Origin of the sequence: Aquibacillus kalidii (assembly GCF_014280935.1) — a bacterium.
GTDB lineage: Bacteria > Bacillota > Bacilli > Bacillales > Amphibacillaceae > Aquibacillus_D > Aquibacillus_D kalidii.
Window position 1 is genome coordinate 57,672 of the sequence record NZ_JACLZI010000030.1, and the last position, 51,453, is coordinate 109,124.

Here is a 51,453-nt window from a genome sequence, read left to right on the forward strand (position 1 = left end):
GTTCTAACAATGGTCGAATATCTTCCATTTTAAGTCCTGTAAAGTTCTTTGCCTTCATAGTAGCTAGATCAGATCCGCTACCTTTCACATACATTACTTCTACATCTTGACCTCGAAAATCTTTTTCCATTGTTTTTGTTGATGTATTACCGCCACCCCAATTTGCTACTGATCGATCTGATCCTATTAGGTTAGAACGATATACCAGTTCGGATAAACCGCTTTCAAAATCCCCTTTGTGATCCCACTTGTTTTGTACCAAATCCATTTCCTCCCCTTATGTTTTGATAAACAAAGAATAACACACTTTGTTTTATTTTTGAATATCTTTTTTTAACTTTATTTACTTTTATATATATTATTTTCACTTTGGATATATGCATTTTTCATTTTACATACCACTGACTTAAATTCTAGCTAAGGATAAAATAAAAGCCTATGTTCATAACCATAGTTGCTTTTGACACAATTTCTATAGACTCTGCAGTAAGAAATTAGTTGCCGCTGCGGAAATTCACTACGCTTTCCGTGGGCTCGCGCTGAGCCTCCTCGGTCGCAAAGAACGCTCCCTGTGGGGTCTCAACGTCTTCGCTTTCCCACAGGAGTCTACGTGAATTTCCTCCGCTCAGTGCATATGATTGTAATATCAATGTATTATAATGCGTAATTCAATCCATTTTTCTACGATAGTTAATCAGAGCAAAAAGTAACAATATAATAGTTGATATTTGCTTTAGAATTAAGAATCCTATGATAATTAGTTATTACTGTTCTTAGCGTTAGAAAATCTATCATAAGTGTAGGCAGAATACGGAGACTCCTCGAAAATATAACCCGATTTTCTTCGTGCGATGTATCGCTTCCGTAGCATTTCTTGTCCTGTGGAACAGCACGAGGCGAAGATCCCGGAAGAGCGTTCTTTGCGTCAAGGGAAGGCTTGAGGCCGTGCCCACGGAAAGCGGAGTATTCTGCCGGAACGAGTTCAAGCACACATTCAAAGGTTCTAATAAGTTACTAGTGATTTTATCTCCACTATGCAATTAAAAAACAACAAAGTTTACGTAAAGAACCATATAAAAAGAAGCAAGAGTTTCTTCCTCTCACTTCTCAGATAGTTACAAATAATTTTTATTTGGTTCTACATTAAACGCTTTTGCTAAGTCTGCTAACTGTTGATCTGTTATATCTTGACTAATTCCACCACGATGAGCACTTGCTAACATATATACTTGTGCAGCCTTTTCAGCTGTTTCAATTAATCCAAACGTTTCATCAATTGATTCACCGGCCCCAAATATACCATGGAACGGCCAAATTACCAATCTAGCATCTTCCATTTTTTCTGCAGTAGCTTTCCCAATTTCGTTTGTACCAGGTACCATCCATGGTAATAATCTAATCCCCTCTGGAAAGACGACAATACATTCTGTACACATCTTCCATAGCGTTTTACTAAAGCTTTTCTCATCTAATTCATGTGTAAATGTCATGGCAATTATATTTGTTGCGTGTGTATGCATAATAACACGATGTTTTTCGTCTTGACGTAGTCTCGCAATATGACTTATAAAATGAGATGGAAGTTCACTTGTTGGTTTACCGTCACCAGTAAGACCCCAAAGTAACTCCACTGCATCTCCATCATTAGTTACTTTAAGGATCCCTAAACACTCAGCAGGATTACTTTTTACGTTTTTGAAATACTTTCCAGAGCCTGTAACGATGAAGTATTTATTTGCTAACTCTACTACAGGGAAGTCTAAGCTAATCGTACGTAAAACACGTTCTGGATTTACATAACCAATTACTTCGTCTTCCTTTAGAATATAACTAATATTTCCTCCATTACGTTCATCCCAACCTAGTCTCCACATGTTATAAGTCGTTTCCATCATTTCTTGCACGAAAGGCGCATTGACAACTAACTGATCTTGTTCTAATTCTTGTATAATTTTCATCTATAAACATCCTTCCACACGGATTATTTTTATTATTATTTGTTTTCCTACCTTTATTTTACCAAAAAACAAAATCAAATAAACAAAAACAAACAATATAATATTTGTTTGTTTTTGTGTTTGTCTATATTGTGTCTAAAGGATTTCGTTAAACATGCTAATTACTTCTGCTTTTGTTGGTTGGAAAGGATTACCTGGTGCACAAGCATCTTTCATCGCAAATTCAGCCAATTTGTCAATGTCCACATTATCCACACCGATTTCAGATAACTTACTTGGAATGCCAACTTCTTTTGATAATTGCTGAATTGCTTCGATTACCTTATTTGCACATTGTTCATTCGTTTTATCAGCTACATTAATACCTGCTGCTTTTGCAATGGCACGGAACTTAGATGGATCTCGTCTAGCATTTTCCCTTTCCACTATCGGTAATAGCATTGCATTACAAACTCCATGCGGTAGGTCATAGACACCACCTAGTTGATGTGCCATTGCATGCACATAGCCAAGTCCAGCATTATTGAAAGCAACACCGCCTAAGAACATCACATAAACCATTTGCTCTCTCGCTTCCAAGTCTTTTCCATCCCGCACAGCACGTGGTAGATAATTAAAGATAATCTCTACAGCTGCTAGAGCAGTTGCATCAGTCACTGGAAATGCACCCGGAGTAACAATTGCTTCAATCGCATGTGTTAGAGCATCCATCCCAGTTGCAGCAGTCAAATCTGCTGGTTTATTAATCATTAGCGCTGGATCATTAACAGAAATAGTTACTAAGCTGTTCTTATCTACCATTACCATTTTTACTTTTCTTTCTTCATCTGTAATAACATAGTTAATTGTATATTCAGCAGATGTTCCTGCTGTTGTATTTACAGCTACGATTGGAACTGATTTATGTTTTGTTTTTCCTACACCTTCAAAATCTCTAACGTTCCCTCCATTTGTAACAACTAATCCAATACCCTTCGCTGCGTCCTGTGGAGAGCCTCCGCCAACGGATACAATAAAGTCACATGAATGTTCTTTAAATACAGATACACCTGTCTGCACATTGTTAATCGTAGGATTTGGTTTTACCTCGTCATAAACGATGTATTCAACGTTAGCCTTATCTAATTGGTCCAATACCCTTTGAACAATCCCACTTTTATTTAAAAACTTATCCGTTACAACTAATGCTCTTTGAAACCCTAGCTCCTCAATGAATGGCGCAACATCCTCTAAACAACCTCTCCCCATTAAGTTAGTGCTTGGTACATACAATACTCTACTCATACTATTCGCCTCCATTATAATTTGCTCATTAATTCACAAAAATATTGTTCATTAGTGAACATGTTGTTTATACTTTTATTTTATTCTCCATTCCATCATTAGTAAACAAAAACAAAGATTATTATTCTGTTTATTTTTGTTTTTGTGACTAAATGTTGACAAATATATTACTAGACAAAAAAACTAATGGAAATTTCCATTAGTTTTTTTGTCTGTAATTTAATCTCTTGTAGAGAGTATTTCTTTTTCGTATGATTTTACATCTTTAAGCCAAGATTCTTTTACTGGTACTCCCATCTTTTCACAATAATAGTCCCAGATAGCTCCAAATGGATACGTTTTAAATTCTTCCATTATCGCTAAACGTTCCGTAAAATTGCCCTCTTCTTGTAATTGTTTTAAATGTTCATTTGGAACTAGTAATGCATACAATAATGACTTGATCATGTTACGAGTTCCTATTGTCCAGGCTGCAACACGGTTAATACTCGCATCAAAAAAGTCTAATCCAATCATCACTTTGTCTAATGCATCATTACGTACAATCTCTAGACCAATTTCTTTTAATTCATCGTCTAAAATAACTACATGATCACTATCCCATCTTACTGGTCGAGAAACATGTAAAGCTAGCTTTTCACTGTAGAGTAACATCGCTGAGATTTTATTAGAAACCATCTCTGTTGGATGGTAGTGACCAGTATCTAGTAAGCAAAGTTTGTTGTTCTTTAAAGCATATCCCATATAAAACTCATGTGAGCCAACCACATATGCTTCAGAACCAATTCCAAATAGCTTACTTTCGACAGCATCTATATTATACTTTTCATCTATTTCCACCTGGAAGATTTCATCTAATGAATTCTTCAATCTTTGTCTTGGTGTTAATCGATCACTTGGAATATCTTTATATCCATCTGGTATCCAAATGTTTGTAAGTGCCGGCGATCCCAACTCTTTCCCAAAAAACGCAGCAATTTCACGACTAGCAATACAGTGTCTAATCCAGAAATCACGAATATCTTTATCAGGATGTGCCAAAGTTAAACCATCATCTGCCTTAGCGTGTGAAAATAAAGTCGGATTAAAGTCTAAACCTATCCCTTGTTCCTTCGCCCAGTTAACCCATTTTTCGAAGTGCTTTGGCTTTAATTCATCACGTTCCACTACTTCGCCATCTGTTTCTGCATAAATTGCATGTAAATTAACACGATGTTTCCCAGGGATTAGTGATAAAGCTATTTCGAGATCACTTCTTAATTCTTCTGGTGTTGTAGCTTTTCCTGGGTAATTACCGGTTACATCAATTCCACCAGAAAGTTCTTGCTGGTTCACCTCAAACCCACCTACGTCATCACCTTGCCAACAATGGATAGAGATAGGAACACTTTTTAATTTTTCTAGTGCCTCGTCTACATTAACTCCCCACTTTTCATACTCTTTTTTTGCCAATTGATAATTATCTTTAATAGACATGTAATATTCCTCCTATTATATGTGTTACGAAACAGTTAGTGCTGTGTATTTCTTCATTTCAAACGACTGTTTCACTATTTCTCTAGCCTGATCAATTCCCTCTAGCTCACCTAGCGAAATAAGTTGGCAAACTATATTCCCTATTGCCGTTGCCTCTACGGGTCCTGCAAGCACCTCTTTATTGGTCGTATCTGCTATTAACTGATTTAACATTTCATTTTGACAACCACCACCAATTACATTAATGGTCGGGAACTCTTTTTCATAGATTTCTTCAATTTCTCTAATGGCTCGTTGGTAACTATCTGCTAAACTATCAAATACACACTTTGCTACCTCGCCAGGAGTGGATGGGATTGCTTGGTCTGTCTCTTGGCAGTATTTTTGAATTTCCAAAATCATGTTTTCAGGCTTAAGGAAGCGGTCATCATCAACATTAACTTTGGATCGAAAAGTAGACGATTCACTTGCTAGCTCTACTAATTTCGAAAAGTCATACTGATTATCGTAAGTTCGCTTTACCTCTTGAATCATCCATAATCCCATAATGTTCTTCAAAAATCGAAAACGGTAGTCCAAGCCACCTTCGTTTGTAAAATTGTAATCTAAAGCTTTTGTCACACAAATGGGGAATCTGTTTTCGACACCGATCAGCGACCATGTACCAGAGCTAATATATATGGTATCGTTTACTTCTGGAACCGCAACAACTGCAGCGCCTGTGTCATGTGTTGCCGGAAGTAACACCTTCATATTAAAGCCAAATTCCTTCACTAATTCCTTTCTTAGTGGCCCCACTTCAGATGTTGGTGTCATAATTTCCTGGAACATTTCACTGTTTAACCCTAATTGCTCAATTAATTGCTTATCCCATTTTTTAGTAAAGGCGTTGATTAGTTGAGTTGATGTTGCATTTGTGTATTCGTTTTCTTTTTTTCCTGTAAGAAGAAAATTTAAGTAATCAGGAATCATTAAGAATGTTCTTGCTTTTTTCAATATTTCGGGATGATGAAGTTTTAAATAATACAGTTGATAAATCGTATTAAATTTTTGAAACTGAATGCCCGTTTCTAAATAAAGCCGCTCTTTACTAATGGTTTTAAATACCTCTTCCATCATGCCCTCTGTTCTAGAGTCACGATAGGCAACCGCATCCGTTAGCAATTGATCCTTTTCATCTAATAAAACAAAATCAACTGCCCATGTATCAATCCCGATACTTGTTGGATTTAACTGTTTTTCTTTACAAACATGTATCCCTTTTTTTATCTCCTGAAAAAGTCTATCTATATCCCAACAAAAGTGTCCATTTTTCTCTATAACGTTATTTGCAAATCGGTGAACTTCCTGAAGCTCTAGCTTCCCTTTGATAAGATACCCAGCGATTAATCTACCACTCGATGCGCCAATATCCACAGCTAAGCTACACTTAGTCATTATTCCATCCCCTTTTTGAAAGCGTTTTAACTTATTTTCATCATAAAGGATTAATACCCAATCATTAATAACTTCATTTACCTTTTTTATGTCCTTATTTGCATCCATTGGTTTAAACCACAAAAAAAACAGAGGATCATCCCCTGCTTTACTCTTCTTTATTAGTAATCTCATTACTTTTCTTCCTGTATTCTTTTGGTGTTAACCCATATTTATTTTTAAATATTCGATAAAAGTAACTCATATTGTCATAACCCACTTCTTCAATCACAGAAGAAATGGGTACGTCCATATTCTCTAATAACGTTTTTGCTACACTCAATCGCTTTTCCTGTAACAATTCCTTAAATGTTTTATTCGTTACTTTCTTTATGTTTTTACTTAATCCGTAATGTGATTGCTTAAGTGATTCGGCAAGTTCATATAAAGATGCCTCTTTATAATTCTCTTCAATATATTTTAAAGACTCCATAATAACTCGTTGCTGTTGCTGTCGTTCATTTTGTTTTGCTAGTTTATCAGAGTTTTTTATAAGTTCAATAAACAATAAGCCCATATAAAGCTTTACCGTTGATTCAGAAAGGATAGACGGTTCCATCATCTCCAATATAATTTTTCTGACTAGTTCTTGAATAGATTCAACCTCTGATACTGCATAATATAAAAACTGACCATTATTCGTGTAGTTAAATAAGCTACTAATTAAAAAATCATTAATGTTTGTATCCATACTATCCGCAGCTAAATAAGTGAAAATATATTCAAAAAAACGTGGTTGGATAATAAAGTTTAACACGATGTCCTCTTGACTACACGCTTTGATCTCATGCTCGATATGCTGGTTTAGTAGCAATAACTCCCCTTTTTTTAGAACAATCTGTTCATTACCCACTTTTTGCTCCAACACACCATTATAAACAAAGTTAATCTCGATATAGTCATGCTTATGTTTCGGAAAATCTACGAATCTAGTGTGCTTTCGCACCATAATCATTTTTTCTTTCCCTAAGAATTTTTCACTTTCTATGATAAAGTCAGCCTGATCAGTATAAAGGTCTTTCTTCACTTGATTCTTTTGTTTCAAAATCATCTTTTCCTCATCAGTTTCTTCATATAATTGACTAAGAATATTAAGTGAAGACAAAGCTATTTCCTCCCTTGAAAGATCAAGATACTAATATTTTCCCCTTATGATGACTCTTTCTTGTTAAGTATGATTATACTATAATTTTCATAATTAAAAAAAGGAACCCTTAACCATAACAGGAAGGGCTCCCTTGACTTTATAAACTTATAATTTGAAATTAGTAGTAAAAGTAACCTACTTATACTTATTCCGTAGCATAAAGAGGTTGTTTCTCTTTCTCTTTAATAAATTTCACAAAAATAAACCTTACTAACGGTCCCATAATTAACAGTTGAAGTGGAAATGCAACAATAAAGTTTTTCAGGTAAATCATGAAATAAGTACTCCATATTCCTTGATCTCCTAGTCCCTCTGAAAGCATTAGTGTTACAAGTCCAAAAATGGACATAAAAAACACCATTCCTAAGATCATAAAACCGGACATTGATAAAACAAATAATAACTTGTTTGACTTATCAAAGGGTAACTTACCTGTAATTTTTCGCGCAACTGGACCTACACAGAATATATCTAAAAGTAACGCTATACAAAACCCGATAAATACTTCTAATACAATATGGGGTACCGATAACTGGTCAATTTGTCCATTTATAACAAGATTATAAATGGACATAACTAATACCATTCCCACACACATAATTATTCCAAAAATTAAACTCTCTCTTTTTGTTGTTGGCATGTTTTTCCATCTCCTCTCATGTAGGTAGTTAGTATAGCAAATATAAATGTTTCGTATAAGTGAACATTCTGTGAACGTTTTGTGGATGTGGTTTGGTTATTTTCATAAACTTTATAAATAGACCCCACCAGTAAACTTTTTACTAACCTGGTACTACCTCCAAACATGTATACCAAAAAGGAACCCTAAACAATAGGGTTCCTTCATTTTTAGAATGGTACATTAATATGTTTTAACCTTAATCATCTCATAGACCTACGTAAGCTTAGTCTTATTGAAGACTGTCTACAGCCGCTCTTTCAATGGCAAGCCCTTTCTTATAACGCTCCATAAACTGTTCAAATCCTTCAACATCTTTAGGATCTGGTGAAACAGTTGTCACTTTTTGGCCTGCAAATACTTTTTCATTCAAGTATTCTTCCAGTGTTTGATTCTCTGATTTGTTAATCATGTAAGAAGCCAGTAAGGCGATCCCCCATGCTCCACCTTCTCCTGCAGTTTCCATAACAGAAACTGGTGTATTAAAAGCAGCAGCTAAGAAATTTTGACCAACGCCCTCCGTTTTAAATATTCCACCATGACCTAACACTTCATCTAGTTTCACCTTTTCTTCTTCAACAAGAATATCCATACCTAGTTTCATAGCTCCAAATGCAGTAAATAAATGTGTGCGCATGAAATTTGCTAGGTTGAAATTACTTCCTGAAGAACGAACAAACAACGGGCGCCCTTCCTCAAAATGCGTCATATGCTCACCAGATAGATACCCATAAGACATCAAGCCCCCACCGTCAGCATCTCCCTGAAGTGCTTGTTTAAACAGAGTTTCGTACAATTTATTAGGATCTACATCCATTCCCATCGCTTTAGAGAATTCACCGAATAATCCAACCCATGCATTCAAGTCCGATGAACAATTATTAGAGTGTGCCATTGCCACTAGATTCCCTGTAGGAGTAGTAACAAGATCAATTTCAGGATGAACCTTCGTCAAATCCTTCTCCAATACAACCATAGCAAATGCAGAAGTACCCGCAGAAACGTTACCAGTACGTTTTGCTACACTATTCGTTGCCACCATACCTGTCCCTGCATCACCTTCAGGAGGACAAAGAGGGATTCCAGCTTGTAGTTCTCCTGTCACATCTAACAGCTTTGCCCCTTCTTCCGTAAGTACACCAGCACTTTCTCCAGCCATTAAAACATTAGGTAATATATCTTCCAATTTCCATGGTAGATTCTTAGGCTCAATTAACTCATTGAATTGACTGATCATTGTTTCGTTATATTCTTTTGTGTTTAAGTCAATTGGAAATACTCCAGACGCTTCACCAACACCTAGAACCTTTTCTCCGGTTAGCTTCCAATGTACATAACCAGCTAGAGTTGTCTGGAAGCTTATATTAGCAATGTGTTCTTCTTTGTTCAAGATTGCTTGATACAGATGTGCGATACTCCATCTTTGAGGTATATTATAATTAAATAGCTTCGTTAATTCAGTCGAAGCTTGCTCTGTAATGTTATTACGCCACGTACGGAACGGTACTAACAATTCTCCCTCTTTATCGAAAGCCATATAGCCGTGCATCATTGCACTGAACCCGATCGCCCCTACGGTATTTAGTGTAATTCCATATTGTTGTTTTACATCAGTAGCCATCTTTTGATAACTATCTTGTAAACCCTTCCAAATCTCTTCAACACTGTAAGTCCAAACATTGTTTGTATAACTATTTTCCCAATCATGGCTCCCAGATGCAATTGGTGTGTTGTCCTCACCTATAAGAACTGCTTTGATTCGAGTTGAACCAAATTCTATACCAAGCACTGTTTTGCCATTTTGAATTGAACTTTTGACATCAAGACTCATAGTAACTCCCCCAATAATGGTTTATAGATCTATTGTAAAAGATCTTTACAAGGAATTCAATCTTAAATGTACGTACAACTAAATATTTTCACATTATCAACCAGGATCTTAAACGGACATTTAGATACTTATTATTACTAATTAGAATTAAAGAATATTGCTAAATGCATTCACTCAACCACTTATGTTAAACTTTTATACTCTTACCAGTTTTATCCTTTCTATGAATTCACTCGCTTTATACTCAATCTGTCTCAAATAATCATCATCTATATCTGACGTACTACTAACCAATGTACTCCCAACCCCAACTGCAACAGCACCTGCTTGAATATAGTCACCTGCATTTTCAATATCAACACCACCAGTGGGCATTAATGGAATTTGTGGTAATGGTCCATGTAAATCTTTAAAGTATTTAGGTCCGACTAAACTCGCAGGAAAAACTTTTATAATATCTGAACCATGTTCAAACGCCGTTAATATCTCAGTAGGTGTTAGTGCACCTGCTACACACATTACTCCATACCGTTTAGAAATTTTAATTGTTTCTATATTAATTGTAGGTGAAAATACAAATTTCGCTCCATTCATAATAGCAACTCTTGCAGTCTCTGAATCTAAGACCGTCCCTGCACCTATCACTGCTTTATTCCCCAATTTTTGGGAAGCTATGTTGATCGCTTCTAGTGCCCCTGGAGATTCCAAAGTAATTTCTATTGCCTTGATACCACCGTTAACTAGCGCTTCAGCAATTGGTAAAATATTGTCAACAGATGCTTTCCGTATCACTGCAACTACTCCAGTCCCCTTTATAATCTCAAGTGTACTCATTGTTATCCCCCAACCCTCCATAGTCTATAAAAACTACCGGCTAACATCTTCAGCATTTTCCCGATTCATAAAACTATATAATTCCTCTTCTGATGGTAGCCCCTCATAATCTCCTTGAATTTGTGTTACCATCGCACCGACAGCATTTCCCCGTCTAACCGCTTCCTCCATCGACATCTCATTTAATAGCCCAGATATAACGCCTACTGCAAAACCATCTCCTGCACCGACTGGATCAATCACCTCTTCAACAGGAAAACCCGCCACTTGTTTCGTTTGTTGACCATCAAAATAATGAGCACCCCTGGCACCAATTTTTATAACGACCTTTTTTGGTCCAAGCGCTAAAAATAAATTACCTAATTTTACTGGGTCAGATTCTCCGAACATAAAATTACCTTCGTTTACTCCCGGTAATACGATGTCGGAAAGCGTTGCTAATTCGGTTAGAACTTGACGGGCTTTTTGTTCTGACCACAGTTTTTTGCGCAAATTAGGGTCAAAAACTACCTGTACCCCACTAGCTTTAGCAATAGAAATTGCATACTTAACCGTTTCATAACAAGTTTCACTTAATGCAGGTGTAATGCCAGTAATATGTAAAAACTTTGCCTGGCTAATTAGTGTTTCATCTATATCATTTTGTGAGAGCTTGCTGGCAGCTGAATCCTTGCGGTAATAATTAACTCTGACATCACGATAACTTCTAACTTCTTTAAAATAGAGCCCAGTCGACGCATTCGAATCAACCTTTACATTGCTTACATCTACCCCTTCTCCACGAATAGAAGTAATCAACGCCTTGCCGAATTCGTCATCGCCGACTTTGCTAATTAAACTCACCTTATGCCCAAGCCTGGCTAATCCAATGGCAACATTCGATTCTGCTCCTCCAAAGTTTCTGGAAAATGTTCCTGCATATCGCATTAATGGAGACGATATAGGTGTAAACAAGACCATCGGTTCTCCAATTGTAACAACATCCATATTTTCACCACCCTTTGTCAGCATTGCTCTTACACACCTGAATAAGCCATAAATCCACCATCCACTGGGATACACACACCACTAACAAAGCCACTTGCCTCATCATCTACAAGCCATAATAATGTCCCTAACAAGTCATCCGGTTTCCCTAGTCGCTTCATAGGCGTTTGCGATATAATTTTCTCCATTCTAGGCTTAGGAGTACCATCCTCCTCCATGAGTAGGGAACGATTTTGCTCCGTTAAGAAGAAACCAGGGGCAATGGCATTAACTCGAATATCAGCATCAGCCATATGGACTGCAAGCCATTGTGTAAAATTGTTAATGGCAGCTTTTGCTGCACTGTAAGCAGGAACTTTTGTCATTGGACTAGGGGCACTCATAGAAGAAATGTTGATGACGGAACCGCTATTTCCAATCATCCTTCGTGTAAAGATTTGAGTTGGAATAAGCGTACCAATAAAGTTTAAATCCAATACAGATTTAAACCCTTCAGTAGTTAAATCAAAAAAGGAGTTCACTCCATCTTGATCAATGTCATCTAAACTAAAAGTTTCATTTGTCGTGCTACCCTTTGGATGATTTCCTCCTGCACCATTAACAAGCACGTCACAAGGTCCATATGTCTCATGAACAACCCTTTCTGCTTCTTGTACACTTGCTTCATTAAGGACATCACACTTTATCGCTAAAGCTTCTCCTCCATTAGCTTTTATGTTCTCAGCAACTGCAACTGCTTTTTTATATGTTCGATTTAAAATAGCTACCTTAACCCCGTGCCGAGCCAACTCAATAGCCATTGCGCCGCATAAAATACCGCCACCACCGGTAACTACTGCGACCTTTCCGTTCAAATTAGGATTTACTGTAAGCATTTTTCATTCTCCTTCCTGATTAAAAAGATACAAGGATGAACTCGCCATATATCATTGATAAATTGACAGTTACTTTTCTCTCTGTAACGTGTCCCAAATACCCCAAAGGTACATAATGCCAAGTGCTCTGTCATACAACCCATAACCAGGACGGCATGATTCATCCCATATATGTCTGCCGTGATCTGGACGCGCATAACCATCAAACTCACTTTCATGGTAAGCCCTTACAATTTCATATATATTTATCGATCCATCAGTAGTCCTGTGGGATGTTTCAATAAAATCCCCATTTTCAAAGCGACGGACATTTCTAATGTGCGCAAATGGAATCCGATCAGCAAATTCTCTAATCATCCCTGGAATGTCATTAGCAGCATTAGCACCTAAAGAACCACTGCAAAGGGTGATGCCGTTAAACGGGCTATCTACCAATTGCAAAAATCTATAAATATTATCTCTTGACGTAATAATTCTCGGTAAACCAAATATTGGCCATGGTGGATCATCCGGATGAATAGCCATCTTAATATTATTTTCTTCTGCAACCGGGATGATTTCCTCTAGAAAGTAGCGTAGGTTCTCCCATAAATCCTCAGTCGTTACCTCATTATATAAAGTAAATAACTGCTTTAACTCTTTTAATCGTTCAGGTTCCCACCCTGGCATTGTATAGCCATTATTATTCGCAACCTTTTCTACCAATTCGAGTGGATCCATGTTCTCTACTTTTGCTTTTTCATAGAATAAAGCTGTCGAACCATCTTCTAATAGTTGATATAAGTTTGTTCTCGTCCAGTCGAACACAGGCATAAAATTGTAACAAATAACTTTAACCCCTACCTGTGCAAGGTTCTTAATCGTACTTTTATAATTTTCGATATATTGATCTCTGGTCGGTAAGCCTAGTTTGATATCTTCATGGACATTTACACTTTCTACTACATCAATATTTAGTCCATAGTCATCTGCCTGTCCTTTTAGTAGTTTAATATCTTTTAACGACCAAACTTCACCAACAGGAATATCATGTAATGCCCAAACAATCCCCTCCACTCCAGGAATTTGTTTAATTTGCTTTAAACTTACACTATCGTTTCCATTTCCAAACCACCTAAACACCATCTTCATGGGTGTACCTCCAATCATTTTGAAATAGATTAAAAAGAACAGTTTTGATAGGTTGTGAGATTCCTGTTGCACACGTATTTTAAAAATAGATTCATAAAGTACGTAACTGGTATAGCATGACAACGCCGGCAAAAATAGAAATACTAATAAATATTAATGTCATAATCGTAGGAAATATACCTTTTTAATTTGAGATAAAGTGAAAATCAATATATTAAGTGAGATCAACTGAGGTGATAATTAAACTTTCTCTATAAGCCTTCAATATAGGAAACTAGGCGAAAGTATTATTGTTAAACTAGTTTTCGTTGAATTTTTCTTGGAGCATCTTAGCTAACTCATTATCTGAAAGAGGGTTCCGATGGGTATTTTCTAAGTAAATATGTTTCTCTGTCTCTGGCATAATGTATGCTTTATACCATAGGAAAAAGTCTGGGTTATCTCCATGCATTCGGATAAACCGTCTTAACGTATCCACATTATAAAGCGTATTTTTTACATTTGTAAGCCAATCTGCACGGAAAAAATGCTTCCATTTGCCATGTTCTGATTTATCCATTGCATCAAGACTAGTTTGGAAATTCCATAAGCTTTGTGAAGCACTGACAAATGCTTGCGGAAATTTTCTTTGGTGGAAATTAACGTACGCATTACATAAATCTTCTAACCCTTTACAACCACTTAAGTGAAGTTCTACATGGAATCGCAGTTGATCTTGCAAACGAACCTTAAGCTCCTCCGACAGATTTTCTGCTACCATATCATATTTAGTCAGCCATTCTTCCCATCCTTGAATTGCGCCTGAACATTTCTCCATGAAATAGCTTATTTGTTCACTGAAAGGAACATCACCAGTTGCCCAGATTAATGCTTCTTCAGGTACTTCTCCTTTTCCTTGGAGCCAGTGTCCGATAATAATTCTAGCTGGGTGATGATAAAATTCATCTCCAGCTTTATCATCTTCATTTGGCCCATAAGCAATTACATGTTCATAATAGTCCAAATACAGCTTCATAATGTCATCAATATTAGAGTCGTATAATCGTTTAATCAAATCTTTTAATACTTCCTTATACGCAATCGTTCCAGTTCTCCAAAACACACGAAGCATTTCTAATGGATATAAATGAGGTCGTATATTTCCAGAGTTAACTAACAAGTAATCAAGTGCACCTGATTCAGCGATGCTGTGTAATTCGTTTTGAATTAACGCCGGGTGAACAGGAAGCATTGTTAGGTGATTAGATGCTTGTAAGTCGTGGAACGTCACATGATAGTAAACCCCATTCCTTCCTTCATCTGAATCATCTGGTAACGACGGAATCCGATAGTTTTCTAATCCTTGTCTTCTTGAAACCATTTTTCCATAACCGTTATCAGCCCAAACCTTAATGACACTATCTGGAACGTGTATATGGCCTGCCTTATATAATTCTGCTATTTCTCCGTATAATGCTGTACAGCATACAGCGTTTTCTACCTCTGAAAGAATCATTTCATACTGTTTTTTTATTGCATGACTTATCATTTCACCACGTTTTTCTGGTGTATCAAATTGTGGGTCATGTTCCCAAAAAGGCGTGTCTCCCTGTCCACGAAAAGATAGTACCCACAGAACTTTTCCATCTTTTTGCTTGTGAATAGCGTCCATCCATAATTTTTCGAACAAATCTGGGTTTTCTAGATAGCTAGCTTTTCGGCCAGGATATGCACGGAGAAACATCTCAGCTCCTAATGGCTCTGCATGATGATGCGTCACCCATAACCCCATTTCCTGTGCAAGTGGTATGTGAACCCCATGTTTAGGTAAATCTGTTCCAGGTAAAACCATATTTCCTCCACACCTTAATAGTGCTTCAAATACGGGATACCAAACTTCTTTAGGCGGTGGGTATTGTTCAGTCCATCCAATCAGGCAAACCTCATCATTCACAAACCAGCCACGAAATCTTACTTTTGGTTGACTTGAATCAAAATTGATGCCATCTAACCAAACACTCTCCTGTTGTCTGATTGGCAGATCAGCCCAATACCAGAAAGGATCCACCCCAAAATAGTGCTCACTTAAATGAAGTAATCCATATACCAAACCTAATTCATCATTCGCTACAATATGAAGTTGTGGATGTTTACTCTGTTTGTGATAGTGATAGCGATAGGCAAAGGCTTCAGACCACTCTGGACATCGATCGGCTTCCGTTGCCCACCTCACAACAATATCTGATTCATTAGATTCAGTTATAACTGCAGGTGTTTGTAACACTGCGCTAGCATCCCTTGCGAACATTTCCCAAGCATGTTTCACAGCTGTTGGCAATTTATCTGGTAGACTTACTCTCACTTCACCTTTAAGTTGTAGCTTCCTATTTAAACTCATCATTAAAACCACCTTGTAAAAGTAATATAAATTCAGTAGGTTTTACTCAAGGAAAATCCACAGAACATGAACGCTTGTTATTATCATATAGTTCAGGGGGTCAATAACATTGCAACAAAGAGCGCCAAATGCCAATGTTATTAGGAACATGACAACCAGGGAAAAAAGTTATGATAAGTACTGGAGGAAAGTGATAATAACTCTTAATAGAATCATAACACTTTTGAAAACGCATACAAACAACTGAATTATAAAAAATACTCCATATATAGTAATTTACATTAAAACACACAATAATATTATAGTTTTCTCCCCAGGTTTAACATGATACTTCATTAATCTCTCATTATTTCCCCAATAGATAACTTAGTTTTCAACTAGATCTAGTACTAATTACAATGGCTAGTGGCGGACTAGAAAATAGTTAGTTTTTTATATTGTCTTATCAAACTAATTCTTATATAATACCTTTTGTGAGAGATTATAAGTTCGGGGCATTAGCTCAGCTGGGAGAGCGCTACACTGGCAGTGTAGAGGTCAGCGGTTCGATCCCGCTATGCTCCATAATAAATAAACCCTTGTATAACAAGGGTTTATTTATTTTTTCCATATTACAAAACAATCCAATAACCTAAATTGTTATCGACAAAATGGTCAGCCCATAAATAACTAACTCGCCATTTCTTTACTTCGGAATGTGAATAGGGATCCATATAGTAACACTACTATTAGTGCGATCGTTACAAGAGCTGTTCCCCAAAGATCTCCATCTACCTTACCATTATAGAGACTTTCTCTAATATGAGAGCTGAGGCTATTTGGAAACCACGTTAAATACTTAGCAAATACCTTATAGATAATACTCATCACGATAAGGATGGCAATCGAGACAAAGCCAGCAATTCCAGGAGATTTAAACAATGTACTACAGAAAATCGTTATAGTTATAACTAGACTTAACCATAATCCATAGAAGAAGGTTGCACTTATAAATTCACTAAAAGCCAAATCACCAAATAACAGATTCACATAATACCAGCTTGCTAACATCCCGAGTAAATAGGAACCTAGAATTAGTACTAGTTTCTCTCCCCATTTACTTGAAATATAAGTTAGATAACCAACAGGCTTTACTAGAACAAGTTCTGCTACACCACTTTTACGTTCTCCCGCAATAGTTCCCATTGTGATCGTAACAATTACTATCACACCAAACATACTATACTCGGTAAAACTCATCATAAAAGCATCCACTGGTGATGTTTCAGGTAATTCCATAATCGTTCCTTCTGGCATACCTCCCACAGCATCTAATATTTTGGGTAAGTAATAAGTTGTAAGAGGGTCCATGATCGCAATAATAATATAGACTAGAGGTACCCAAACCCATTTGAAGTTACGCCAATCCTCTACCATTTCTTTAGCAAAAATAGTTCTCCATTGCATTAGCTCTTCACCACCTTCATAAATAAGTCTTCTAGGGATGTTCTACTCACTTCAAATTTTGTTACTGGCCAGTTTTCTTGGCTGGCCTTTCTTAATATTTCTGTCCGTGCTCGCTCTACGTCTTCGACTAATACTCTAATTTCCCCACGCTCAATGTAACAGTCAGTTACTGCGGACATATCCTGGATCCTGTTCATGTATGTATCCAGATCATCACGAAAAGCTAAGTCGATTTTAGATGTTTGGTGCTTATCTCGTAGTTGTTGCAACGATCCTGACTCCACTATTTCACCCTGAGACATGAGCAATAAATCATCGCTCACTTCCTCAGCATCACTTAAAATATGGGTTGAAAACAGAATAGTCGTTTGTTTCTTTAACTCTTCCATTAACGTTAGCACTTCTCTTCTGCCAATTGGATCTAAAGAAGACACAGGTTCATCAAGCATAATAAGCATCGGTTCATGAATCATTGCTTGGGCGATTCCTAATCGTTGCTTCATCCCACCAGAGTACTTTCCGATTCGACGGTTCTTCGCTTCAGCAATCCCTACCTTTTCCAACAATTCGTCAGCTTTATCAGCTGCTTGTTTTTTAGTTAAGGTTGCCAGTTGCCCTACGTAAACAAGAAATTCTTTGCCAGTCATCCAATTATGAAAAACAGGATACTGTGGTAAGTATCCAATATGCTGCCTGACATCTCCATTTTCTTTCATTCCCTCAAAGGAAACGGCACCACTAGACGGTTTCAATAACCCCGATAGCATTCTAAGTGTTGTGGTTTTCCCAGCTCCGTTCGGTCCTAACAAAGCCACACATTTACCAGGCGTTAATTCAAAATTCAATCCTTTCACTACTTCTTTTCCATCAAATCTTTTTTTCAATTGATCAACTTTAATAACAGACATCTAATACTGCCTCCTTCCGAATACGAAGAACAAGATTGGACCAATCATAGTCACAAATAAAATGATTAAAAGCCACAACCACTTCGGTCCATTTGTAGTCTCAGTCTTAAACCAAGCTACAAGTGCTACAATAACTAACAATAATTCAAGAAATAATAATGGCGCTATTACTGCGATATCTACTCCTAATAGTTCCAAGTAAAGACACCTCCATTTGTATCTCATACTTCCATACAAGGCACTAATCCTTACCAATAAATTACTACCATACTATTTACGTTTCATTTATAAAAAGGGTTTCCTATTTTCAAAAAAATAAGAAACCCTTTTTTACAATTACGATGCCCGTGCTGATTTTGCTGATACATTATGAAGAATAGCCCAAGATACGCCGTAGAATACTAGACCGATTGCAAATATGATGGTGAAATAATGAAAGGATGGATTGGAGATGATTGTTTTAATTAAATCCATTAGGCCACCTGTTCCCGCAAATACTAATAGAAGAATAACAAGTACGCCAAGTATTCCCAATCCACCTATTTGACCGTAACGGTGGAAAACAAGGCCTAGCAAAAACATACTTGATAATCCGAAGAAAAGTATAAACACATCAATACTAAACCTGTATAGTAAAGAATCTCCTTTGCCTACCAAAGAAGCAAGATGAAATAAATAGAAATTATCAATTCCAAGTGCCTTATTAACAGATGTAAGAACGATATGATAAATATTTTCTAACGTAGCTAAGAAAAATGACAGTCCTACAAAGAAGGTCCCAATAGATAAAAAGTAACTTTTGCGTGTAGCTCCCATTTTAAGTGAAAATGGTAAACTTTCCTTTACTGTTATGAATCCTAATATACCAACATAAATGTAGGTTGCAATGGAATTGGTTAGGTACATAAAGCTATCCGTAACATTTAGTAGTAAGTAGGAAGTAATGAGGGAAACAATATTCACTGCTGTTAAGATAGACCAAAATATGATAAAAGAATAACGTAAATCTGTCACGAAAAAATATAATAAGCCTTTGATTTGTCTACTCATATAGCAGCACCTTCTTTACTAGAAGTTAAATGAACCATTAAATCCTGTAATGGGACACCCTCGCTTGAAAAACCATGTTTTAGTATTTCTGATTTTTCAACGTCCATTAAAATGACTGTAGTAGTTCCTATAAATTGCTTTTTGTCGATAACCGTTTTACCCTTCAAGAAATCTTCCATCTTTTCGGTCGGTCCAGACACTGTATAACACCTGTCCCTAAGTGTATCTGTTTCTTCTTGGACTAGAAGCCTTCCATTTTGAAAAATAAGTACCTCTTCAAATAACAAGCTAACTTCATCAATTAAATGTGTAGAAAAGATAATTGTTCGTTTGTGTTCTTGATATTGTTCTACTAGTATTTCATAAAATTTAGTTCTTGCAGAGGCATCCAATCCAATGTATGGTTCGTCAAACATCGTAATTGGAGCTTTACTTGACAGACCCACTATTATGCCTAAAGCAGATTCCATCCCTTTTGATAGTGTTTTTACTTTAGAGTTTAAATCTAGATTGAATTCCTCCACCAACTCTAAAGCCAATTCTTGATCCCAAGTTGGATAGAATATGGATGCTATTTTTAGTACATTTTTTATTTTTAAATCCTTTTTAAAATTGTCGCTTTCTTTTATCAAACAGATAGATTCCGTTAAGGTTTGCTTATCAAACGGTGAAATACCATCCACTAAAACCTCACCACTAGTTGGTTGCATTAGTCCCGCTAAGAGCTGCATGAATGTTGTTTTTCCAGCTCCATTTCTTCCAAGCAGTCCGTAAATTTTTGGTTCATTTATCAAAAAGCTCAAATGATCTAATGCTAATTTCCCCTTGTAGACCTTAGTTAAATCTTTTGCCTCTACTCTCATTCCTCTTTCACTCCCCTTATCATTTCTCTTAATTCATCTTCAGAAATATTTAATTTCCTTGCTTCTGTTTTCAATGGAACGATGTAATTTTCAATAAATGTATCCTTTCTTTTTTTCAACAAGATCCTATTTGCTTGATCTGTTACAAACATTCCTACACCCCTTCTCTTAAACAAAATACCCTCTTCAACTAATTGGTTAATACCCTTAGCAGCAGTTGCCGGGTTAATTTTATAATGGTTGGCGAATTCGTTTGTGGAAGGTACACGGTCCCCTTCTTTAAGTGTTTGATTGATGATCATATCTTCAATTTGCTCTTTTATTTGCTGAAAAATTGGTTTGCTTTCATCTAGGGAATTATTCATAGGTACCTCCTTACTTCGTTGGTTAGTTACTCATGCAATTAACCATACAACCATTTCTGTTTAATGTCAATAACACGGGTAAAAAAAAACACACCCATTTTTTTGAAATGGGTGCAGAAATTTATTTGGTACGTAGTATAGGGAAAGAACAACAACGGAAAGATCCTCCCGATTTTATAATCTCAGAAAAATTAACTTCCAGGATCTGAAATCCTAAATTTTTCATCTCACTGTTTACTTTTTTGTTTTGTGGCATACTGATTATTTTTTTATCACCTATCGGAAGTACATTTGTACCAAGTGTGAATTGTTCTGTATCGCCAACTTCTATTAGGTCATAATGTTCTTTTATTTTTTCTACGTCTTCTTTTATAAAAGCGTCTGGGTAAATTAGTGCAGTGTCAGGACTAATGACGTTAAAGGCACAGTCTAGGTGTAATATACGTTCTGCTAGAGGTAATGGGATGACCTTATGAGAGGGGAGCTGTGCTTGAAGATCCTCTACTGCCTCCATAGTAGTACGAGTACTAATCCCGACCCAAACTATATCGCGGTCAAGAACAACATCTCCACCTTCTATTGATTTTGCTTTTATTTCTTCGTATTCCAGATCACGGTTTGTTAATTCTGTTTTCAGAACGTCTATCTCATCTTCCCGTATATCACTACCCATTGATGCAACAAAAAGCTTTTCCCCAAGTGCAAAACCAATGTCACGAGTAAAAACTTGCTCATTTAGATGAGACTGAGTCGGCACTTCTATTACTTCCACATTGTGTTCTTTTAACACACTCACAAAATGTTTATGTTGATCAATTGCTTTTTCCACGTCTATATTTTCTTCTTCATAATACTTTTGTGTTTCGTTAATAACTTCTTTTATTTTCATGTGCTTCGGGGAGCAAACGATAACCTTGCTTAACGTGTCGTATTCATTCTGACAGTATGTTTTTGTTGTATCCTCCTGTGACTTTTGCAACAGGAAAACCTCCTTTTTCACCACATCTACTGGATGACATTTCCTTTTATTATACCAAACATTTCCTATTCATCACGTAATAAACCTTTCCACCGCTCTTAGCTGATACTTTTTTGAACAATCTGTCCAGTACCTGAGACCTCAATGTCATAACTAATCCCATCTGTTTTAATGACGATATCACCTGCTTTGGCAGTTGAATATATATTTGCTCCAGCAGACAAAAGCTTATCTATTGTTGCCTTTACAGGATGTCCAAAATCGTTATCTTTACTATAAGAGATGATAGCTTGCTCAGGACTAACTTCTTGTAAGAATCCCCAGGAGCTTGATGTATCTGATCCGTGATGTGCAACTTTTAAGATCTCTGCATTTAGGTTGTACTTTTCCACTAGTTTTAATTCTTGGGCACGTTCGATATCACCCATTAACATAAAATCGATCGTATTATATGTTAATGAAAACGCTAGTGATCCTTCATTATTTCCTTCTAATAAGGTATAGGAGTTTAATACCTTTAATGAAATTTCATCATCTAATTCCTTAACCATATCTGTTTTAGCAATAGTTACTGGAATGTCCTTTCTTTTGACCTGTCTAATATATCTTAAATAGGCTTTTGTATAATACCATTTACCACTATCAAGTATCTGTTCCACTTTGAATTTTTTTAAAACAGCAACTAATCCACCGACATGATCATAATCGGGGTGTGTTGAGACGACTATATCTAAACTTCTTATCTTCTGTTCTTTCAGATAATTTACAACCTTGTCACCAGCAGAGGGTCTTCCTCCATCGATTAAGATGTTTTTACCACTTGGTGTCCTAACCAAGATGCTATCTCCTTGACCAACATTGATGAAATGCACTTCTAATAATTTTTCATCTTGGAGTTCAGCAGCTTGAGCAGAAGAGGTGAACGTTACATTACCGAATAGACTAAGACCTATTACAATAATGATTGCTTTGTATTTCATACGTCTTAAACTCACCGTAAATCCTCTCCTAATTCTGAATTCATTCTTATGTATTTTTTGTAATTGCTTCAAAAATATTATGGATTACGTTATGCAGTTTTTTCTAATACTCTTTTACGTAAGTGTTTGGAAGCATACTTTCTACATCGACGTTCTCGTTCCACCTAAAAAAAGAGGTAATATACAGTGGCATCTAAGCCTGTAAATTACCTCTTTAATATTATCCTCGTTTGACAACAATATCATTTTCTACTAATTCAATTACAATTTCAGAAACATTATCTTCTTCTAAAATTAGATCAGTAATACCATCTTCCACTTTGTCTTGAATAACTCGACGCAATGGACGAGCACCAAAACGAACATCATACCCATTTTCAGCTAAATATTTTTTAGCATCTTCCATGACAGTGATATGGTAGCCGTCTTCAACAAGATTATCTTTAAGTTCATTCAACATAATATCAACAATTTCTAGTAAGTCTTCTTGTTGTAATTCCCTGAATGGAATAATCGCATCGAAACGGTTTAAGAATTCTGGTTTGAAATAAGCACTTAACATTTCTAATGTAGAAACTGCTTCATTCTTACTATTGTTAAAACCAACTGTAATTTGCTTATCACCAGTTCCAGCATTACTTGTCATAATAATTACTGTTTCTTTAAAGCTTACTGTCCGTCCATGACTGTCAGTTAAGTGTCCATCCTCCATGATTTGTAGGAACATATTTTGCACATCTGGATGTGCTTTTTCAATTTCATCCAGCAAGATTAAGCTATATGGATTGCGGCGAACACGCTCTGTTAATTGACCTGCTTCCTCATGCCCTACATACCCAGGAGGTGAACCAATAATTTTAGAAACGGAGTGTTTCTCCATATACTCGCTCATATCTAAACGAATCAGTGAATCTTTCGTTCCAAACAATTCTTCAGCTAGTGATTTAGTCAATTCGGTTTTCCCTACACCCGTTGGTCCAACAAACAAGAAAGAGCCAATTGGACGGTGCTTAGACTTCAACCCAGCTCTGCTACGACGTACTGCTTTAGATACCTTCTGAACAGCATTTTCTTGTCCAATAACTTTAGCAGATAGATTTTGTGCCAAGTTTTTCATTTTCGATTGCTCATCAGATTGTATCTTTCTAACTGGAATTCCAGTTTTCTCTTCAATGATTGATTGAATATCTTCTAAGGTTACTTCTACAGTTGGCGTATCATTAGCTTCCTCAATTTTTTTCTCAAGCATTAATTCTTGGTGTCTTAAATTAGCAGCACGCTCGTAATCTTCTTTCTCAGCAGCCTCTAATTTTTCCTTGGCAATCTCATCTAACCTTGATTGTAATGAATCTTTATCTGTTTCAGAATTCGCAAGATTCAAACGTGAACCAGCTTCATCCATTAGATCAATCGCTTTATCTGGTAGGAAGCGGTCTTGAAGATAGCGTGTAGATAACGCTACTGCTCCTCTAATAGCTTCATCTGTATAAGAAACTTGGTGGAACGCTTCATATCTATCTTTAAGCCCTTCTAAAATTAACACTGCCTCCTCGACTGTTGGTTCCTTCACTGTAATTGGCTGGAAGCGACGTTCTAGCGCTGCATCTTTCTCAATCTGGCGATACTCTTTTAAAGTTGTTGCTCCTACTAATTGCAGTTCACCTCTTGCCAAAGCAGGTTTTAAAATGTTTCCTGCATCCATTTGGGAACCTTCAGCAGTTCCAGCTCCTACCAATAAGTGAATTTCATCTACGAATAAAATAATGTTATTTCTCTCTTGTAACTCATTAATTAGTTGCTTCATTCTCTCCTCAAATTGTCCTCTGATTCCCGTATTTGCAACAAGTGAAGCAACATCTAATATATATATTTCTTTATTTAGCAACTTGGATGGGACATTACCCTCAGTAATTTTCAAAGCAAGTCCCTCTGCAATCGCAGTTTTACCTACTCCAGGTTCCCCTATTAATACAGGGTTATTTTTGTTTCTTCGATTTAATGTTTCAATCACTCGTTTAACTTCTTTTTCGCGACCAATCACCGGATCAATAAGGCCGGCTTTAGCAGCATTTGTTAGGTTTCTACCAAGCTGGTCTAATAATCCGTTTTCTTTTTGACCTTTCCCTGGCTTTCGGTTAGGATTAGCATTCGCTTGAGCTTGGCCACTAAAGAAGCTATTAAAATCTGCACCATCATTTCCAAAGAACCCTGATGGATATTTAGCATTGTTTTTTATTTCTTGAAAACAATTATCACACACATGCATTTGTTGTGTTTGATCATTAAATCGAAGGGTTACATTAATATTTGCTGGACGAACTCCACAATGTTGACATTGCATATTCGTTTCCTCCTCCAATTAGATATTTTAGTAGTTAATTGGTCAACGTTTGACTTTGACTATATTTGACCTTTAACCATATTATATTCTGACCTATTTTGACTTTCAAGTATTTTGTTCGAAAATATATTTCACAATATTAACCAATTAGGTTACTTGCCCATACGTTGCGTTTTTTTATCTAACCTATCTAGCTGCTCTATAACGGTTATTGAAACTCCGTCTTTATACTCCTTATATGCTTCATTTGTCTTCTGCTTTATCACCTTACAATAACAGACTATCCACTTTCCCTTTATATTTTTTCAATATAAAAATCAATTCCATTTACTAAGCTCTTACTATAAGATTTACCACATTTAAACAAAAATAAAACAACTGATTCAATTAGGAATCAGCTGTTTTATCTGTTCTGGCTCTATACTTACGACGGCTTCAAACGGAATAAGAATTATCCCTAGCACAATAATTACTACCCATGCTAATTGCTTTAGCAAGATTAGTCCCCCATTTAGTTCTTTTCCTTCATCATATCACATGGGGGGCATAATCGACTCGTTAATTTTCTGTAAATTAAACTGGCATTTTTTCTCTTTGCCTTAACTCAATACGACGAATTTTACCGGATGATGTTTTAGGTAGTTCGTCTATAAATTCAATTTTCCTAGGATACTTATATGGAGCTGTTAATTGTTTGACATGATTTTGAAGCTCCTTGATCAAGTCAGACTGTTCGCCTGTGAATGAATCTTGTAAAACAACATACGCCTTAACTACATTTCCTCTTATTTCATCTGGGCTAGCTACAACAGCACATTCCTTTACTGCACCATGTTTAACTAGTGCATCTTCCACTTCAAATGGTCCAATTGTATAACCTGAGCTCACAATGATATCATCACTTCGACCTTCAAACCAGAAGTAACCCTCCTCATCCATTGATGCTTGGTCACCTGTTACATAATAGTTACCGCGTTGAGCCTTTTTGGTACGCTCTGGATCCTTGTAATATTCCTTAAATAAGGCAGGAGTGTTTAAAGGAATCGCGATATCACCTACTTCGCCAACAGCAACTTGATTACAATCTTCATCAATAAGATGGACCTCATTACCAGGTGTTGGTTTTCCCATCGACCCCGGCTTCACCTTCATTCCTTTTAAAAATCCTAGCAAAAGTGTATTTTCTGTCTGGCCATAGCCATCTCGCACTGTAACTTTAAAATACTTTTCAAATGTATCAATTACTTCTCTGTTCAAAGGTTCACCAGCTGATACCGCACTGTGTAGCGCAGGTAAAGAATACTCACTCAAATTATCAACTTTAGCCATTAAGCGATACTCAGTCGGTGTACAGCAAAGTACATTAACCTTATTTGCTTGTAACAAACTAAGGTATTTTTTCGGGTCGAATTTTCCGTTATAAATAAAACCAGTAGCTCCTGAACCTAAGACAGACAGTAACGGACTCCATACCCATTTTTGCCAGCCTGGCGCAGCTGTAGCCCACACAACGTCATCTTCTTTGATACTTAACCAGTTTTCTGGTGCCGTTCTTAGATGTGCAAAACCCCACGCATGTGTATGTACTACCCCTTTAGGATGCCCAGTTGTTCCAGATGTGTATGGTAAAAATGCAGTGTCATCTTTTTTCGTGTCCACTATATCTAATTCGTCAGATTCTTGTTCTTTTAACTTATCTAAATGTAACCAACCTTCTACTGCATCCCCTACTGAAAACTTTTTTAGAGTATCCATTTGCTCAATATCGTTAAATTGATGAACGAAAGGAAAATAACTAATAATACCACTAACTTCTCCATGTGTAATACGGTACTGTAAATCCTTTGTTCTTAACATTTCTGAACTAGGAATAAGGATAATTCCTGTTTTTAGCGCTGCAATATAGACTTGGTAGGTTTCGATTAGTCTTGGCATCATGACTAACACCTTGTCACCTTTTTTCAAACCATTTTGCAGAAAAACATTCCCAATCCTGTTGGCATTTTTTATCAACTTTTTATAAGTAATTTCAGCTCTGTTCCCTTTATCATCTTCCCAAATCAGTGCTTTCTTGCTAGGATCTTGAGCAAACTTTTCCATTTCCATTGCAATATTGTAATTCTCTGGGGCAATTAAATCTTCTCTTTTCATACGATCACCCTTTTTCAAATTTAGTAATAGACATTAGTATCAGGTACTAATTTATGATTGCAATTATATCAGGTATATATATAATTTGCTAGCAAACCCCCTTGATATACTACATAAACAAAATAGGAAGAAAACTATAAAAAGCTCCCTTCCTAGTCTGTTCATTTCAGTTTTAACAAATAGTTGATTAATGCTTTCTGTTCTTCTCTTGAAAAACCTGTTTGCTTATCAACCCAAAACTCATGTCCCTCTCCAGTAACATGACTGGACTTGAGCGCATCTGAAGCCTGGTTAGCCTCTATCACACGTTTACGTAAATCTTGATCAACCAAGGCCCGTAAGCTATTAAAGGGATCTGGTGGAACACTTTTGTTTACCGTGTTAACAAGTCCTAATTGGTTATCCTTCCCGACAGCTACACCACCATCATGCAGGTATGGCGCAGTCCAATAAAGGCCAAGTAACCCTTTCACCTTATATCCACCTTTCGTCTCACCATGAGCAAAAGATAGCTCTAACTGTTTCTCATCAATCTGATTTCGCGGCACTCTAACAACAGTTGGTTTTTTCGGCAATGGTACAGGAGTATCCGTAGAATACAAACTAGGCTCCCCAAAGATTAGTTCCGTTCTTTTTAATGCTTTAGCCCTCGATGGCTCTGTCCCTATTTCCTCAACTGGGATAACTCTATTATTTGTATAAAAATCTCCTGCATGACAAGAAATACACCCTGCCCGATTAAATACATCTTCTCCAAGAGCCATTTCTTCAGAGGTTACCTCAATTGGAGGAGAAGGTGGAGAAAAGGTATTTTGTAAAACTGACATACCATTTACTTGCTCCCACGCGTTATACCCTGGTGAACTAATCATATAACCATCTGGAGCAATTGCAGATAACTTGGGTGCTACTGGAGATTTAATTAACTCATTTATACCTGGCACCCCTGGATTTGGGTCAACAGATTTAAAAAACTCCTCTGGCGTTTTATCCCCTTCCCTATCAAATTTATATTTAGCACTTGCTGCATTTTGTAAGATAATACCTAGATACGTTTGCTTCCCTAAACCAAACAACTCGTTACTTACATGCATTTGCGATAAACTATCGGTATTTTGCGCGTGAACATTATTACTAAATACATTTAATCCATTAAAGGGTCCAACTGTAGAAAAACCACTCCACCCATAGGGATGATCACCCAGTGTAAATGAATCTGGAATTTGTGTTGGATTATTTATCCAATCAATTGTTGTATCAAAGCTACCTGCGGGCCACTTTTCAATCGTTTCATCCACCGCTTTTTCAAACTTTTCTGAGTCAGGAAGTGACTTCTTCCAATCATCTTTCCCCTTTTCATCGAGAGTTGCTAAATATTGTTTAACATTCTCTTTTTCACCGTGAGTAAAAAAAGCCGCAGAGTTTGAAGCCAAAGCCATTAATAGTCCACCATCTAAGTCTACATTTGGAGCACCCTCAATAATATTATGAGTATCTCGATCCACTGTGGCATGACATGCAGCACAGCTAACTCCAACTTTAGCTTTGCCATTTTCAAATTTTATTGGCATCCCCAAAGCTGTGTAAGCTCCCTTAGGAACATCAATACCCGTGTCAACCTTCTCTCCCTTTTTATAAACCTTATCCCCTACTTTAAAATCTTCGGCAAGCTCTACTCTCAAATTACTTGTACCCTCACCTTTTAATTTAACAATTGCTTTGGCAAGGTTCGTTAACGTCAAAGGTCCGTCCATAAGTCCCATCACGTCCGTAAAGAAGTCTTCATTATTAAACGTTTCTTCATAAAAGGCTTTTCGTCCCGTATTTAATAATTCCTGATCAATACTAACTGCACCATTCTCTGGAAGCAATTTAGCTTTATCTATTAAATCAAGCTGATTTCTCTTAATCGTTTCACCAAAGTAATCATATTTTGCTTCCGTTCGATAACTCGTTATCTTTTCTATATCCATTCCATCAAGTGTATCTTCTTTAGATGGATTGTAAGCATATTCCGGTTTTAAAATAAAAGCAGCACCCACTGCCAATCCTATTATTAATATGATCGATACAAGCATCCACTTTCCAAACCGCATAGTAAAACTCCTTATTCATTCTAGATAAGATAAGTTTTAGCCAGGATATAAAATAATATGCTTGTTCTTACATCTTTCTAAAACCTGTTGTTTGTTTAGAACATTATTGAATTTTATATGGTATGATGGATATAATTTAAGAGGGGGTTTGATGATGGAAATACAAATTTATCTTAATAAAAAGTCTATTGATGGAAAACCAACTCAAGTGGTCATTTATAAGCAATGTAAAATTATGGAGGTAGTTGATAACCAGAACAACTTCTATTACTTAATATTTCATAAGAACAAATTTATAAATGGTAAAAAGACAAACATCATACAACTTAATTCTTACTTACACAAAGCGTTAGTTAAAGGTTTCACCTTCCCAAGCGAACACCCAGTTCTCTCCGAATTAGTAACGATGCAAAAGTCCATTCAATTTCAACTTATACGCTTCAATCAATTATTTAAAAAACTACAAAATCATTATCCTCCAGCAGAGATAATACAAATCTTCAGTTACTTTGATGCCTTTATACCAAATGATCAGCTTAAAAAACTAGTGAAAAACACGTACTACTCTTATCGTCGTGAAGGCAAGTTATATCATGCATACCGTACGTTGAAAAATTTTCAACAGAATTTTTCAGAGGATACTTTTACAAATGACATGGTCAACCAACTGGAATTCCAGTCATTCAACAACCAGTATCAAGATATTGAAACGTTAGAAATGTCAAAGAAGGATTTAGATTTTGTTGAATCATACTATTTCAACACGATTTCTAGACCGTCTAGTCAGGAAAAATTAATCTCCCTTTATCAAAAACAGAACAGATGGTTAGATGAATTATGCCTTCATCTAAATCAAGAACCTTCCAATGAAAGTCTTCATAGAATCAACGTACTTTGTCTAGAACAATTTTCCCCGAACCAACAAATTAAAATATGGACCTCCCTGCTAGATAAAATAGAGGAAAACCAACTGTTGCAGGCACAGCTACTCGAAAAATTAATCGAACAAAATAACCCTAATGACACGATATTACTATTGGTTCAGCACGGTATGCAGCCAAGCAAAGCTCAATTATCTACAATTGCAACATACTTTCAACAAGCAGATCAGGAATTAATTGCGTCTATTTTTCCACAGCTAAATAAAAAGCTCCTACAGTTATTTCATAACGATCATAAACTATTAGAGAATCTTGTCCACCGATCAATTACCGCTGTATTTTCTAACTATACACTAAATGAAATTGTTAGTTGGCTAGAACCTTTTCAAGAAGCAGGTATTCACCTCCCTGTCCATCAGAAATTGTTAAAAATGTTGAGACTAGAAGAAAATCCTGACCAGCAATACGCTTTAGGTGAATTGTATTTGGACTTCAACCAAATTAGTAGGTCCATTGATTGCTTTAAATGGGAGATGGAATTAAATCCTGATAATCCACAACCAATTAGACTACTATCCAATATTTACCGTAATATAGGGAATAGGGAAGAAGCAAATACCTACCAACAATTACTTGTTCATATGCAAAAATAACTAATAAATTCGCCTATTGAATCATATAATCAACTTATAAAGGTTTTTCTTCCTCGATACTCCGCCATATCGTTTGCGTCGCATAGCTACGGAAAGGAGACCATTGTTCGCCCCAACTCTCTATTTCGCGAATATCCGGTTTCTTTTCCCTGTTAAAGTATCGTTTCAGTGCGTTTTGCACACCTATATCGGTTTTAGGTAATAGATTACTTCTTCCTAATCCGAACAACAACCAGTTCTCAGCCGTCCAGTTACCAACACCACGGATTGCAACTAAGCTTTTAATAATTTCTTGATCCTCTTTTTCTGAAAGTTCTTCTAAAGAAAGTTCACCATTTACAACCAGCCTAGAAAGATCAATCACATATTCAGCCTTTCTTCTACTAAACTGTAGATCTTGAAGGGATTGGTAAGGGATATTCGCGACGGTTTCTGGGTCAGGATAAAACCATACACCTTGCCGTCTCTCGCCGTATTTCTCGACGAAGCGTTTGGTTAATGTATGAGCGAAACTCATATTTAACTGTTGATGGATAATTGTTTTGATTATTGACTGATAAAGATCCCAATCCTTCACAACAGGTGTTCCCGGGTAAAGCTCAAAAAGGGATGCTAAGTTTGTCTGCTTAAAATGTTTGGTAATGTCATTTAAATTTCTATTCCATAGGAAAATATCTACTACAATATCTAGTAGCGACTCCTTGTCATTTCTACTATTACTTTTGATTACAAAAGAAGGCTTGTCTGTCGAACCTCTAGACTCCACTTCAATCACATGCTTGTCTGTGTTTAATTGAATAGGGATATGCACTTTGTTTAATTCCAGATTGACAGTATTAAGTGGGTCCATTGCTAATCGCCTAAGCACATAATCAAAATCATATGTAAAATCAAGTTCAATCTCTTTGGTCCACATGTTTATATCTCCTCACAATACTTATTTGTCATTCAATTATGGAAGGATTTGGACAATAAATCAACAAGATGCTTAACAACTAGTTACGTGTGGTATACTATGTTGCAACAAATCCTACATATAGACAGGGTGATACCATGCAAAAAAATTATTTTGCTATTATAGATATTGGATCAAACACGATGCGACTAGTTATGTATCTTCAGGAAAAAGCCGGTAGATTACGTGAAGTGGAAAATGTAAAAGCAGTGGCACGATTACGGAACCATCTTAACGAAAATGGCGTCTTAACAGAAGAAGGGATTCACATTCTTCTTACTACTTTAAAAAGTTTTAATGAAGTAATCCAAACATATAAAGTTAGTGACTTAATATGCGTGGCAACAGCGACCATTAGACAAGCTAATAATCAAAATGATATTCAACAAATGGTTAGAGAACAACTTGGTTTTGATATGAGGGTACTATCTGAGCACGAGGAAGCATTTTATGGTTATTTAGCAGTTGTTAATTCCACTTCTCTTACAGAGGGGATTACAGTTGACATTGGAGGTGGCAGTACTGAAGTAACCTATTTTAAAGACCGAAAGTTAATCGAATCTCATAGCTTTCCGTTTGGTGCACTTACCTTGAAAGACTTTTATAAAGAAGACACTCCGACAAATGAAGAACTATCTAAATTAAGGACGTTTCTAATTAAAGAGTTTCAATCCTTACCTTGGTTAAAAAACAAACACGTACCACTAATTGGAATTGGCGGTAGTGCGCGTAATCTTGTACAAATTGATCAAAATAAGAAGAAGTATCCTTTAGCAGGGCTACATCAATATAAAATGCAAGATAGTGATATAAGACAAATTAGTCAGTATTTAACAGGACTACCTTTTGACAAGCTCCAAAAAGTAGAAGGACTTTCAAAAGACCGGGCAGATATTATTATTCCTGCTATTGAAGTTTTTCATTGCTTATATCAAACGATGCTAGCAGAGTCCTTTATTTTAAGTCGAAAAGGCCTTCGTGATGGGGTATTTTATGAGCAGCTTTCACAAAGTCTAGGGTCATTTTTATTCCCAAACGTTTTAGAAGATAGTATTCAGGAATTAATTAACGATTTTGATTTGAATCCGAATCAAATTTTACATGTACAATTTTTAACTAGAAAGTTATTCCAGATCCTTCAATCAAATGGCTTCGGTCCATTTAAACAAGCGGATTGGATTTTACTAAAAAGAGCAAGCTTCCTATTCAACCTCGGTGAATATATCGATTCAGAATCAAGTGCACAACATACCTTTTACTTAATAGCTAACCGGACAATTGATGGCTTACTACATAAGGAACGGCTGATGATTGCATTAGTTGCTTCTTTTAGAAACAAGACTATTTTCAAGCAATTTCTACACCCTTATAAAGAATGGTTCCTGAAAGAAGAGCAAAAGAAGCTTCGGCGCTTGGGGGCAATTCTTAAGTTCACCTATTGTTTAGATGCGACCAAAAGACAAGTGATTAAGGATTTCGATGTAAATGTTTCTGATAAATTAATCGAAATAAACCTTTATTGTAGAAAAGATTGGATGCCTGAGGAATACCAAGCGGAAAAGCAAAAGAAGCATTTAGAAAAAGCATTAAAAAAAGATATCACTTTAAATTTCATTAGAATAGAGACCGCTCAATAATTTACAAAAATTTTACATTCTTTTTAATGTAATTTAAAGGAAAAAGTTATACGATTAGTTGGAGAAACTATCGACAAAGGATGATAGGGGATGTCAATATTAGACAAAGTTAATGACTTAGATAATCCGTTATATTATAACAACCGGGAAACCAGTTGGCTTTCTTTCAATGAAAGAGTTCTGGAAGAGGCTTATGATCAGAGTAATCCATTGTTGGAAAGGCTTCGATTTTTAGCAATTACCTCATCCAATTTAGATGAATTTTTCATGGTAAGAGTAGCAGGCCTTAAGGATCAAGTTAAGGCTGGTTTTAATAAAAGTGATAATAAATCGGGGTTAACACCAAAACAGCAGCTTAAGCTAATTGCTGAGCTAAGCCATGAACATGTTAATAAACAATATTTAATCTACCGAGAACTGCAAGTACCTTTAAGACGGGAAAACATTTCGATGGTGTCAATTGATGATTTATCCGGCGAAGAATTGCTCAAACTTGAGGATTACTTCGATGAGCACATATTTCCTGTATTAACACCAATGGCCATTGATGCCTATCGCCCATTTCCAATGCTTTTAAATAAGTCGATTAATCTGGCTGTAACATTAGAAGATAGCTTTGACTTAGAAAACAATCAAAAGAAAACAGCCATTGTTCAAGTGCCCGCCCTATTAGATCGTTATATTACAACTCGTGATAATCACTATGTCTTATTAGAAGACATTATTGGGCATTTTATTCATAAATTCTTTAAAGGATACCATGTCCACTCGATCACCGAGTTCCGCATTACGAGAAACGCTGATATGACGATTCATGAAGAAGGTGCAAGGGATTTATTAAAGGAAATCGAAAAGGAATTAAGACGCAGAAAATGGGGCTCTGCTGTACGACTAGAAGTTCGTGAAGACAAATATGATCAAAGTATTGTTAACTTTTTAATGCGTGTATTAGAACTCCATCAAAATGATTTATATGTTGTTCACGGACCATTGGACCTAACGTTTATCTTTGACTTCTATAAAAACTTATTTACAGAAAATGAACACCTTGTTTATCAAACACTTATACCCCAGCCCCCTCAAGATATGAATAGTAAAGAAAGTGTATTCGATGCTGCTAAAGAACGAGACTTATTTTTACACCACCCTTACGAATCATTTGAGCCCGTCGTTGATTTAATAACTGATGCAGCTGACGATCCAGATGTATTAGCGATTAAACAAACCTTATATCGTGTAAGTGGTGATTCTCCAATTATTGCCGGGTTAAAAAGGGCAGCAGAAAAAGGAAAACAAGTAACTGTACTAGTTGAATTAAAAGCAAGATTCGATGAGGAAAAGAATGTACAGTGGGCAAAAGAGTTAGAAAAGGCTGGCTGTCATGTGATTTATGGAATGAGTTCTTTGAAAACGCACAGTAAGATAACGTTAGTTGTTAGGAAGAAGCATGGGAAAATTGAAAGGTTTGTTCACTTAGGTACTGGTAATTATAATGATCAGACAGCCGCATTTTATACAGATATGTCTCTGATTACCACAAAGCGCAAATTCGGCGTTGATGCTACTAATTTTTTCAACTATTTAAGTGGATACACTGAAAAACCTACCTTCCATCATATCTCAATGGCACCATACGATATTCGTAAGGACTTCCTTGCATACATTGATCAAGAAATCTCCTTTCATCGAAAATATGGTAATGGTAGGATTGTTGCCAAGATGAATTCGCTAACAGATAAACCTTTAATTAAAAAGTTTTATGAAGCATCACAGGCTGGTGTTGAAATAGATTTGATTGTACGAGGCATATGCTGTTTGAGACCTGGTATTAAAGGAATTAGTGATAACATTAATGTCCAAAGTATTGTAGGTCGTTTCCTTGAACATAGCCGCATCTATTATTTTCATCACAATGGCGAAGAAAAAATATTCTTATCTTCTGCAGACCTGATGACTCGAAATATGGTAAAGCGGGTAGAGTTGTCATTCCCAATATACGAAGGCAAAATCAAGGCAAGAATTAAAAACATTCTTTCAATTATATTGAGAGATAACGTCAAATCCCGTGTCCAAGATGCTAATGGTTATTACCAGTACAGTACAGATGGAATTGATGAGGAAATTATTGATAGCCAGATGATCTTGTACAATATGGCTTATCAAGTATTAGATGATGAGGAATAAAAACTTATTATCACAAAAACACACAACTTATTTCCAAAGTTGTGTGTTTTTGTTAACACGGTAGTGTATGATACTATTTAAAACTATTCATCATTTAACTCAATATCTAGATTTCTTTGGGAAATTTCTCTTTTTAGCAACTGGATAAAGTCCTTACTAAGATTACTCGAGACAGCTTTGAGATAGGCTTCAATTAGATCTTCGTCACATAAACTCTTGATGCTACACATAAAAGCACAACCTCCCCTAAATTCAGTCGGTTGCACTAGTCGCTCCAGATTATTTAAGTGCCCAGATACAAATAACCTTTCTTCGCTTTCTGTTATTCAAATAATATAACGATACTCGAAATTTTTCAATACATTTAGCTAACAATTATTTGTTAATCATATTTATAGTATTTATAACCCAGTACCATCTAAAACATAAGAAAAGGGCATCCACAAAAAGTGAACACCCTTAGACCTATAACCCAAAAACAGACTGTGGAATCATATCTTTTAAAACTAAATCATCGAGGCTCTTGAAAGTGTAACCTTGTTTCCTTAAATCATCGATCATGTACTCTAATGCTTCTGCATTATCTTTAGAAACTGTATGGAGTAGAATAACAGCACCAGGATGGATTTGGTCAATCACTTGTTTGTAAGCTTTCTCCCAACCTCCTTGGCTACCTGTATTCCAATCGACAAATGCCAAAGACCAAAACATATGGATGTAGCCAAATTCGTTTGCCCATTTAATTGTCTGTTCATTGAATGTCCCTTTAGGAGGGCGGACAAACTTCATTTTGTCTTGTGTCGTTATATCAGCAACTGATTGTTCCAATGTATCTAGTTCTTTCTTTAATTTTTCTTTTGACAAGGAAGTAAAATCGGGATGATGGTAAGAGTGATTACCGATAATATGTCCTTCCTTAGCCATTCGTTTTATCAGCTCAGGTTGATCATCAACATAGTGACCAGTAACAAAAAATGTAGCTGGAACTTCTTTCTTCTTCAGTACATCTAATATTTGACCTGTATAACCAGCTTCATACCCGTTATCAAATGTTAAATAGACGACCTTCTCACCTGAATCATCTATATAATAGCCACCATTATCCTCGAGAATTTGTCCGTATTTACCGACTTGTGGAGGCTGATGGTTCTCCCCCTTTTTATATCCCCAGCCGTAGCTAGAAGCTTGTATCGAAAGCGGAAATGCTAAACAGAGCATAATTGTTAGCATTAGTAAGACTGATTTCTTCATAAATATCACCCCGTTTTTTTCTTTTATTTTCTCAAGATCTCCGGGTTTTTATGCAGAATAACAGTCAGAACTTATGACTATAATACTAATGAAGCGATCCATCCAAAGATAAACAGTGGAATATTATAATGAATAAATGTTGGGACACAGGTATCCCAAATGTGATTATGTTTTCCATCAGCGTTCAAGCCTGAAGTAGGCCCTAACGTGCTATCAGATGCCGGTGAACCAGCATCCCCTAGCGCACCAGCTGTTCCTATTAGTGCCGCAATAGCCATCGGTGAAAAACCAGCAGCTATACAGATCGGAACATATAAAGCAGCGATTATAGGTACTGTTCCAAACGATGAACCTATTCCCATTGTAATTAGTAGTCCAACTAACAACAGTACGAAGGCAATAAATGCTTTATTGTCCCCAAGCATTGATGACGATGCTTCCACAAGGTCAGCAACAGCACCTGTTTCCTGGATGATATGCCCAAAACCTGATGCCACAAGCATAACAAAGGCGATCGTCCCCATCATTGATACCCCTTGGGTTATTACCGTCTCTCCTTGTTTAAATGGAACAACGAAGAAAATAAACATTAGAATAAGTCCCGTTAATGCTCCGATAATTAAACTATTCGTACCCAATTGAACAGCAAGCGCTGCTACAATAGCCACAATTGTTAACAAATGTTTTCTTTCGAATTTTTGTGCTTCTATTTCAGTTACTTCCCCTGTTTCGCTAACAACATCACTTGAAACAACTCGATCCTTCCGATAGGTAATGAAAATGGCAACAAGTAAGCCTACTATCATACCTGATCCAGGGATCAGTAAAGAAAGTGCCACTTCATTTTTCGTAATAAATACTCCACTTGACTCCATTCCTTTTAGGATCGTTTCATGAAATAACAGACCGTATCCTAGTGGTATCATAATATAAGGTGCTTTTAACCCGAATGTTAAAGCACTAGCGACCCCACGTCGATCGATCTTCATCTGGTCAAATAACTTCAATAATGGCGGTATTAATATTGGAATAAAAGCAATATGCACTGGAATTAAATTTTGTGAAAAAGATGCGATTCCAGCAATCACTAATAGCATAACCGTTTTCTTTCCAGTTAACTTCTTGATTAAAAATTTAACTAATAAATTCGTAATTCCTGTATAACTTATTGCGATGGCAAACGCACCTAACAATATGTAACTAAGCGCAGTGCTTGACTGTCCTCCCATACCATCAACTAACATTTCTACTGTATCTACTACTGATAAACCAGAAAGTAGTCCTGCCGTTATAGCCGCTAAAATGATAGCAATGATAACATTTACTCGTAATAAACTTAGTATGATCATGACTAGGACAGATATGATTATTGCAGAAGCCATTTCTTTTTTCCCCTCTCTAATGCTTTTCCATTCTTTATCTCTTTATTGCTTTACCATAATAAAGTATTAAAATAAAAAAATCAACCGGAAAAATTTCACACCGGTTGTAAGATTATATAAAAGAGTGACCGAGAGACAACAAAAACTACCAAATGGGAACGCAAGCTTCGATACATTTTATGTTGCTTATCGAAAAAAAATTCCATACTTCTTCCCAGGACCTATTGTAAATCTTGTTCCATTTTCTCAATAAATTGAATTAACTGGTCTATATCTGAAATAGATGTTTTTTCAGGATCCAATGTGTCCAACTTTGCCAAAAAACCTTCTAAATGAGCTTTTAACTGATCAATTTTATCGTTTTGTTGTAACATTATGTTTTACTCCCTTTTCGTTATCTTTTCCTATCCTAATACGAAATCACTATATTGTCTAGCATTCCCAATTTGACCGCTAAGCATAATTCAAAAAATAGTATAATTACAAAAGATCGGCTTAATTCAATTAGTAGATGTTAAGATGCTATTGTTTCTTCCGATATCTAGGCTAATCGGATGAGTTTGTGGTTATCTAATAGGGCAAATGAAGCGATGTACACTGCAAAGAAATCGGGTAAGAACAATTATTTTATCTCACCATAAAATAATTAGAGTGTACCCTATTGAATAATTCCATTTCCCCAATAATTTTCAGTGTCACCGTCATGAAATAGAAAACAGCTAGTATCGAGTACCATTCTCCTCATGGAAAGCATTCATAATTAGGGTTCAGTAAGTTCTTGTTGGAGGTCTACTATGAATGTATCCGTTCTGAAAGAATATATTGGGCAAGCTCAGGATAACCCTATATTTAAAGTTGTATTAGGTGCAATCATCGCTATTACCTTGGTTTTTACTTTTAGGAAGTTAATTCGTACTTTTTTTAGAAGAACAGATTTTTTAAGTGAAAGAAACGAACAAACAATTGAATCCATGTTTAATTCCATTATTAAATATACTGCAACATTTGGGTTTATTGTTTACGTACTTCATGTTTATGGTGTCAAAGTTGGCAGTATTTTGGCTGGTGCCGGCATAATTAGTGTTATTGTTGGCTTTGGTGCTCAGAGTATTATAAGGGACCTGATAGCAGGAGTGTTTTTACTTTACGAAAAACAATTGCATCAAGGGGACTGGGTTATTATAAATAATACTCACCAAGGTTCGGTAGAAGAAATTGGGTTACGTTTCTTAAAAATCCGCGAATGGTCAGGTGCTTTATTAACCATTAATAATGGCCTAATCCTAACAATTGCCAATTTGAATATATCTAAAATGAGGATTATCGAACGTGTTACAATTAGCTTTTATGAGGATCCTCAAAAAGTAACAAATGTACTGGAACAGGCTTGTGTTCGACTCAATAATGAATTGGATACGCTACTAAAAAAAGATGATCAAGGCATTGCGATAGAACCATTTAGCTTTTATGGAATGACTTCTGTTAATGATGGATATAGAGGTTATCAATATGCAATTACTGGTTTATGTAAGGATGACGTTTATTTTACAACAGGAAAACAAACCAGACAAATCATTGCGCAATCCCTATATTCAGAAAATATTCAAATGGCTGAGCAACAAGTCGATCTACGGAATAGTAATGCAAAAAGAGAGTAAATCATCTTTAGATCTACTCTCTTTTTCTTACTCTATTTTAAATTAAATGAAAAGGAAATATGATCTTGAATTGGAATCCAAGCGCCAATTCCTTGTTTTGTTACATTTTTAACGATTAACTCTTTATCTGACCCTTTAAGCTTCAAATATACTTCACCAAATGTTACTTGCCCTTTTTCTCCAACAGCGGGAGCAAATGCTTTTAAATATCCCATTTTTTTAACGGGTACAGAATATGAATTATCAAGTTTTGTGTTTTTACCTACAACAGCGTTAAAGGATAACGGTAGGTCCATTTTTTCTTTTGCCTGCAACAACATCATTCGCTTAATTTGGTCAGGTTTTTCAATCTTTGCAGTTAGTGCTCCTTTAATATGCTCTTCCTCTTTCTGATTATAGCTCATCTTTTCCTCAGTATCTCCACCAATGTTGTTCAACTCATTCGTGTTTATTTCTTGGTATTCCCAATTTACATTTGTCTCATTTGACTTATAGCTTAATGGCCAATGACCTAGATAAATCATTCCACGATAGCCAAATGCTATGGGTGAAGGTTTGATCGAACTTTCATTTAACATTTTGATCAAATCCGGGTTTTCAATTTCCACATCTGCTTCATCAATTAAATCCTTAACCAAATCACTCGGTTCCAAAATCATTTCATCTTTTGTGGAGTTCGGATAGGTATTTTCCTTAGAAATATTTAATACGTGGCTTGGAAGTTCACTATCTTTAATAGCCTCTGGCTTTTTTACATCCTTAGCATTTATTGAGATAGGAGCAATCACAGAAACAACCATTACAACGACAATTGAAAGTATTTTCTTCATGCTACCCAATCCTTTCTTTTATTTTTTTTAGTATTTTCGTGACAGAACAATGTTATGCACAGCTTTATCGATTAAGATACAATGTTCGAATACATAATTGTTCCTTCGCATAGGATTTTCTTGTATCATATAGTTTGTTACGAATTAAAAAAGGTATTGGTGATAACATGAGACAGCACAAATATAGACTGTGGATTTTAGTATGTGTAGTAGCTATTTCTGGCCTTAGTCAAGGAATGCTATTACCACTTATTGCAATTATTTTTGAAAATAGTGGTGTATCTTCTTTCTTAAACGGGGTTAATGCTACAGGGTTATACATAGGTGTACTCCTAGCGTCTCCATTTATGGAGCAACCTCTTCGCAAATGGGGCTATAAACCACTCATTTTATTTGGAGGTTTATTAGTATTTAGTGCACTTGCTCTTTTCCCCTTATGGAAAACGTTTTGGTTCTGGTTCTTTTTACGCCTCTTGATAGGGATAGGTGACCATGCCTTGAACTTTGGTACCCAAACATGGATTACAGACTTCTCACCTAAACATAAGCGTGGAAGAAACATTGCGTTATATGGGTTGTTTTTCGGAATAGGGTTCGCTGTCGGACCACTAATGACTCCATTAGTGGAAATTAATGAGTCTCTTCCATTCATCGTATCTTCTATCTTGTGCTTAATCGGTTGGTGTTTCGTTTTTACATTGAAAAATGAACTCCCGGAACAAGATATGGAAATGAGCTCCTTTTTCGACACGTTCAAACGCTTTTCAGTTGCTTTAAAATATGGCTGGATAACATTTTTACCTCCCCTTGCTTACGGATTTCTCGAAGCAGCTTTTAACGGAAGCTTTCCGGTATATGCACTGAGGATAGGACTTGAAGTACATAATGTATCGATTTTCTTAGCATCGTTTGCAATCGGCGGTATTATTTTCCAACTCCCTTTAGGGATGATGAGTGATAAATATGGCCGCAGAAATATTTTGTTAATTGCACTATCTGTTGGGTTTATAAGTTTTACCTTTGCTGGACTTTTAGAACAATCATTTATTGGATTAGTTGTTTGTTTATTCATTGCTGGCATCTTTGTAGGCTCTATATTCTCGCTTGGTGTTTCCTACATGACAGATGTTATGCCAAAAAATCTTCTACCCACCGGGAATTTAATGTGCGGTATATTTTTCAGCTTCGGTAGCTTAATCGGGCCATCACTTGGTGGCTTATTTATTGAATTTTTACAGGGGGTTAGCTTTTTTACGATCATTAGTAGCTTATTCCTGATCATTTGTTTAATCATTTTAATATGGGGTAAACCTTCTTCCCAACAACTAAATCAACCCTCATAAAAAGTAGCAGAGCGTCTTCTGCTACTTTTTTTATAAGGGTTGATTTAATTTCTTCTTTTATCTTTTTTACATATGCTGCTTCACTTCCTCTAACAAAGGCATACCATCTTGTGCACCAAACCTCGTAACCGCTAGGCCTGATACGGTAACAGCAAAATTCAGTGTTTTTTCCAACGACCAATTTTCAGCTATCCCATATGCTAATGCCCCATTAAATGAGTCACCAGCACCAGTAGTATCGACTACGCTTCCTAATGATCTAGAAGGGATAATATTCAGCTCGCCATCAGACCAGTAAGCACACCCTCGTTCACCAAGCGTTACAATTAATTCAGATGTGTACATCTGCCTCCAATCCAGAAAAGCATTTCTAAGTTGATCGTCTGTCTTCACCTCTCGGTTTAACAAACTAGCCAATTCTGATTCATTGGGAGTTACATACTCTATATTATTTAATACGTTTGTATTCAATTCAGTCGCTGGTGCAGGGTTCAATATTGTAGCTACTTGGTGTTGTTTCGCAATACTTAATGCATATTCTACTGTTTTTATAGGTATTTCCAATTGCATGAGCAAAACATCCGCATTTATAATGACCTCTTTAACTTCTTCCACATACTCAGGTGTACATTGTTGATTAGCTCCAGGAATAACAATGATACTATTATCCTCAGGTAGATGAACAATTGAAGCAATACCTGTTGGATAGGAGGATGTTCGCTTTATGTTTTCTGTTATTAGATTCTTCTTTGATAACGAATTAATGATTTGATCTCCAAACACGTCATTACCCAAAACACCAAGCATGAAGGCTTCCCCAGTTAATTTGCTAACTGCAACAGCTTGGTTAGCCCCTTTTCCACCTGGTAGATAGTTAATGTTTTCCCCGTGTATGGTCTCACCTATATTAGGATATCTCTTAGTTGATACCACAATATCCATGTTTAAGCTGCCTAATACTACGATTTTCTTTCCCATCTATTCACCTCATTTTGTTAGATACGATACCACTCAAACTAAGTCAAGCATACATTGTCTTCTATTTGAAATGCAATAGAGGCATGCGTTCTCATGTATTCCGTTCTCTTATTTCCTTTAACCAAGTTACCTAATAAGACTGTCATAATTAATCCTTCCCTCTTGACTAAGTAGGTGACTATGATAAAATAAAATTAAATATTACATTATAATTATTTTAATTAAATGAATTACAAAAAAGTTGTTTTAACAGCATAATAGGTAACGTTAACGATTATCATTATCAATTAGAATGGGAAGGGTGATTAATTTGTCACAATTATCAAGAACAATTTTAAATAAGGAATCAGAAATTAGCAGTTATTGGCATTCAATTTATAACAATTTTAATTTATTTTTCAAAAAACACGGTGAGCTAGTCGCAGCTCTAATTAGTGGTATTTTGATTCTGAGCGCATGGACATTCGAAAATAGACTACCTGAGCATAGCCACGTTATGATGCTTCTGTCTGCATTCATTATTGGTGGATTCGCAAAGGCAAAAGAAGGTTTCGAGGAAACAATCAAAGAAAGAGAACTAAATGTTGAAATGCTTATGATATTTGCCGCAATTGGTTCTGCCTTAATCGGCTATTGGACTGAGGGTGCTATTTTGATCTTCATTTTCGCTCTTTCTGGTGCACTGGAAACTTATACAATGAATAAAAGCGAGAAAGAGATCTCTTCTCTCATGGATCTTCAGCCTGAAGAAGCTTTAAGAATTAATAAATACGGTGAGGAAAAAGTTAGTGTCAAAAAACTCCAACTTGGTGACCGTATTTTGATAAAAGCCGGCGAAAGAGTGCCTGCAGATGGGGTAATAATGAAGGGCAGTACTTCTATTGATGAAAGTACGTTAACAGGTGAGGCAATACCTGTTACAAAACAGATTGAAAGTGAAGTGCTTGCCGGAACCGTTAACTTGAATGGTAGCATTGTTGTAGAAATCACCAAATTTGCGAGTGACTCTTTATTTCAAAAAATAATAGACTTAGTTCACTCCGCACAAAGCGAAAAGTCTCCCTCCCAACTTTTTATTGAAAAATTTGAAACTACTTATGTAAAAGTTGTCTTAATAGCTGTTGCCTTGATGATGTTTTTACCCCATTTTATGTTCGGATGGAGTTGGACGGATACTATTTATCGAGCTATGATCCTACTTGTTGTCGCTTCTCCATGCGCGCTTGTTGCATCGATCATGCCTGCGACACTATCAGCAATTTCAACTGGTGCACGAAACGGCGTATTGTTCAAAGGTGGGGTTCATATCGAGAATTTAGCAACCATCGATGCAATTGCCTTTGACAAAACAGGAACTTTAACAAATGGAACACCAACAGTTACAGATATTCATATAGATCCTTCTATCAATGACCATGATTTTTTGTCTATTGTCAGCTCTATTGAAAAAGAATCCAATCACCCTCTAGCTCAAGCTATCGTAAGGGCAAGTCAAGAACGTAGCATTTCTTTTCACTATGAGCTTCAAGAAATGAAGGACACTGCTGGATGTGGAGTAACTGCACAAATAAATAATGAACAATGGAAAATTGGTAATGCAAAGCTAGTCGGAAAAGAATCAGCCAATCATTTTGCGAATGGTATCGCGAACAAATTAGCTCAAGAAGCAAAAACGCTTGTGTATGTTGCTAAGAACAACCAAGTAGTCGGGTTGTTTGCTTTAAAAGATGAATTAAGAACGGATACAGTCCAAGCCATTAAGGCATTGAATAAACTTGGCATTCATACTGTTATGCTTACAGGCGACAACGAAATGACTGCAAAGGCAATTGCAAAGGAAGCAAATATTAAACAGTATATCGCGAATTGCTTACCTGAGGACAAAGTAAATCAGATTAAAGAACTAAATAAAAGCTATCGAAAGGTTGCCATGATCGGTGATGGAATAAACGATGCTCCTGCACTTGCCACTGCAAGTCTTGGTATTGCGATGGGAACTGGAACAGATGTAGCTTTAGAAACAGCAGATGTTGTGTTAATGAAAAATAAACTTTCTAAAATTACGAATGCTATCTCCTTATCAAAACGAATGAATACAGTTATTAAACAAAACGCTGTCTTTTCTATCACTGTCATATTTGTACTGATAGCAGCTAACTTTGCCCAATTCTTAGACTTACCGTTAGGAGTAATTGGTCACGAAGGAAGTACGATCTTAGTAATTTTAAACGGTTTGCGTTTATTAAAAGCGTAAGTTGCTTCAAACAGGAAAGTGTTTGCAAAAGTATTTTTTTAAAAAGGAGACTCTTGTCCTATTAGGAACTGAGTCTCCTTTTTAAACTAGCTATTTTCCAGTTTCATTTCCCTTAGCAACGCATTTATTTCTCCACCTACGATAATGATAATTCCAGATAAATAGAACCAAATCATTAAAATAATGACACCACCAAGACTTCCGTAAGTTGCTGAGTAATTACCAATCGTATTGACATAGTATGAGAAAGCAAGTGATACAAGTTGCCACCCAACTGTAGCAAAGGCTGCACCAAGTGCAACATTTTTAAATTGCACACGTTTGTTTGGCGCAAGTACATATAGCGCAAGCAAAACAATGAAAAATACTATAGATGATATCACCCACCGCAACATATTCCATGCCTCGATAAAACCAGACGACAGACCAACAAATGAAAATAAATAGATCCCAATTGCCTTCCCAAATATCGGTAGTAAAAAGGCAACAATAATCACTAAAAGCATTGCTAATGTTAAAATGATAGCAATGAAACGTGATACAATAAATGATCTATTTTCCTCAACATCATACGCAGCATTAAATGATCTCATAATAGCATTTATTCCATTAGAGGCCGACCAAAGTGTACCTATGATCCCCACCGATAACAGTCCACCATTTTTCTCATTAGCTATTTTTGTTATATTTTCGTTAATTAATTGAACCGTTTCTGCAGGTGCGTAATCGGCTATAAATTTAACTACATCAATCTTTTCGAATGGTAAATATCCAATTAATGTAACTAAAAAGATCATAAATGGAAACAAGGATAATAAAAAGAAATATGCTAACTGTGCAGAAAGGCCAAATACGTCATCTTTTAGAATTCGTTTGACTAATCTTTTGATGAAATCTATAATCTTTTTCACTTGTCTCCCCTTTCTTTATTGTTACTTATTGTCATCAGAGTCAGAGCTTAGTTTTACGTTCAATTGTATGTCCCCATCATCTAATTTACTTACAGAATCTAATGTTTCTTGTATTTTTGCCAATATATCTAGGGCACCTGTAACACCATTAGATATGTTGCTTGAGATATTTATATATCCTTCACGTAGAGATTGAAAACCTTCTGATGGGTTTTTCGCATAGTAGCGTGTTGATGCTTGTGTAGTTTTCACCTTATTCCAAACATCATTCCTTGTGTCTCTATCCAGTAAAGCAAGCAATCCCCCTACTAATGCTCCTAATGCCATCCCTTGTACTAGCTTATTATTTTTCAACCCTTTCATTCCTTCCTATAAGTTATGTGCAGCTCTAATTTCCTTAAACAACTCTTTACACCCTTGGCTAACCAGTTCGTATGTATATTCAAAGTTATTCGTAAAGTAAGGATCAGGAACATTCTCCTCTTTAGGATTTGCAACGAATTCCATTAACCTCTTAACGACAACTTCCCCATGTTGATTACGAATGGCATTCAAGTCATTTATATTCTTTTCATCCATCGCAATAATATAATTAAAATCTTCCCAATCTTTATCCGTTACTTGTCTAGCAGAGATACCTTGATAAGATATGGAAAGGTTATCCAATAGATTTCTAGTCCCTTGATGAGGTGCTGATCCTACATGCCAGTCTCCAATTCCTGCTGAATCGACGATAACCTCATCTGATAAACCCTCTTTTTTTACCAAATCCCGAAAAATAGCCTCGGCCATCGGTGACCTACAAATGTTTCCTAAACAAATAAATAAAACCTTAATCATAGCTATAACCCCTTTCTGTTAACAATTATACTGGACAAGTGGCAAAAGTAAAAAACATTCGTATAACAGCCACTATAGGACAATACACTTTTTATGATTATTGGTAAATAACATAATACAAAAATTAAAATGCTCTTATACAAACAATACCAAGTAGGAAACCGATTAAATAACAAACCTTTGTGAACTTCCTAGCAATAGCTCTAATAAATTACTTAAAATCTATTGACATGCACACTTAATTTTCGGAATATTATAATATTATCCGAAATGATTAGGAGGTTGATGGAATGGCAGATGTTGTTAGTCAAATTAGTGGTTACATATGGGGTCCTCCCTTACTCATCCTTTTAGTAGGAACTGGGTTGTACTTAACCATTCGCCTAGGTTTCTTACAATTTAGGACACTTCCATACGCATTAAAACTAGCTTTCAGCCCAAAAAGACAGGACAAGAAATCAAAAGGAGATATAAGTCATTACCAGGCATTAACTACTGCACTTGCTGCGACAATCGGTACCGGTAATATAGCTGGGGTAGCCGGCGCAGTTATTGCAGGTGGTCCTGGTGCTGTATTTTGGATGTGGATAACAGCCTTACTGGGAATGGCAACTAAATATGCCGAGGCAATTCTTGCTGTTAAATATCGGGTTAAAAATGACAAAGGTCAGTACTCTGGTGGTCCTATGTATTACCTAGAAAAAGGTCTAAACGCCAAATGGCTTGGGGTCTTATTCGCAATCTTTGGAGCAATTGCTGCATTTGGGATTGGGAACATGGTTCAATCTAACACTGTTTCAGATGTATTAAAATCTTCATTCAGTGTTCCAACTTGGGTTACTGGTATTACTCTAGCTATACTAGCAGCATTAGTCATCATGGGAGGGATTAAAAGTATTGGACGAGTAACATCTTACTTCGTTCCCGTTATGGCAGCCTTTTATGTTTTAGGCGGACTTATTATTATTATACTTAACTTTGACTTAGTCCCTGATGCTGTTGGGCTCATTCTTTCCGATGCTTTTACCGGTCAAGCAGTTGCTGGTGGTTTACTCGGTACTGCTATCCGCTATGGTGTAGCACGAGGGGTATTCTCAAATGAAGCAGGCTTAGGTTCTGCACCGATCGCAGCTGCTGCTGCCAAGACAGATTACCCTGGTCGTCAAGCTTTAGTATCGATGACGCAGGTGTTTTTAGACACAATCATCGTTTGTTCGATTACAGGTATTACACTCGTAATGGCGAATCTCTATGGCGGTGGCCTAAAAGGAGCTGAACTTACATCAGAATCCTTTTCATTCTTCCTAGGAGCTACTGGTGAATATATTGTGGCAATTGGTACTGTATTCTTCGCATTTTCTACTATTGTTGGCTGGTCTTATTATGGTGAAAAATGTTTTAGTTATTTGCTAAGCGATAAATTTCTTCCCTTTTACCGCGCCCTATTCGTGTTACTAGTGTTCTATGGTGCTGTGGAAACGTTAGATGTCATTTGGGGCATTGCTGATATAATGAATGGATTAATGGCATTTCCAAACTTAGTAGGCCTTATTGGCCTTTCAGGTGTTGTTGTTGCAGAGACAAGAAAGTTTTTAAAAGTTGCTAAGGAAGAAAAGGAACAAGCAAAACAGGAAGAGTTTAGTTAGATTTAGCTATATAATAAATCCCCCTACAAGAATCTGAGTAGGGGGATCTTTCTTAACTGGCTGTAAGTGATAAGAATTGTCTTTCAATATCTAATGGATCAAGAGGGGTACTAAAGTAGTAGCCCTGGTATAAGTCGCAGTTTTGTTCTTTGATGAACAGTAAGATTTCAGAATCTTCTACGCCTTCCGCTACCACTTTAAGACCAAAAGTATGCGCTAATTGGATCATAGCTTTTATGATTTCTCCACTACTCGATTCCTTCAGAGCATTTTTAACAAATGATTGATCGATTTTAAGATAATTAATTGGAAATTTCCTTAAGTATCCAAAAGAAGAATAACCAGTACCGAAATCATCTATGGATAACGAAATTCCCATCGTTCTAAGAACATTCATTGTTTCAATACAATCTTCTGTATTTTGCATGACACTATTTTCTGTTATTTCAATCTCTAGGAATTCAGGATCCATTCCTGTTTCTTCGATAATTGAGTGAACCTTTTTAGCAAAATCGCTACGTTGTAATTCAATTGCTGAAACGTTAACAGCAATTAACATTGGATCAAATCCAGCCTTTTTCCACTTAACATGTTGATAACAAGCCTCACGGATTACCCATTCACCCAATTGCGTAATTAAACCCGTTTCTTCTGCCAAAGGAATAAACTTACTTGGTGGTATAAATCCTCTTTCTTTATGAAACCATCGAATTAGGGCTTCCATTCCAATAACACGCCCTGTTTCCACATCTATTTTCGGCTGATAATGGAGGACAAATTCATTACTGCTTAACGCACGTCTAATCTCTCCTTCTAAGAGTAGGAGATCATTATACATTCGATTCATTTTCGGTGAATAGAAGAAACGACTATTTCGCCCATTAACCTTTCCATAATGCACAGCAATACTTGCATGGCTAATGAGCTCTTCAGTTGTAATTCCGTCTTTGTAAAACGTACTCATTCCAATGGACGATGTAATAAAGAATTCTTTTCCAACAATCGGGATTGGTTTATTTATTGCTCTACCGACTCTTTCACTTAGTTCCGCTACTATTTCTTGCGGCTCTTTGATAACAGCAATAAATTCATCCCCACCAAACCGATATAAAAGACCATGTGGCTCAATAATAGAGCGTAATCTATTGGAAATTGTTTGTAAAACTTGATCACCAGCGTATTGCCCAAGTGCATCATTGATATATTTTAGTCTATCTATATCACAAAGCATGATCGAAAAAGGTTGATCCCGATTTGAATGCTGAATAAGTTCATCAATATCAACTGTGAATTTAGTGCGATTCGGGAGTTCCGTCAAAGGATCGTGATAGGCAAGATATCTAACCTGTTGTTCCGCCTCCTCAAGAGAGGTAATATCTACAGAGGAACCAATCGCCTCAACTACTTGCCCATCTTTTATAATAGGGGATAGCATCGTGTACAAATAATGGTCTCTAAACTTATGTTTAATAGTTACTTCTTGTCCCTTAAACACCTTTTCCAATTCGCTTTTCACAATTGGAAGGTCTACCTCACCAATATGCTTACCTTCAATTGGTAGATTTCCGATATTGCTATGTTGAGTTATTCCTAACTTTTTCGTTAACTTGCCCTCAACCATCGTACAATAATAGTTATCCTGTCCCGACCTATTCTCAATTCTAAAAACTAGGTTCATTAATTCACGGAAGACTCTTTGATAATCGCTATTTAGTCCACTAATAACTTTTTCCTCTAACTTCACCTTTTCAGTAATATCGGTACGAAAGGCGATAAAGGCACACGGCGGTAAGCCCTCTTCTTCCATTAATGGCACTATCGTTGTATGTAACCAAAGTATCGAACCATCTTTTCTTTTATTACGAATATCCCCATTCCACACTTCTCCAGAAAGAATTGTATTCCACAGACTTTCAAAAAACTGTTTATCATGAAATGCCGAATTTAAAACCTTATGACTTCTATTCAATAACTCTTCTTTAGAGAACTTTGTTAGTTTACAAAAATTATCATCTACATACGTTATCTTCCCATTAATGTCTGTAATCGTTATGGATGAAGACTGCTCTACAGCGAATCTTAACTGCTGATAAGCTTTTAACTGACTATTAATACTTGCTTTTATATCTTTTATTACCGGGAACAAATTATCATTTGTGTTTAAATGCGTTAATTGCTCGAACAGCATATCTAGCTTCTGATTATCAAAGAATTCATCATAGTTTAATAGGGTCATCTGCTTCACCTTTATCAGTAATTGAGAACATTTTTCTTATAGTATATCTAAAATAGCCCAACATAAAAAGAACTATTAAAAAAATTATCAATATATATTGATTTTTGTATTTTTTTGTAATTTCCTTTTTTAAAGTTTGTACATAATTACAAGCAGCAAACCAACCACCTAAGGACAATGCATTTGATAACAAGATCTTGTAAATGGACATTAGAGATAAAATCTGCAGTAACTTTTTATTTCTTCATTCTTTAATTAGTTGAGTGCAAACGCGACACTGCGGAAAAACACTCGCTTTCCGTGGGGAACGCTTCAGCTTCCTCGCTCGCAAAGAACGCTCTCTGTGGGATCTTCAGACTATTCCTTTCCCACAGGAGTCTCGCATTTTTCCTCCGCTTAGTATAGCTTTCTTTTCTAGTGGAAAATGCCGGATTCGTTGATATATTGGTATTTCGTATCACTATACAAAATTAGAATTTATCAATTAGCGTAGGCAGAATACGGAGACTTCTGTGGGAACAGCACGCGTCCGAAGACCCCGGAAGAAGCGTTCTTTGCTGATGAGGAGGCTGAGGCCGTG

42 protein-coding genes, 1 tRNA gene and 1 riboswitch (1 of these 44 cut by a window edge) are annotated in these 51,453 nt (G+C 36.3%); of the genes, 8 read left to right on the plus strand and 35 right to left on the minus strand.

Annotation, left to right across the window (positions count from 1 at the left end):
* From H7K77_RS05655 to H7K77_RS05715, 13 genes are all read right to left on the minus strand, one after another.
* Nucleotides 1-262 carry the 5' end (the start) of a bifunctional aldolase/short-chain dehydrogenase gene (locus tag H7K77_RS05655; protein WP_235988839.1) on the minus strand. The gene continues 1,802 nt to the left of window position 1, outside the view, so 262 of the gene's 2,064 nt are visible here — the first part of the coding sequence; its start codon is at nucleotides 260-262; the stop codon falls past the left edge of the window.
* Between the two features lie 853 nt (nucleotides 263-1,115).
* The gene (gene rhaD, locus H7K77_RS05660; protein ID WP_186576754.1) at nucleotides 1,116-1,958 is read right to left on the minus strand and encodes a rhamnulose-1-phosphate aldolase; all 843 of its coding nucleotides are present in this window, start codon (nucleotides 1,956-1,958) and stop codon (nucleotides 1,116-1,118) included.
* A 135-nt stretch (nucleotides 1,959-2,093) separates the two neighbouring features.
* Complete coding sequence (locus tag H7K77_RS05665) at nucleotides 2,094-3,242, minus strand: iron-containing alcohol dehydrogenase (RefSeq protein ID WP_186576755.1); 1,149 nt, start codon at nucleotides 3,240-3,242, stop codon at nucleotides 2,094-2,096.
* Between the two features lie 219 nt (nucleotides 3,243-3,461).
* Nucleotides 3,462-4,718 (minus strand): L-rhamnose isomerase, encoded by a 1,257-nt coding sequence (gene rhaA, locus H7K77_RS05670; RefSeq protein ID WP_186576756.1) that lies wholly within the window; start codon nucleotides 4,716-4,718, stop codon nucleotides 3,462-3,464.
* Nucleotides 4,719-4,742: 24 nt separating this feature from the next.
* Nucleotides 4,743-6,155, minus strand: a complete 1,413-nt coding sequence (gene rhaB / locus H7K77_RS05675; RefSeq protein WP_186576797.1) for a rhamnulokinase — start codon at nucleotides 6,153-6,155, stop codon at nucleotides 4,743-4,745.
* A 148-nt stretch (nucleotides 6,156-6,303) separates the two neighbouring features.
* Nucleotides 6,304-7,299 (minus strand): AraC family transcriptional regulator, encoded by a 996-nt coding sequence (locus tag H7K77_RS05680; protein WP_235988840.1) that lies wholly within the window; start codon nucleotides 7,297-7,299, stop codon nucleotides 6,304-6,306.
* A 187-nt stretch (nucleotides 7,300-7,486) separates the two neighbouring features.
* On the minus strand, nucleotides 7,487-7,981 hold the full coding sequence (locus tag H7K77_RS05685) for a DUF2798 domain-containing protein (protein WP_186576757.1): 495 nt from the start codon (nucleotides 7,979-7,981) through the stop codon (nucleotides 7,487-7,489).
* Nucleotides 7,982-8,252: 271 nt separating this feature from the next.
* A complete protein-coding gene (locus H7K77_RS05690) occupies nucleotides 8,253-9,851 on the minus strand; it encodes a xylulokinase (protein ID WP_186576758.1) in 1,599 nt (532 codons plus the stop codon).
* Between the two features lie 195 nt (nucleotides 9,852-10,046).
* Nucleotides 10,047-10,685: a bifunctional 4-hydroxy-2-oxoglutarate aldolase/2-dehydro-3-deoxy-phosphogluconate aldolase gene (locus tag H7K77_RS05695; RefSeq protein ID WP_186576759.1), complete on the minus strand. Its 639-nt coding sequence runs from the start codon at nucleotides 10,683-10,685 to the stop codon at nucleotides 10,047-10,049.
* 33 nt (nucleotides 10,686-10,718) lie between these two features.
* Nucleotides 10,719-11,672, minus strand: a complete 954-nt coding sequence (locus tag H7K77_RS05700; RefSeq protein WP_186576760.1) for a sugar kinase — start codon at nucleotides 11,670-11,672, stop codon at nucleotides 10,719-10,721.
* 29 nt (nucleotides 11,673-11,701) lie between these two features.
* Nucleotides 11,702-12,547: an SDR family oxidoreductase gene (locus H7K77_RS05705; protein WP_186576761.1), complete on the minus strand. Its 846-nt coding sequence runs from the start codon at nucleotides 12,545-12,547 to the stop codon at nucleotides 11,702-11,704.
* A 69-nt stretch (nucleotides 12,548-12,616) separates the two neighbouring features.
* A complete protein-coding gene (uxuA, locus tag H7K77_RS05710; RefSeq protein WP_186576762.1) occupies nucleotides 12,617-13,678 on the minus strand; it encodes a mannonate dehydratase in 1,062 nt (353 codons plus the stop codon).
* Between the two features lie 298 nt (nucleotides 13,679-13,976).
* Nucleotides 13,977-16,055, minus strand: coding sequence for a glycosyl hydrolase 115 family protein (locus H7K77_RS05715; RefSeq protein ID WP_235988841.1), 2,079 nt, complete (start codon nucleotides 16,053-16,055; stop codon nucleotides 13,977-13,979).
* Nucleotides 16,056-16,546: 491 nt separating this feature from the next.
* Here H7K77_RS05715 and H7K77_RS05720 point away from each other — a divergent pair.
* Nucleotides 16,547-16,619, plus strand: a tRNA-Ala gene (locus H7K77_RS05720).
* Nucleotides 16,620-16,724: 105 nt separating this feature from the next.
* On the opposite strand, the gene H7K77_RS05725 is transcribed toward H7K77_RS05720, so the two are convergent.
* The 11 genes from H7K77_RS05725 to H7K77_RS05775 all read right to left on the minus strand — a co-directional run bounded on the left by H7K77_RS05725 (nucleotide 16,725) and on the right by H7K77_RS05775 (nucleotide 29,234).
* Nucleotides 16,725-17,501 (minus strand): ABC transporter permease, encoded by a 777-nt coding sequence (locus H7K77_RS05725; protein ID WP_186576764.1) that lies wholly within the window; start codon nucleotides 17,499-17,501, stop codon nucleotides 16,725-16,727.
* A complete protein-coding gene (locus H7K77_RS05730) occupies nucleotides 17,501-18,409 on the minus strand; it encodes an ABC transporter ATP-binding protein (protein WP_186576765.1) in 909 nt (302 codons plus the stop codon). The genes H7K77_RS05725 and H7K77_RS05730 overlap by 1 nt, the downstream gene beginning before the upstream one ends.
* Nucleotides 18,410-18,607 carry a PLD nuclease N-terminal domain-containing protein gene (locus H7K77_RS05735; protein WP_328701045.1) on the minus strand — a complete coding sequence of 66 codons (198 nt, stop codon included), beginning with the start codon at nucleotides 18,605-18,607 and terminating at the stop codon, nucleotides 18,410-18,412.
* A gap of 138 nt (nucleotides 18,608-18,745) precedes the next feature.
* Nucleotides 18,746-19,459 carry a hypothetical protein gene (locus H7K77_RS05740; RefSeq protein WP_186576767.1) on the minus strand — a complete coding sequence of 238 codons (714 nt, stop codon included), beginning with the start codon at nucleotides 19,457-19,459 and terminating at the stop codon, nucleotides 18,746-18,748.
* Nucleotides 19,456-20,322 (minus strand): ABC transporter ATP-binding protein, encoded by an 867-nt coding sequence (locus H7K77_RS05745; protein ID WP_186576768.1) that lies wholly within the window; start codon nucleotides 20,320-20,322, stop codon nucleotides 19,456-19,458. The genes H7K77_RS05740 and H7K77_RS05745 overlap by 4 nt, the downstream gene beginning before the upstream one ends.
* Complete coding sequence (locus H7K77_RS05750) at nucleotides 20,319-20,687, minus strand: GntR family transcriptional regulator (RefSeq protein WP_186576769.1); 369 nt, start codon at nucleotides 20,685-20,687, stop codon at nucleotides 20,319-20,321. The genes H7K77_RS05745 and H7K77_RS05750 overlap by 4 nt, the downstream gene beginning before the upstream one ends.
* A gap of 121 nt (nucleotides 20,688-20,808) precedes the next feature.
* The gene (locus H7K77_RS05755) at nucleotides 20,809-21,666 is read right to left on the minus strand and encodes a dimethylarginine dimethylaminohydrolase family protein (protein ID WP_186576770.1); all 858 of its coding nucleotides are present in this window, start codon (nucleotides 21,664-21,666) and stop codon (nucleotides 20,809-20,811) included.
* Between the two features lie 98 nt (nucleotides 21,667-21,764).
* Entirely contained in the window at nucleotides 21,765-22,646 is an 882-nt protein-coding gene (locus H7K77_RS05760; protein WP_186576799.1) for a ComEC/Rec2 family competence protein, read from the minus strand.
* Between the two features lie 220 nt (nucleotides 22,647-22,866).
* Entirely contained in the window at nucleotides 22,867-24,987 is a 2,121-nt protein-coding gene (locus H7K77_RS05765; protein WP_186576771.1) for an ATP-dependent Clp protease ATP-binding subunit, read from the minus strand.
* A 573-nt stretch (nucleotides 24,988-25,560) separates the two neighbouring features.
* Nucleotides 25,561-27,138 carry an acyl-CoA synthetase MbcS gene (mbcS, locus tag H7K77_RS05770; protein WP_186576772.1) on the minus strand — a complete coding sequence of 526 codons (1,578 nt, stop codon included), beginning with the start codon at nucleotides 27,136-27,138 and terminating at the stop codon, nucleotides 25,561-25,563.
* Nucleotides 27,139-27,299: 161 nt separating this feature from the next.
* Nucleotides 27,300-29,234 (minus strand): electron transport protein, encoded by a 1,935-nt coding sequence (locus H7K77_RS05775; RefSeq protein WP_186576773.1) that lies wholly within the window; start codon nucleotides 29,232-29,234, stop codon nucleotides 27,300-27,302.
* A gap of 154 nt (nucleotides 29,235-29,388) precedes the next feature.
* Between H7K77_RS05775 and H7K77_RS05780 the strand changes: the two genes are divergently transcribed.
* Complete coding sequence (locus H7K77_RS05780) at nucleotides 29,389-30,768, plus strand: tetratricopeptide repeat protein (protein ID WP_186576774.1); 1,380 nt, start codon at nucleotides 29,389-29,391, stop codon at nucleotides 30,766-30,768.
* Nucleotides 30,769-30,802: 34 nt separating this feature from the next.
* Here H7K77_RS05780 and H7K77_RS05785 read toward each other — a convergent pair whose 3' ends face one another.
* Nucleotides 30,803-31,684, minus strand: coding sequence for a DNA-3-methyladenine glycosylase family protein (locus H7K77_RS05785; protein ID WP_186576775.1), 882 nt, complete (start codon nucleotides 31,682-31,684; stop codon nucleotides 30,803-30,805).
* Between the two features lie 137 nt (nucleotides 31,685-31,821).
* On the opposite strand from H7K77_RS05785, the gene ppx reads away from it, so the two are divergent.
* Both ppx and H7K77_RS05795 read left to right on the plus strand, forming a co-directional pair.
* A complete protein-coding gene (gene ppx / locus H7K77_RS05790; protein ID WP_186576776.1) occupies nucleotides 31,822-33,360 on the plus strand; it encodes an exopolyphosphatase in 1,539 nt (512 codons plus the stop codon).
* A gap of 90 nt (nucleotides 33,361-33,450) precedes the next feature.
* On the plus strand, nucleotides 33,451-35,544 hold the full coding sequence (locus tag H7K77_RS05795; protein WP_186576777.1) for an RNA degradosome polyphosphate kinase: 2,094 nt from the start codon (nucleotides 33,451-33,453) through the stop codon (nucleotides 35,542-35,544).
* 83 nt (nucleotides 35,545-35,627) lie between these two features.
* On the opposite strand, the gene sda is transcribed toward H7K77_RS05795, so the two are convergent.
* From sda to H7K77_RS05815, 4 genes are all read right to left on the minus strand, one after another.
* Nucleotides 35,628-35,774 (minus strand): sporulation histidine kinase inhibitor Sda, encoded by a 147-nt coding sequence (gene sda, locus H7K77_RS05800; protein WP_222599238.1) that lies wholly within the window; start codon nucleotides 35,772-35,774, stop codon nucleotides 35,628-35,630.
* Nucleotides 35,775-35,790: 16 nt separating this feature from the next.
* Nucleotides 35,791-35,874, minus strand: a riboswitch (cyclic di-GMP riboswitch).
* Between the two features lie 135 nt (nucleotides 35,875-36,009).
* Nucleotides 36,010-36,795 (minus strand): delta-lactam-biosynthetic de-N-acetylase, encoded by a 786-nt coding sequence (gene pdaA / locus H7K77_RS05805; protein ID WP_186576778.1) that lies wholly within the window; start codon nucleotides 36,793-36,795, stop codon nucleotides 36,010-36,012.
* 77 nt (nucleotides 36,796-36,872) lie between these two features.
* Nucleotides 36,873-38,177, minus strand: coding sequence for a Na+/H+ antiporter family protein (locus tag H7K77_RS05810; RefSeq protein WP_186576779.1), 1,305 nt, complete (start codon nucleotides 38,175-38,177; stop codon nucleotides 36,873-36,875).
* Nucleotides 38,178-38,398: 221 nt separating this feature from the next.
* The gene (locus H7K77_RS05815) at nucleotides 38,399-38,551 is read right to left on the minus strand and encodes an SE1561 family protein (RefSeq protein ID WP_186576780.1); all 153 of its coding nucleotides are present in this window, start codon (nucleotides 38,549-38,551) and stop codon (nucleotides 38,399-38,401) included.
* A gap of 420 nt (nucleotides 38,552-38,971) precedes the next feature.
* On the opposite strand from H7K77_RS05815, the gene H7K77_RS05820 reads away from it, so the two are divergent.
* Entirely contained in the window at nucleotides 38,972-39,835 is an 864-nt protein-coding gene (locus H7K77_RS05820; RefSeq protein WP_186576781.1) for a mechanosensitive ion channel family protein, read from the plus strand.
* Between the two features lie 32 nt (nucleotides 39,836-39,867).
* Here H7K77_RS05820 and H7K77_RS05825 read toward each other — a convergent pair whose 3' ends face one another.
* A complete protein-coding gene (locus tag H7K77_RS05825; protein WP_186576782.1) occupies nucleotides 39,868-40,665 on the minus strand; it encodes a YfkD famly protein in 798 nt (265 codons plus the stop codon).
* 167 nt (nucleotides 40,666-40,832) lie between these two features.
* On the opposite strand from H7K77_RS05825, the gene H7K77_RS05830 reads away from it, so the two are divergent.
* Nucleotides 40,833-42,008, plus strand: a complete 1,176-nt coding sequence (locus H7K77_RS05830; protein WP_186576783.1) for an MFS transporter — start codon at nucleotides 40,833-40,835, stop codon at nucleotides 42,006-42,008.
* Nucleotides 42,009-42,074: 66 nt separating this feature from the next.
* On the opposite strand, the gene rbsK is transcribed toward H7K77_RS05830, so the two are convergent.
* Nucleotides 42,075-42,986, minus strand: coding sequence for a ribokinase (rbsK, locus tag H7K77_RS05835; RefSeq protein ID WP_186576784.1), 912 nt, complete (start codon nucleotides 42,984-42,986; stop codon nucleotides 42,075-42,077).
* Nucleotides 42,987-43,338: 352 nt separating this feature from the next.
* Here rbsK and H7K77_RS05840 point away from each other — a divergent pair, with 352 nt between their 5' ends.
* The gene (locus H7K77_RS05840) at nucleotides 43,339-45,240 is read left to right on the plus strand and encodes a heavy metal translocating P-type ATPase (protein ID WP_328701048.1); all 1,902 of its coding nucleotides are present in this window, start codon (nucleotides 43,339-43,341) and stop codon (nucleotides 45,238-45,240) included.
* An 86-nt stretch (nucleotides 45,241-45,326) separates the two neighbouring features.
* Here H7K77_RS05840 and H7K77_RS05845 read toward each other — a convergent pair whose 3' ends face one another.
* From H7K77_RS05845 to H7K77_RS05855, 3 genes are read right to left on the minus strand one after another with little or no spacing between them, the layout of a single operon-like run.
* Nucleotides 45,327-46,151 carry a YihY/virulence factor BrkB family protein gene (locus tag H7K77_RS05845; protein ID WP_186576786.1) on the minus strand — a complete coding sequence of 275 codons (825 nt, stop codon included), beginning with the start codon at nucleotides 46,149-46,151 and terminating at the stop codon, nucleotides 45,327-45,329.
* Nucleotides 46,152-46,172: 21 nt separating this feature from the next.
* Nucleotides 46,173-46,514 (minus strand): hypothetical protein, encoded by a 342-nt coding sequence (locus H7K77_RS05850; RefSeq protein ID WP_222599239.1) that lies wholly within the window; start codon nucleotides 46,512-46,514, stop codon nucleotides 46,173-46,175.
* A 6-nt stretch (nucleotides 46,515-46,520) separates the two neighbouring features.
* Nucleotides 46,521-46,991, minus strand: coding sequence for a low molecular weight protein-tyrosine-phosphatase (locus H7K77_RS05855; protein WP_186576788.1), 471 nt, complete (start codon nucleotides 46,989-46,991; stop codon nucleotides 46,521-46,523).
* A gap of 290 nt (nucleotides 46,992-47,281) precedes the next feature.
* Here H7K77_RS05855 and H7K77_RS05860 point away from each other — a divergent pair, with 290 nt between their 5' ends.
* Nucleotides 47,282-48,637, plus strand: coding sequence for an alanine/glycine:cation symporter family protein (locus H7K77_RS05860; RefSeq protein WP_186576789.1), 1,356 nt, complete (start codon nucleotides 47,282-47,284; stop codon nucleotides 48,635-48,637).
* Nucleotides 48,638-48,689: 52 nt separating this feature from the next.
* Here H7K77_RS05860 and H7K77_RS05865 read toward each other — a convergent pair whose 3' ends face one another.
* Entirely contained in the window at nucleotides 48,690-50,873 is a 2,184-nt protein-coding gene (locus H7K77_RS05865) for a sensor domain-containing protein (RefSeq protein ID WP_186576790.1), read from the minus strand.
* Between the last annotated feature and the right edge of the window lie 580 nt (nucleotides 50,874-51,453).

Excerpts from the sequence above, each read along its gene's own strand:
- rhaD (WP_186576754.1), bottom strand. The coding sequence starts at position 1,958 with ATGAAAATTATACAAGAATTAGAACAAGATCAGTTAGTTGTCAATGCG.
- H7K77_RS05665 (WP_186576755.1), bottom strand. The coding sequence starts at position 3,242 with ATGAGTAGAGTATTGTATGTACCAAGCACTAACTTAATGGGGAGAGGT.
- rhaA (WP_186576756.1), bottom strand. The coding sequence starts at position 4,718 with ATGTCTATTAAAGATAATTATCAATTGGCAAAAAAAGAGTATGAAAAG.
- rhaB (WP_186576797.1), bottom strand. The coding sequence starts at position 6,155 with ATGACTAAGTGTAGCTTAGCTGTGGATATTGGCGCATCGAGTGGTAGA.
- H7K77_RS05685 (WP_186576757.1), bottom strand. The coding sequence starts at position 7,981 with ATGCCAACAACAAAAAGAGAGAGTTTAATTTTTGGAATAATTATGTGT.
- H7K77_RS05690 (WP_186576758.1), bottom strand. The coding sequence starts at position 9,851 with ATGAGTCTTGATGTCAAAAGTTCAATTCAAAATGGCAAAACAGTGCTT.
- H7K77_RS05695 (WP_186576759.1), bottom strand. The coding sequence starts at position 10,685 with ATGAGTACACTTGAGATTATAAAGGGGACTGGAGTAGTTGCAGTGATA.
- H7K77_RS05700 (WP_186576760.1), bottom strand. The coding sequence starts at position 11,672 with ATGGATGTTGTTACAATTGGAGAACCGATGGTCTTGTTTACACCTATA.
- H7K77_RS05705 (WP_186576761.1), bottom strand. The coding sequence starts at position 12,547 with ATGCTTACAGTAAATCCTAATTTGAACGGAAAGGTCGCAGTAGTTACC.
- uxuA (WP_186576762.1), bottom strand. The coding sequence starts at position 13,678 with ATGAAGATGGTGTTTAGGTGGTTTGGAAATGGAAACGATAGTGTAAGT.
- H7K77_RS05715 (WP_235988841.1), bottom strand. The coding sequence starts at position 16,055 with ATGAGTTTAAATAGGAAGCTACAACTTAAAGGTGAAGTGAGAGTAAGT.
- H7K77_RS05725 (WP_186576764.1), bottom strand. The coding sequence starts at position 17,501 with ATGCAATGGAGAACTATTTTTGCTAAAGAAATGGTAGAGGATTGGCGT.
- H7K77_RS05730 (WP_186576765.1), bottom strand. The coding sequence starts at position 18,409 with ATGTCTGTTATTAAAGTTGATCAATTGAAAAAAAGATTTGATGGAAAA.
- H7K77_RS05740 (WP_186576767.1), bottom strand. The coding sequence starts at position 19,459 with ATGAGTAGACAAATCAAAGGCTTATTATATTTTTTCGTGACAGATTTA.
- H7K77_RS05745 (WP_186576768.1), bottom strand. The coding sequence starts at position 20,322 with ATGAGAGTAGAGGCAAAAGATTTAACTAAGGTCTACAAGGGGAAATTA.
- H7K77_RS05750 (WP_186576769.1), bottom strand. The coding sequence starts at position 20,687 with ATGAATAATTCCCTAGATGAAAGCAAACCAATTTTTCAGCAAATAAAA.
- H7K77_RS05760 (WP_186576799.1), bottom strand. The coding sequence starts at position 22,646 with ATGAAATACAAAGCAATCATTATTGTAATAGGTCTTAGTCTATTCGGT.
- H7K77_RS05765 (WP_186576771.1), bottom strand. The coding sequence starts at position 24,987 with ATGCAATGTCAACATTGTGGAGTTCGTCCAGCAAATATTAATGTAACC.
- mbcS (WP_186576772.1), bottom strand. The coding sequence starts at position 27,138 with ATGAAAAGAGAAGATTTAATTGCCCCAGAGAATTACAATATTGCAATG.
- H7K77_RS05775 (WP_186576773.1), bottom strand. The coding sequence starts at position 29,234 with ATGCGGTTTGGAAAGTGGATGCTTGTATCGATCATATTAATAATAGGA.
- H7K77_RS05780 (WP_186576774.1), top strand. The coding sequence starts at position 29,389 with ATGGAAATACAAATTTATCTTAATAAAAAGTCTATTGATGGAAAACCA.
- H7K77_RS05785 (WP_186576775.1), bottom strand. The coding sequence starts at position 31,684 with ATGTGGACCAAAGAGATTGAACTTGATTTTACATATGATTTTGATTAT.
- ppx (WP_186576776.1), top strand. The coding sequence starts at position 31,822 with ATGCAAAAAAATTATTTTGCTATTATAGATATTGGATCAAACACGATG.
- H7K77_RS05795 (WP_186576777.1), top strand. The coding sequence starts at position 33,451 with ATGTCAATATTAGACAAAGTTAATGACTTAGATAATCCGTTATATTAT.
- sda (WP_222599238.1), bottom strand. The coding sequence starts at position 35,774 with ATGTGTAGCATCAAGAGTTTATGTGACGAAGATCTAATTGAAGCCTAT.
- pdaA (WP_186576778.1), bottom strand. The coding sequence starts at position 36,795 with ATGAAGAAATCAGTCTTACTAATGCTAACAATTATGCTCTGTTTAGCA.
- H7K77_RS05810 (WP_186576779.1), bottom strand. The coding sequence starts at position 38,177 with ATGGCTTCTGCAATAATCATATCTGTCCTAGTCATGATCATACTAAGT.
- H7K77_RS05815 (WP_186576780.1), bottom strand. The coding sequence starts at position 38,551 with ATGTTACAACAAAACGATAAAATTGATCAGTTAAAAGCTCATTTAGAA.
- H7K77_RS05820 (WP_186576781.1), top strand. The coding sequence starts at position 38,972 with ATGAATGTATCCGTTCTGAAAGAATATATTGGGCAAGCTCAGGATAAC.
- H7K77_RS05825 (WP_186576782.1), bottom strand. The coding sequence starts at position 40,665 with ATGAAGAAAATACTTTCAATTGTCGTTGTAATGGTTGTTTCTGTGATT.
- H7K77_RS05830 (WP_186576783.1), top strand. The coding sequence starts at position 40,833 with ATGAGACAGCACAAATATAGACTGTGGATTTTAGTATGTGTAGTAGCT.
- rbsK (WP_186576784.1), bottom strand. The coding sequence starts at position 42,986 with ATGGGAAAGAAAATCGTAGTATTAGGCAGCTTAAACATGGATATTGTG.
- H7K77_RS05850 (WP_222599239.1), bottom strand. The coding sequence starts at position 46,514 with ATGAAAGGGTTGAAAAATAATAAGCTAGTACAAGGGATGGCATTAGGA.
- H7K77_RS05855 (WP_186576788.1), bottom strand. The coding sequence starts at position 46,991 with ATGATTAAGGTTTTATTTATTTGTTTAGGAAACATTTGTAGGTCACCG.
- H7K77_RS05860 (WP_186576789.1), top strand. The coding sequence starts at position 47,282 with ATGGCAGATGTTGTTAGTCAAATTAGTGGTTACATATGGGGTCCTCCC.
- H7K77_RS05865 (WP_186576790.1), bottom strand. The coding sequence starts at position 50,873 with ATGACCCTATTAAACTATGATGAATTCTTTGATAATCAGAAGCTAGAT.